This window comes from Streptomyces sp. NPDC015242, assembly GCF_043079125.1.
GTDB lineage: Bacteria > Actinomycetota > Actinomycetes > Streptomycetales > Streptomycetaceae > Streptomyces.
Genome location: NZ_JBIBUF010000002.1, coordinates 1,120,088 through 1,176,103, shown reverse-complemented (window position 1 = coordinate 1,176,103; position 56,016 = coordinate 1,120,088). Strand labels below are relative to the sequence as shown.

Annotated in this window: 50 protein-coding genes, 1 tRNA gene, 1 pseudogene and 1 riboswitch (1 of these 53 running past the window's edge); of the genes and pseudogenes, 31 read left to right on the top strand and 21 right to left on the bottom strand. The window is 73.1% G+C overall.

Annotated features, from left to right (window positions below):
• The 5 genes from ACF07N_RS10855 to ACF07N_RS10835 form a co-directional block, all read left to right on the top strand.
• Positions 1-1,119, top strand: the 3' portion of a protein-coding gene (locus ACF07N_RS10855; protein ID WP_392110749.1) for a DegT/DnrJ/EryC1/StrS family aminotransferase. Its footprint begins 129 nt before the window's first position; the window shows 1,119 of its 1,248 coding nt (coding positions 130-1,248); the start codon falls outside the window, past its left edge; its stop codon occupies positions 1,117-1,119.
• A gap of 4 nt (positions 1,120-1,123) precedes the next feature.
• Positions 1,124-3,628 carry a lipopolysaccharide biosynthesis protein gene (locus tag ACF07N_RS10850; protein ID WP_392110747.1) on the top strand — a complete coding sequence of 835 codons (2,505 nt, stop codon included), beginning with the start codon at positions 1,124-1,126 and terminating at the stop codon, positions 3,626-3,628.
• A gap of 63 nt (positions 3,629-3,691) precedes the next feature.
• Positions 3,692-5,650, top strand: a complete 1,959-nt coding sequence (locus ACF07N_RS10845; RefSeq protein ID WP_392110744.1) for a glycosyltransferase — start codon at positions 3,692-3,694, stop codon at positions 5,648-5,650.
• Positions 5,647-6,096, top strand: a complete 450-nt coding sequence (locus ACF07N_RS10840) for a hypothetical protein (RefSeq protein WP_392110741.1) — start codon at positions 5,647-5,649, stop codon at positions 6,094-6,096. Before ACF07N_RS10845 ends, ACF07N_RS10840 begins: the two co-directional genes overlap by 4 nt.
• A complete protein-coding gene (locus tag ACF07N_RS10835; protein WP_392110738.1) occupies positions 6,093-7,241 on the top strand; it encodes a glycosyl hydrolase in 1,149 nt (382 codons plus the stop codon). The genes ACF07N_RS10840 and ACF07N_RS10835 overlap by 4 nt, the downstream gene beginning before the upstream one ends.
• A gap of 5 nt (positions 7,242-7,246) precedes the next feature.
• Here ACF07N_RS10835 and ACF07N_RS10830 read toward each other — a convergent pair whose 3' ends face one another.
• The 3 genes from ACF07N_RS10830 to ACF07N_RS10820 all read right to left on the bottom strand — a co-directional run bounded on the left by ACF07N_RS10830 (position 7,247) and on the right by ACF07N_RS10820 (position 10,572).
• A complete protein-coding gene (locus tag ACF07N_RS10830; protein WP_383334292.1) occupies positions 7,247-8,002 on the bottom strand; it encodes a polysaccharide deacetylase family protein in 756 nt (251 codons plus the stop codon).
• Between the two features lie 179 nt (positions 8,003-8,181).
• Positions 8,182-9,468 (bottom strand): glycosyltransferase, encoded by a 1,287-nt coding sequence (locus ACF07N_RS10825; protein WP_392110735.1) that lies wholly within the window; start codon positions 9,466-9,468, stop codon positions 8,182-8,184.
• An 18-nt stretch (positions 9,469-9,486) separates the two neighbouring features.
• A complete protein-coding gene (locus ACF07N_RS10820) occupies positions 9,487-10,572 on the bottom strand; it encodes a GNAT family N-acetyltransferase (RefSeq protein ID WP_392110732.1) in 1,086 nt (361 codons plus the stop codon).
• A gap of 170 nt (positions 10,573-10,742) precedes the next feature.
• Between ACF07N_RS10820 and ACF07N_RS10815 the strand changes: the two genes are divergently transcribed.
• The gene (locus ACF07N_RS10815; RefSeq protein WP_383334286.1) at positions 10,743-11,591 is read left to right on the top strand and encodes an HAD family hydrolase; all 849 of its coding nucleotides are present in this window, start codon (positions 10,743-10,745) and stop codon (positions 11,589-11,591) included.
• Here the strand turns inward: ACF07N_RS10815 and ACF07N_RS10810 are convergent.
• Positions 11,555-12,310 carry a transglycosylase SLT domain-containing protein gene (locus ACF07N_RS10810; RefSeq protein ID WP_392110729.1) on the bottom strand — a complete coding sequence of 252 codons (756 nt, stop codon included), beginning with the start codon at positions 12,308-12,310 and terminating at the stop codon, positions 11,555-11,557. The genes ACF07N_RS10815 and ACF07N_RS10810 overlap by 37 nt on opposite strands.
• Positions 12,311-12,313: 3 nt before the next feature.
• Positions 12,314-12,492, bottom strand: a riboswitch (cyclic di-AMP (ydaO/yuaA leader).
• A 504-nt stretch (positions 12,493-12,996) separates the two neighbouring features.
• Between ACF07N_RS10810 and ACF07N_RS10805 the strand changes: the two genes are divergently transcribed.
• The 4 genes from ACF07N_RS10805 (at position 12,997) to ACF07N_RS10790 (ending at position 17,376) form a co-directional block, all read left to right on the top strand.
• Positions 12,997-14,007: a polyprenyl synthetase family protein gene (locus ACF07N_RS10805; protein WP_383334282.1), complete on the top strand. Its 1,011-nt coding sequence runs from the start codon at positions 12,997-12,999 to the stop codon at positions 14,005-14,007.
• Positions 14,008-14,238: 231 nt separating this feature from the next.
• Positions 14,239-15,465: an outer membrane lipoprotein carrier protein LolA gene (locus ACF07N_RS10800; protein WP_392110725.1), complete on the top strand. Its 1,227-nt coding sequence runs from the start codon at positions 14,239-14,241 to the stop codon at positions 15,463-15,465.
• A gap of 68 nt (positions 15,466-15,533) precedes the next feature.
• A complete protein-coding gene (locus ACF07N_RS10795; RefSeq protein ID WP_392110722.1) occupies positions 15,534-16,514 on the top strand; it encodes an ABC transporter ATP-binding protein in 981 nt (326 codons plus the stop codon).
• Positions 16,501-17,376, top strand: coding sequence for an ABC transporter permease (locus ACF07N_RS10790; protein ID WP_392110719.1), 876 nt, complete (start codon positions 16,501-16,503; stop codon positions 17,374-17,376). The genes ACF07N_RS10795 and ACF07N_RS10790 overlap by 14 nt, the downstream gene beginning before the upstream one ends.
• Here ACF07N_RS10790 and ACF07N_RS10785 read toward each other — a convergent pair.
• From ACF07N_RS10785 to ACF07N_RS10775, 3 genes are all read right to left on the bottom strand, one after another.
• Positions 17,373-17,969 (bottom strand): flavodoxin family protein, encoded by a 597-nt coding sequence (locus tag ACF07N_RS10785; RefSeq protein ID WP_383334274.1) that lies wholly within the window; start codon positions 17,967-17,969, stop codon positions 17,373-17,375. The genes ACF07N_RS10790 and ACF07N_RS10785 overlap by 4 nt on opposite strands.
• 119 nt (positions 17,970-18,088) lie before the next feature.
• Positions 18,089-19,378: an amidase family protein gene (locus ACF07N_RS10780; protein ID WP_392110715.1), complete on the bottom strand. Its 1,290-nt coding sequence runs from the start codon at positions 19,376-19,378 to the stop codon at positions 18,089-18,091.
• A gap of 131 nt (positions 19,379-19,509) precedes the next feature.
• Positions 19,510-20,013: a DUF6668 family protein gene (locus tag ACF07N_RS10775; RefSeq protein ID WP_392110712.1), complete on the bottom strand. Its 504-nt coding sequence runs from the start codon at positions 20,011-20,013 to the stop codon at positions 19,510-19,512.
• A 160-nt stretch (positions 20,014-20,173) separates the two neighbouring features.
• Between ACF07N_RS10775 and ACF07N_RS10770 the strand changes: the two genes are divergently transcribed.
• Complete coding sequence (locus tag ACF07N_RS10770) at positions 20,174-21,793, top strand: tetratricopeptide repeat protein (protein ID WP_392110709.1); 1,620 nt, start codon at positions 20,174-20,176, stop codon at positions 21,791-21,793.
• 13 nt (positions 21,794-21,806) lie between these two features.
• Here the strand turns inward: ACF07N_RS10770 and ACF07N_RS10765 are convergent, their stop codons facing one another.
• On the bottom strand, positions 21,807-22,757 hold the full coding sequence (locus ACF07N_RS10765; protein WP_392110707.1) for a M28 family metallopeptidase: 951 nt from the start codon (positions 22,755-22,757) through the stop codon (positions 21,807-21,809).
• Between the two features lie 152 nt (positions 22,758-22,909).
• The gene (locus ACF07N_RS10760; RefSeq protein WP_392110704.1) at positions 22,910-23,383 is read right to left on the bottom strand and encodes a VOC family protein; all 474 of its coding nucleotides are present in this window, start codon (positions 23,381-23,383) and stop codon (positions 22,910-22,912) included.
• Here ACF07N_RS10760 and ACF07N_RS10755 point away from each other — a divergent pair.
• Positions 23,365-24,795, top strand: a pseudogene (locus ACF07N_RS10755) (MFS transporter); the annotation flags it as partial. The gene ACF07N_RS10760 and the pseudogene ACF07N_RS10755 sit on opposite strands and share 19 nt — an antisense overlap.
• 80 nt (positions 24,796-24,875) lie before the next feature.
• Here the strand turns inward: ACF07N_RS10755 and rarD are convergent.
• Together rarD and ACF07N_RS10745 are read right to left on the bottom strand one after the other, a co-directional pair.
• The gene (rarD, locus tag ACF07N_RS10750; protein WP_392111130.1) at positions 24,876-25,826 is read right to left on the bottom strand and encodes an EamA family transporter RarD; all 951 of its coding nucleotides are present in this window, start codon (positions 25,824-25,826) and stop codon (positions 24,876-24,878) included.
• A gap of 188 nt (positions 25,827-26,014) precedes the next feature.
• A complete protein-coding gene (locus tag ACF07N_RS10745) occupies positions 26,015-26,869 on the bottom strand; it encodes an NAD(P)H-binding protein (protein WP_392110701.1) in 855 nt (284 codons plus the stop codon).
• 91 nt (positions 26,870-26,960) lie between these two features.
• Here ACF07N_RS10745 and ACF07N_RS10740 point away from each other — a divergent pair, with 91 nt between their 5' ends.
• Positions 26,961-27,341 (top strand): winged helix-turn-helix transcriptional regulator, encoded by a 381-nt coding sequence (locus ACF07N_RS10740; RefSeq protein WP_392110698.1) that lies wholly within the window; start codon positions 26,961-26,963, stop codon positions 27,339-27,341.
• Positions 27,342-27,372: 31 nt separating this feature from the next.
• On the opposite strand, the gene ACF07N_RS10735 is transcribed toward ACF07N_RS10740, so the two are convergent.
• The 5 genes from ACF07N_RS10735 to ACF07N_RS10715 form a co-directional block, all read right to left on the bottom strand.
• The gene (locus ACF07N_RS10735; protein ID WP_392110696.1) at positions 27,373-28,452 is read right to left on the bottom strand and encodes a 2-oxoacid:ferredoxin oxidoreductase subunit beta; all 1,080 of its coding nucleotides are present in this window, start codon (positions 28,450-28,452) and stop codon (positions 27,373-27,375) included.
• Positions 28,445-30,373 (bottom strand): 2-oxoacid:acceptor oxidoreductase subunit alpha, encoded by a 1,929-nt coding sequence (locus tag ACF07N_RS10730; RefSeq protein ID WP_392110693.1) that lies wholly within the window; start codon positions 30,371-30,373, stop codon positions 28,445-28,447. The genes ACF07N_RS10735 and ACF07N_RS10730 overlap by 8 nt, the downstream gene beginning before the upstream one ends.
• Before the next feature lie 157 nt (positions 30,374-30,530).
• On the bottom strand, positions 30,531-31,190 hold the full coding sequence (locus tag ACF07N_RS10725) for a LuxR C-terminal-related transcriptional regulator (protein ID WP_383337864.1): 660 nt from the start codon (positions 31,188-31,190) through the stop codon (positions 30,531-30,533).
• 537 nt (positions 31,191-31,727) lie between these two features.
• On the bottom strand, positions 31,728-33,089 hold the full coding sequence (locus ACF07N_RS10720) for a sensor histidine kinase (RefSeq protein ID WP_383336868.1): 1,362 nt from the start codon (positions 33,087-33,089) through the stop codon (positions 31,728-31,730).
• A 141-nt stretch (positions 33,090-33,230) separates the two neighbouring features.
• Positions 33,231-34,457: a sensor histidine kinase gene (locus ACF07N_RS10715; protein WP_392110690.1), complete on the bottom strand. Its 1,227-nt coding sequence runs from the start codon at positions 34,455-34,457 to the stop codon at positions 33,231-33,233.
• 259 nt (positions 34,458-34,716) lie between these two features.
• Here ACF07N_RS10715 and ACF07N_RS10710 point away from each other — a divergent pair, with 259 nt between their 5' ends.
• The 12 genes from ACF07N_RS10710 to ACF07N_RS10655 all read left to right on the top strand — a co-directional run bounded on the left by ACF07N_RS10710 (position 34,717) and on the right by ACF07N_RS10655 (position 46,636).
• A complete protein-coding gene (locus tag ACF07N_RS10710; RefSeq protein WP_010041427.1) occupies positions 34,717-35,124 on the top strand; it encodes an NADH-quinone oxidoreductase subunit A in 408 nt (135 codons plus the stop codon).
• Entirely contained in the window at positions 35,115-35,792 is a 678-nt protein-coding gene (locus tag ACF07N_RS10705; RefSeq protein WP_392110688.1) for an NADH-quinone oxidoreductase subunit B, read from the top strand. Before ACF07N_RS10710 ends, ACF07N_RS10705 begins: the two co-directional genes overlap by 10 nt.
• Positions 35,789-37,264: an NADH-quinone oxidoreductase subunit C gene (locus ACF07N_RS10700; RefSeq protein WP_392110686.1), complete on the top strand. Its 1,476-nt coding sequence runs from the start codon at positions 35,789-35,791 to the stop codon at positions 37,262-37,264. The genes ACF07N_RS10705 and ACF07N_RS10700 overlap by 4 nt, the downstream gene beginning before the upstream one ends.
• Positions 37,261-38,229 (top strand): NADH-quinone oxidoreductase subunit H, encoded by a 969-nt coding sequence (locus tag ACF07N_RS10695; RefSeq protein WP_392110684.1) that lies wholly within the window; start codon positions 37,261-37,263, stop codon positions 38,227-38,229. The genes ACF07N_RS10700 and ACF07N_RS10695 overlap by 4 nt, the downstream gene beginning before the upstream one ends.
• 2 nt (positions 38,230-38,231) lie before the next feature.
• Positions 38,232-38,942 carry a NuoI/complex I 23 kDa subunit family protein gene (locus ACF07N_RS10690; RefSeq protein WP_392110682.1) on the top strand — a complete coding sequence of 237 codons (711 nt, stop codon included), beginning with the start codon at positions 38,232-38,234 and terminating at the stop codon, positions 38,940-38,942.
• The gene (locus ACF07N_RS10685) at positions 38,939-39,598 is read left to right on the top strand and encodes an NADH-quinone oxidoreductase subunit J (protein ID WP_392110680.1); all 660 of its coding nucleotides are present in this window, start codon (positions 38,939-38,941) and stop codon (positions 39,596-39,598) included. Before ACF07N_RS10690 ends, ACF07N_RS10685 begins: the two co-directional genes overlap by 4 nt.
• Positions 39,598-40,005, top strand: a complete 408-nt coding sequence (gene nuoK, locus ACF07N_RS10680; protein WP_383336886.1) for an NADH-quinone oxidoreductase subunit NuoK — start codon at positions 39,598-39,600, stop codon at positions 40,003-40,005. The genes ACF07N_RS10685 and nuoK overlap by 1 nt, the downstream gene beginning before the upstream one ends.
• Positions 40,002-41,996, top strand: coding sequence for an NADH-quinone oxidoreductase subunit L (locus tag ACF07N_RS10675; protein ID WP_392110676.1), 1,995 nt, complete (start codon positions 40,002-40,004; stop codon positions 41,994-41,996). The genes nuoK and ACF07N_RS10675 overlap by 4 nt, the downstream gene beginning before the upstream one ends.
• Positions 41,997-42,002: 6 nt before the next feature.
• The gene (locus ACF07N_RS10670; protein WP_383336890.1) at positions 42,003-43,577 is read left to right on the top strand and encodes an NADH-quinone oxidoreductase subunit M; all 1,575 of its coding nucleotides are present in this window, start codon (positions 42,003-42,005) and stop codon (positions 43,575-43,577) included.
• A complete protein-coding gene (locus tag ACF07N_RS10665; protein ID WP_392110673.1) occupies positions 43,574-45,100 on the top strand; it encodes an NADH-quinone oxidoreductase subunit N in 1,527 nt (508 codons plus the stop codon). Before ACF07N_RS10670 ends, ACF07N_RS10665 begins: the two co-directional genes overlap by 4 nt.
• Before the next feature lie 283 nt (positions 45,101-45,383).
• Entirely contained in the window at positions 45,384-46,247 is an 864-nt protein-coding gene (htpX, locus tag ACF07N_RS10660) for a zinc metalloprotease HtpX (protein ID WP_383334232.1), read from the top strand.
• Entirely contained in the window at positions 46,244-46,636 is a 393-nt protein-coding gene (locus ACF07N_RS10655) for a YccF domain-containing protein (protein WP_383334230.1), read from the top strand. The genes htpX and ACF07N_RS10655 overlap by 4 nt, the downstream gene beginning before the upstream one ends.
• A gap of 361 nt (positions 46,637-46,997) precedes the next feature.
• On the opposite strand, the gene ACF07N_RS10650 is transcribed toward ACF07N_RS10655, so the two are convergent.
• The gene (locus ACF07N_RS10650; protein WP_392110669.1) at positions 46,998-48,272 is read right to left on the bottom strand and encodes an APC family permease; all 1,275 of its coding nucleotides are present in this window, start codon (positions 48,270-48,272) and stop codon (positions 46,998-47,000) included.
• Between the two features lie 193 nt (positions 48,273-48,465).
• Between ACF07N_RS10650 and ACF07N_RS10645 the strand changes: the two genes are divergently transcribed.
• Positions 48,466-48,732: a GlsB/YeaQ/YmgE family stress response membrane protein gene (locus ACF07N_RS10645; protein WP_383334226.1), complete on the top strand. Its 267-nt coding sequence runs from the start codon at positions 48,466-48,468 to the stop codon at positions 48,730-48,732.
• A 105-nt stretch (positions 48,733-48,837) separates the two neighbouring features.
• Here the strand turns inward: ACF07N_RS10645 and ACF07N_RS10640 are convergent, their stop codons facing one another.
• Positions 48,838-49,326: a YajQ family cyclic di-GMP-binding protein gene (locus ACF07N_RS10640; protein ID WP_392110666.1), complete on the bottom strand. Its 489-nt coding sequence runs from the start codon at positions 49,324-49,326 to the stop codon at positions 48,838-48,840.
• A 220-nt stretch (positions 49,327-49,546) separates the two neighbouring features.
• On the opposite strand from ACF07N_RS10640, the gene ACF07N_RS10635 reads away from it, so the two are divergent.
• Positions 49,547-49,628, top strand: a tRNA-Tyr gene (locus ACF07N_RS10635).
• A gap of 190 nt (positions 49,629-49,818) precedes the next feature.
• On the opposite strand, the gene ACF07N_RS10630 is transcribed toward ACF07N_RS10635, so the two are convergent.
• Positions 49,819-50,484: an HNH endonuclease family protein gene (locus ACF07N_RS10630; RefSeq protein ID WP_392110663.1), complete on the bottom strand. Its 666-nt coding sequence runs from the start codon at positions 50,482-50,484 to the stop codon at positions 49,819-49,821.
• A 369-nt stretch (positions 50,485-50,853) separates the two neighbouring features.
• Here ACF07N_RS10630 and ACF07N_RS10625 point away from each other — a divergent pair, with 369 nt between their 5' ends.
• The 3 genes from ACF07N_RS10625 to ACF07N_RS10615 all read left to right on the top strand — a co-directional run bounded on the left by ACF07N_RS10625 (position 50,854) and on the right by ACF07N_RS10615 (position 53,753).
• On the top strand, positions 50,854-51,897 hold the full coding sequence (locus tag ACF07N_RS10625; protein ID WP_392110660.1) for a polyprenyl synthetase family protein: 1,044 nt from the start codon (positions 50,854-50,856) through the stop codon (positions 51,895-51,897).
• 213 nt (positions 51,898-52,110) lie between these two features.
• Positions 52,111-52,995: an ABC transporter ATP-binding protein gene (locus ACF07N_RS10620; protein ID WP_392110657.1), complete on the top strand. Its 885-nt coding sequence runs from the start codon at positions 52,111-52,113 to the stop codon at positions 52,993-52,995.
• Entirely contained in the window at positions 52,992-53,753 is a 762-nt protein-coding gene (locus ACF07N_RS10615) for an ABC transporter permease (RefSeq protein WP_392110655.1), read from the top strand. The genes ACF07N_RS10620 and ACF07N_RS10615 overlap by 4 nt, the downstream gene beginning before the upstream one ends.
• A 73-nt stretch (positions 53,754-53,826) precedes the next feature.
• Here the strand turns inward: ACF07N_RS10615 and ACF07N_RS10610 are convergent, their stop codons facing one another.
• Positions 53,827-54,069 (bottom strand): hypothetical protein, encoded by a 243-nt coding sequence (locus ACF07N_RS10610; protein ID WP_392110652.1) that lies wholly within the window; start codon positions 54,067-54,069, stop codon positions 53,827-53,829.
• A gap of 221 nt (positions 54,070-54,290) precedes the next feature.
• Here ACF07N_RS10610 and ACF07N_RS10605 point away from each other — a divergent pair, with 221 nt between their 5' ends.
• On the top strand, positions 54,291-54,851 hold the full coding sequence (locus ACF07N_RS10605) for a CAP domain-containing protein (RefSeq protein WP_392110649.1): 561 nt from the start codon (positions 54,291-54,293) through the stop codon (positions 54,849-54,851).
• Positions 54,852-54,858: 7 nt separating this feature from the next.
• Here the strand turns inward: ACF07N_RS10605 and ACF07N_RS10600 are convergent, their stop codons facing one another.
• The gene (locus tag ACF07N_RS10600; RefSeq protein WP_392110646.1) at positions 54,859-55,812 is read right to left on the bottom strand and encodes a hypothetical protein; all 954 of its coding nucleotides are present in this window, start codon (positions 55,810-55,812) and stop codon (positions 54,859-54,861) included.
• Positions 55,813-56,016: the final 204 nt, after the last annotated feature.

The window sequence follows — 56,016 nt, the reverse complement described above, 5'->3', positions numbered from 1 at the left end:
GTGGCGCTGCGCCACTGGTGCCCGCCCGGCGGACGCGTGCTGATGTCGCCGGTCAACGACGACGTGATCTTCTTCGTGGTGCTCGCCGCCGGACTGCGCCCGGTGCAGGCGCCGTTGCACCCGCTCGACGCGTCCATCGACGTCGACGCCGTGCCGGACGAGACGTGGCGCTCGGTGTCGGCCGTGCTCACCACGAACCTGTACGGGAATCCCGACCCGGCGCCGCGCCTCAGAGCGACGTGCGACGCGCTGGGCATCCCGCTGTTCGAGGACGCGGCCCACGCCATCGGCAGCCGGGTGGGGGACCGGCCGGTCGGGGCCTGGGGCGAGGCCTCCGCGTTCAGCCTGTCCAAGCACGCCGGCGCCCAGGCCGGCGGCATGCTGTCCCTGGCCGACCCGGGGCTGCGCCAGGCCGTGGAGGAGACCCGCGCGAGGCTGCTCGCGCCGGGCCGGATCGGATCCGAACTGGCCTTCGGGGTGCGGCCGTACGCGGAGGCGGCGGTGCGCGGGCTGCGGCTGCGGCGGGCCGCCGGAGCCGCGATCCGGCTGCTCGGGCTGGCCGACCGCGAGGAGATCCGGATGCCGTTGCGCCCAAAGGAACTGGCGCGCGCCGCCCGCGAGGCGCCCGGGCTCGACGCCCACCACCCGTGGCTGCGCGTCGACATGCACGACTACCGCCTGGAGTCCGGGCGGCTGCGGCTCGGCCGCATCGGACGCAGGCTCGACCGGCTGGACGAGGTGCTCGACGCCTGCCGCGCGGGCACGGAGCGGCTGCTGGCCACCCCCTGGGCCAGACCGCGCGAGGCCTGCGGGACGCAGCCGCTGTTCCGGGTCCCGCTGTTCGTCGAGGACCGGGACGCGGCGATCGCGGCCCTCGCGGACCGGGGCGTCGTCGTCGGCTACCTCTACGACCCGCCGCTGGACGACTACGCGGGCGCGGAGTTCACCGATCCCTCGCCGGCCCCCGAGGCGGCCCGCTGGTTCGCGCGGCACGCGCTGCCCGTGGACCCGCTGCGGGCGCGCACGGTGGTGGAGGTGCTGGAGCGGTCCGGGGCCCGGCCGGCCGACGCCCCGGAGCGGTTGTCCCGGAGCGGACCGACACCGGGAGGGCTGGGGTAGTCCCGTGGCCGAGATCCAGGTGCACGAGCCCGCCACCGCGCGTGCCGGCGGCGCACCGCAGCCTCCCGACAGCGAGCACACGCACGACTCGCTGTTCAAGAACGCCTACTTCCTCATGCTCAGCACCGGCGTCTCCGCCGTGCTGGGCCTGGGATTCTGGCTGGTGGCCGCCCGCTACTACACGGAGGAGGCCGTCGGCCAGGGCTCCGCCGCCATCGCCGCGATGCGGCTGCTGGCGAGCATCACGGCGACGACGATGATCGGCGCCGTGGTCCGGTTCGTCCCGCGCGCGGGACGGGAGACCGGGCGCCTGGTGTGGGGCACGTACGCGGCCAGCTCACTGATCGTGGCGCTGGCCGCCGCCGTCTTCCTGCTCACGCTCGACGCCTGGGGCGCCTCCTACGCGCCGCTGGGCACCCCCATGGCGGGCGCGGTGTTCGTCGCCGCGTGCGTGGCCTGGGCGCTGCTCACCCTCCAGGACGGGGTGCTCACCGGACTGCGCAAGGCCGAGTGGGTGCCCGCCGGGAACGCGGTGTTCTCGGTCGGGAAGCTCGTCCTGCTGGCCGTCTTCGCCGGCACGCTGCCCGTCCTCGGCATCTTCGTCTCCTGGGCGGTGGCGATCGCCTTCTCCACCCTGCCGCTGGGCTGGCTGATCTTCCGCAGGCTCATCCCGCGCCAGGCGGAGGCCGACCGCGACAAGGAGCCCCCGAAGGTCCGGGACATGGGGCGCTTCCTGGCCGGTGACTCGCTGGGCGCCCTGTTCAGCCTGGCGATGATCAACCTTCTGCCGGTGATGGTCGCGGTCCGCTTCAGCGCCGCGGAGAACGGCTACTTCTACGTCGCCTACACCGTCGGCGGCACGATGGAGTTCATGGCCATCAACATGGCCTCCTCCCTCACCGCGCACGCCTCGCACGACCCGCGCCAGCTCGCCGACGGCGTCCGGGGCGCCCTGCGCCGCATGACCCTGCTGCTGGTCCCGGTCGTGCTGGTCCTCGTCCTGTTCGCCCCGTACATCCTCACGCCGTTCAGCCCGGACTACGCCGAGCACGGCTCGACCGTGCTGCGGCTGCTCGCCCTCGGCGCGCTGCCCCGGGTCGTGGTGGAGCTGTACATCGGCGTACTGCGCGTGCAGGGGCGCACCGGCGTGCTCGCCGCGCTCCAGGGCGCCATGTGCGCCCTGGTGCTGGGCAGCGCGGCCGTGCTGTTCACACCGGCCGGGATCGCCGGAGCCGGCTGGGCGGTGCTGCTCGGCATGACCCTGATCGCCGTCGTCTCCACGGCCGGGCTGCGCGCGGCCCTGCGCCCCGGCGACGGCACCCCCGCCGTCCGCACCCCGGCCGGCCCCGCCGACCCCTCCTACGGCACCCGCTGGGCGAAACTGAACGCCACGGCCGGGTACGGCACGACCTGGGCCCGCAGGGCCGCCTACCAGCCCAGGGACGGCGACGACGGCGACGACGGCGACCACTACACGGTCACGCTGTTCATCGGACGCCCCGGCTACGAGCGCGAGGCACTCCAGGCGGACACGCTGGCCCTGATCAGGCGGCCGGAGGGGCCCCTCAGGGAACCGCCGCGGGAACCCGCCGAGCACGGCAACCCCGGTAACCCCGGCGAACACGCCGGACCCGCCGGACCCGCCGGACCCCTCGAACCCGCCGAACGGGCCGTGGACGAGGAGCCGTGGGAGCGGCGGCTGCGGGGCGCCCTCTGGAGCCTGCTCGGCGTGGCCGCGGTGTTCTTCCTCGCGCCGCTGCGGGACCTGCCGTGGCTCGACCGGGCGACCGGCGCCGCGCTGACCGGGCGTCAGCTGCTGGAGGGCCTGCCGCTGCCCTCCCTCACCGCGGGTGGTCTGCTGCTCGTGGTCTTCGCCGCCGCCGTCACGCTGTGCGCCCGGCGCGATGTCCGGCTGCCGGGGACGGCGCTGTGCGCCGCCCTGCTCGCCCTGTACACCGCGCCGGTCGCCCTCGGCCGGGAACCGCGGCCGGTGGACGGGGCGTTGTACGAGAGGACGGCCGGCTTCCTCGCGGACGCAGTGGGACTCGACGGGCCCGACCCGCTGCTGCGCTGGGCGCCGCCGGTCTGCCAGTTGCTGTGCCTCGTGCCGCTGTGGTTGTTGCTCGCGCGGGCGGGCGGGCGGTTGCCGTGGCCGGGGCGCTGGGGGGTGCTGTACCTCGTCGGGGTCGGCGGCTGGGCGTGGCGTGAGGCGCTCGCCCCGGCCGCGCCGCTCCTGCTCGCCGTCCTCGCCGTCCTCGTCCTGCTCCTTCCGCTGTGCCGCCGTGCCGTGGCGGCGTGGGGCCCGGCCCGCTTCGCCCGCTCCGCCGCCGCCCGCTCCGCAGCCGCCCGCTCCACCGCCGGCCGCGCCGCCGCGCCGAGACCGCCCGACGACCGGCCCGGCGAGCGGACCGACGCCCGGCCTCACGAGCGGCCGCCCGACGCCCGGCCCGACGACCGGCCGCCCTACGACCGGCCCGACGCCCGCCCGGGCCACCGGCCCAGCGACTGATCAAGCCACGCGCCGAACCGGCCGGACAGGCCGAGGAGAGCCGAACCACCAGGGGGGAACACCGTGCGTCCGCCAGTAACGCCGAAGGAGAGATCCACGCCAGAACCCACACCGGCACGGGACGGCGCGACCACCCCCGGCAGCACCCCGGAGACCGCCAGCCAGTCCTCCAGCCCCACGTCCTCGGAGTCGTCCAGCCCGGCGCCCGAGCCCGTCAGCGACCTGTCGGACCTGAGCCCGGTCCGGCCGGGACGCGGTGCGCTGTCCTGGCCCGGCCTCCCGCTGCTCGCCGCGCTCGCGCTGTGGGCGTACGCGGTACGGCACACGGACGTCTCGCGCCTCGACGACTACGGCCTGGTCACCGCGCTGCACCCGACGTTCTGGGCCGGGCTCGCGGTGCTCACGGCCGGCTTCTGGTGCACGGTCCGCGACCCGCGCCGGCCGGGCGCCTGGGCGGCGGCGTACGTCCTCGGCCTGCTGGTCATGGAGCGGGCCACCCAGGCCGTGCTCTACCCGACCCCGCTCTACGCCTGGGCGTGGAAACACGACGCGGTCATCGACCACCTGCTGACGGCCGGGGGGCTGCAGACGGCCGACCAGGTCGGCGACATGGCGGTGTACGACCAGTGGCCGGGCTTCTTCGCCGCCCAGGCCGCCCTGGTGCGGCTGCTGGGGGTGGAGTCGTCGGCGATGTACATGGCCTGGTGGCCGCTGGTCTCCAGCCTGATGCTGCTGCTCCCGCTGCTGGTGATCTACCGCACCTTCACCGAGGACCGGCGGCTGATCTGGACCGCGGTGTGGTTGTTCTACGTCGCCAACTGGGTCGGCCAGGACTACTTCTCGCCCCAGTCCGTGGCCTACGCCCTGCACGTCGGGGTCCTCGCGGTCGTCCTGCGCCGCTTCGGCCGGTCCACCGGGCGCGGCCGGCCCCGGCAGGCGGTGTGGACGGTGGTCATCACCCTTCTGATCACGGCGATCGTCATCTCCCACCAGCTCACCCCGGGGATGCTGGTCGTCTGCCTGGTCGCCCTGTGCCTCAGCCGCCGCTACCGCGACTGGGTGCCGGTGGTCACCACGGTGGTGATCTTCCTGGCCTGGTGTCTGACGGCCGCGCTGCCGTTCCTGTCCGCGGCGATGCCCGACATGATCCGCTCCGTGGGGGACGTCGGCGCCAACGTCGAGACCGGCTACGGCGCCACCCCGACGGGCACCGGCGCCATCGCGACCTCCTGGGCGGCCCGGCTGCTGTCCGGCTCGGTGCTGCTGCTCGCGGCCGTGGGAGTGCTGCGCCAGCGGGTGCTGCGCCACCGGGCCCGGCCGCTGCTGCTGATCGCGGCGGCCCCGCTGCCGATGTTCGCGGCGAGCAGCTACGGCAGCGAGATGATCTTCCGGGTCCTGCTGTTCATGCTGCCCGGTGCCGCGTTCTTCGCCGCCGCCGCGATCCTGCCCAAGGTCCGCACGCTCGCCGCCGACGCCGCCGCGCAGGAGACGGGTGACCGGCGGAACGCCCCCGTCGCCGTCCGCCGGCGGGCCGGGACCTGGATACCGCTGGCCGCGCTGCTCGGCGGCACGCTGGCGTTCGTCCCGGCCTACTCCGGCAAGGACCGGATCAACTACTTCCCACCGCAGGAGGTCGCCCTCGTACGGCAGCTGTTCGACCAGGCGCCCGAGGGCTCGCTCGTGGTCGCCGCCAACCGCAACTACCCACTGGCGTACGACTCCTACGGGAGCGTCGAGCACTACTGGTTCCTGGACGACGCCCGCAGCCACGTCGACCGGATCGTCCGGGACCCGGCCGCCACCCTCGCCTCCGACATGGCAGGCGTGGAGCGGCCCGCCCGGGCCTACTTCCTCCTCACCCAGGGGCAGTTGGCCAACTCCGAGATGAACGGGCAGCTCACGAGGGAGCAGCTGGAGCGGATCGAGGAGTCGGTCGCCGCCTCGCCGCGGTTCCGGCTCGTCGCCCAGAACGGGGCCGGACGGCTCTACGTACTGGAGCAGGCGGGGGGAGCGGAGCGATGACACCGCAGGAGCTCGTGGTCCGGATGCTGCCGCCGTTCGGCGGCTGGCTGGCGCTCGCCGCGCTCGCCCTGCCCGGCGGATCACCGCTGCGGGGCGCCGCGGTCGTGCTCTTCCTCGCGGCGGGCCCGGGTGCGGCCCTGGTCAGGGTCTGCGCCCCGGCGTTCGCGGCGCGGCCCGCGGAAGGGCCCGTCGAACGCCGGGACCCCGGCTTCGCCCGCCGCACCGACCTGCTGGAACGGCTGATGCTCACGCTGTTCTCGAGCATCGCCGCCGTGATGCTCGTGGCGACCGTGCTGATCGCCACCCACACCTTCAGCGCCCAGCGGGTGCTGCTGACGCTGACTCTGCTGACCACACTCGCCGCGTTCTGCCCGCCGCTGCGCGCCTCCCCGACGACGGGGACGGCGCCCAGGGCACCGAGGACACCGAAGGGTTCCGCTCCGTGAGGTTCAACCGTCCCGACCGTCCCTTTCGCCGCAGGTCCCAGCCGGCCGGACAGCACCGCAGGCCACCGGAAGAGACCCAGCGGGCACCGGGCCCGTTCGCGTCGAGCCGGCGCCGTCTGCTGATCACGTCGGCCACGGTCGTCAGCGCGGTCCTGGTCGCGGTCCTCGCCCTGCGGGACGCCTCCGGACCACAGGACCAGGGAGCAGCCGGTTCCCGGGCGGACTGCCGCCCCACGGCACTGCTGGAACCGCCGTGCGGCGCCTGGTTCGGCGCGTTCGTGCCGCACGAGCGGGACGACCTGCCGGAGAAGGTGCGCGCCTACGAGAAGCGCGTCGGACGCGCACTCGACATCGTGTACACGTACCACGACATGTCCCTGCCCGAAGGCACCCGCCGCGAGGGCCAGTTGCTGACCCCGGAGGAGCAGCGCGTCGGTGAGGACCACCTGCTGCTGCTCTCCTGGGAGAGCAAGTGGTGGGGCGGCAGCAAACGGCAGCAGCCGACCTGGAAGCAGATCGCGGCCGGCGAGCTGGACGAGAAGGTCATCGACGTCCAGGCCCGGCGCATCAAGGACTACGGCAGGAAGGTGTTCCTCTCCTTCGACCTGGAGATGGACACCCGCACGCCGGCCAACGGCACGCCCGCCGAGTTCGTGCGGGCGTACCGGCACATCCACGACCGGTTCCGCGAGCTGGGCGTCGACAACGTGGTGTGGACGTGGATCACCACCGGGTACCTCGACCACGCGGACGTCATCAAGAAGATGTATCCGGGCGACGAGTACGTCGACTGGGTCGGCTACAACCAGTACAACTACTACCGCTGCCACAACACCGGCTGGCTCACCTTCGCGCAGACCCAGGACGCCACGCACGAGTGGATCCGGGAGAACATCTCCGACGACAAGCCGCTGATGCTCTCCGAGTTCGGCACCGCGGCGGACCCGGCCCGCCCGCGGCGGCAGGCCGAGTGGTACGCGCGGGTGCCCGCGGTGCTGAAGGGCCTGGACGGCGTGAAGGCCGCCCTGCAGTGGAACTACCGCGACCCCGGACCGCACTGCAACCTGGCCCTGGCCAACGACGCCGCCTGGGACAGCCTGCGCGAGGCGGTGGCCGACCCGTATCTCAACCAGCCGCTGAGGTAGGCGGGTCAGCCGGCGAACTCGGGCCCGCGCACGGCCGCGCGGGCCCGCCGGTACCACCGCCAGGCGACCGTCCTCGGTCCGTCCCGGTAGGGCGCGACCCGTGCGCCCGTTCCGGCCAGCCAGCCCTCGACGTCGGCGACGGTGTGGCCGCGGCGGACGATGAGCCGGGCGATGCGGTACCGCTCGTCGTGGCCGGAGCTGAGGGCGTGGCGGACGGCGGTCGCCGTCTCGTAGCCGGCCCGGGCCGACATGGCCCGCACGCGCGGGCTGTTGTAGCCGTGCGGATAGGCGAGATGCCGGACCTCGTGCCCGAGGGCGTCCTCCAGTACGGCCTTCGACGTGCGCAGCTCGTACGCCAGGTCCTTCGCGGGCAGCGTGTCGAGCTGCGCGTGCGTGACCGTGTGGCTGCCGATCTCCATGCCGGAACGTTCCAGCTCCGCCACGCCGGCCAGGGTCATCATCGGGGCGGGCGGCAGCAGACTGCGGCCGCCCGGGGCGATGGCGCCGGTGGTGAGATAGGCGGTGGCGGGCAGCGCCCGCTCGGCCAGGGCCTCGGCGGTGGGGCCGGGCAGGTCGGCGAATCCGTCGTCGAAGGTGAGCAGCACGGGCCGGGGCGGCAGCGGTGCCCGGCCGGCCAGGTGGTCGGCGATCGCGCTGATCGTGACGGGGGTGCGCCCGCTGCGCACCACGGCGTCGAGATGCGCGGCGAACTGCCGCGGCGTGACCGTGAACTCGGCGATCCAGGACGGTGGATCGTCCATCACGCAGTGGTAGAGGAAGACGGGGACGACCCGGGCACCGCCCCGACCGCCTGCCTGCGCCGGAACTCGTGAGACGTCCCTGCCCGCCGCGGCTATCGGTCCCTCACCGTCCCGCGTCCCCCGCTCCGGGGTGCCTCTGCCGTTTCCCCGGCTCTCGCCGCGCGTACTCGTCGACGTCCTCATCCCGCCCTCCGCACACTCGCGCGCAGCGCGTGCCGCGCCTTCAGATAGCCGACCGGTCCGTACACCATCCCCCTGCGCTGCAGCCGCGACAGCCGCCGCGGCCAGGGATGGGTCCGAGCGTCGTGGTCCCCCGGCAGGCCACCGCCGCCCGCCCCGTCCGCCGCGCGCACCGCCGTCAGGGCCCGGGCGTGCGCCAGGCCGCGCGGCAGCCGCGCGAGGAACGCCGGCAGCAGCGCGGGACGGTTCACCAGCACGGCGGTCAGATACGCGGTGAGCCCGGCGCCGTAGCCGTAGGCCTGGGTCTCCAGGTCCCGCCAGGTCTCCCGGTGGTGGTGCCAGACCAGGGCGTACGGCGTGTAGCGCAGCCGGTGGCCCCCGGCCAGGACCCGGACGAAGCCGTAGAGGTCGTCACCGCCCCGGGCGGGCGTCCCGGCGCCGGTCGCCGGATCGAAACCGCCGACGGACCGCAGGACGTCCGTGCGGAACGCCATGTTCGCGCCCGAGCCGAACCGCCCCGCGGTGAACGGGAACAGCGGCTCGTCGACCGGCGGGTCCGCCGGGTCGTACGTCCTTGGAGTGAAGCCCTTCGCGAAGCCGCCGTGGCTCTCCAGCAGCACCTGGGCCGGTGTCGTCAGCCGCGCGGGCAGGATCAGCCCGGTGGCGCACCCCAGTGCGGCGTCGGCGGCGAAGGGCGCGGTCAGTTCGGTCAGCCAGCGCGGGTCGGCCACCACGTCGTCGTCCGTGAAGGCGACGACCTCGCCCCGCACGGCCGCCAGCCCCGTGTTGTGCGCGACCGCGAGGCCCGGCACCGGCTCGCACACGTACCGCACGCGCTCGGCGTACTTCCGTTCCACCAGCTCCCGCGTCCCGTTCGTCACGGGCGCGTTGTCGACCACCACGATCTCGAACCGCGGATGGTCCTGGGCCAGCAGTGAGTCCAGCGCCCGGGCCAGCTGCCCGGCCCGCTCCCGCGTGGCCACGACGACACTGGCGTACGGCGGCTCCCCCGGCGCACCGGATTCCGCACCGGCGCACTCCGCCCGCGCCCGCGCTGCCAGCACGACCCGCGGATCCGCCCCCTGCGGTACGTGCGCGAGCAGCGTGCCCACCGGGCGGCCGTGCCGTCTGACCAGGACGAACACCTCACCGTGCGTGATCGGCGGGTTCCCCGGACCGGGTCTGAGCACCGCCTGGTCGCCGTCCAGATCCAGCTCGGCGACCTGCACCGCCCCGATGGCCAGGAACCGCCGGATCTCCTGTCGCGCACGCGCCGATCCGGCCATGCGCCCACCCCCTCGTCGTCAGGTACGGCGCAGCCGGGCCGCGCCCTTCAGGGTCCGCGCGGCCAGCGCGGCGAGCCGCGGCCGGCTGCGGACGAAGCTGTGCGCGCGGCGCGCCGGCTCGCGGCTCAGCCAGTGCAGCGCCGCGCCCGCCCCCGGCCGCGTCACCGCACCCTCGTACACGGGCAGTTCGCCCGTCTTCAGCGCGTCCTTGTACTCGGCCGCGCCCCGCCCCAGGTCGAGCGTGCCGATGCCCGCGGCGGCGGCCGCCTCGGCCATGCGCAGGTGCAGCACCAGACCGGGCGAGAACTTCGCGAACTCCGGGTCGTAGGCCGGGAACCAGCAGGCCAGCACCGACGCCGAGCGCAGTCCGAAGTGCGCGGCGACGGGCCGCTCACCGGCGTACAGCACGGACAGGGTGCCGGTGCACTCCGGTGCCCGGGTGCGGGCCAGGTGCCCCACGAGCCGGGTGATCCACTCCTGCGCGAACCGGTCGCGGCGGCCGGTCCTGCGGTACTGCGCCGACTTCCACTCCATGAGCGTGCGCAGCGCCGCCGGGTTGCGTTCGTCGAACACGAACCGCACCTCGCCGGCCTGCCGTCCCAGCCGGCGCTCCTTGGCCAGGGTGGTCTTCAGGAACTTCGGCGACTGGGCGCGCAGCACCGACTCGTAGGTCTCGTACCCCTTCTCCACGTCCACCACGAAGGTGGTGTGCTCCTCCGCCGCGTACCGGACGAACAGCCGCTGCCCGGACTCCAGGTTGTCGAAGGCGAAGGACGACAGCGCGCAGGCCCGCAGCAGCGCGCCCGTCTCCACGTCCAGGCCGGGGCGCAGGACCGCGCCCTGCGCGTCCGAGACACCGAGCCCGATGGCCCGGCCCTGGCCCAACGGGCCCCGCTCGTAGGGCAGGAAGCCGGCCGGCTCCGGGCCCTCGTAGACCACCGCGACCCGGGCCCGCGGCCTCACCAGACCGACGGCCTCGGTGAACTCCGGTTCCATGAAAGGGTTGCGCGGCGCCTCCGAGGCGGCGCGCAGCGCGCGCCAGCGCTCCCTCTCCTTCTCGCCGAGCTCCCCGGGCCCGGCCACACGTATGCGCCCACTGCTCAACCTGACCCCCCGATCAAGTCCCCCCTGGACACTTGGAAGGTACCGCCCGATGCGGCCCCTCGGGTAGGTAGCGGACCATGTTGTTGCCAACCGGTGCAGAGGCCTTCAACCGGGCAATCGGCGTGTGCGCGCGATGAAACGAACGGTCGCGTTGTCCGTATTCTCTGATCATGGCCGCACCCCTCGCATATTCACTCATCGCCACCGACCTGGACGGGACGCTGCTGCGCGGCGACGACACCCTGTCCGACCGGTCCCTCGCCGCGCTCGCGCGGGTGGCGGACGCCGGTGCCCAGCACCTCGTGGTGACGGGCCGCCCGGCACCGAGAGTGCGGCCGCTCCTGGACGACCTGCGCTGCACGGGGCTCGCGGTGTGCGGGCAGGGCGCGCAGGTGTACGACGCCGGCGCGCACCGGCTGCTGTGGTCCGTCACCCTGGACCGGGAGCTGGCGGAGACCGCCCTCGGCAAGATCGAGGCCGAGGTGGGGGAGGTGTACGCGGCGGTCGACCAGGACGGTGTCGACGGCCTGACGCTCATCGAGCCCGGCTATCTCATGCCGCACCCGACTCTGCCCGCGGTGCGGGTGGAGCGGCGCGAGGAGCTGTGGGGCGAGCCGATCAGCAAGGTGCTGCTGCGCCACCCCTACCTGTCGGACGACGAACTGGCGGCGACCGCGCGGTCCGTGGTCGGTTCGCTGGCGACGGTGACGATGTCGGGCCCCGGCACGGTCGAGCTGCAGCCGTGCGGGGTGACCAAGGCGACGGGGCTGGCGCTGGCCGCCGAGCACCTGGGACTGCGGCCGGCCGACACCATCGCCTTCGGTGACATGCCCAACGACATCCCGATGTTCGACTGGGCGGCGCGCGGCGTCGCGATGGCCAACGCCCATCCCGAACTCAAGGCCGTCGCCGACGAGATCACCCTGTCGAACGAGGACGACGGCATCGCCGTCGTCCTCGAGCGACTGCTGGGCGGGGCCGGTCAGTACGGGCCGTTGACGTTGTCGATCGAGCCGTAGCGGTCGGCCGCGTAGTTGCAGGCCGCCGTGATGTTGGCGACCGGGTCGTACGGGTCGTAGGGGGTGCCGGAGACGTGGTAGGCGGCGAAGGTCGGGTCGATGACCTGGAGCAGACCCTTCGACGGGGTGCCCTTGGCGGCGTTCGAGTCCCAGTTGTTGATCGCCTGCGGGTTGCCGGACGACTCGCGCATGATGTTGCGGTAGATGCCGTCGTACGACCCCGGGATGCCCTTCTGGGCCATGATGTCCAGCGCCTCGCGGATCCATCCGTCGAGGTTGTCCGCGTAGGTCGTGGCGGCGGCCGGGGTGGCCCGGGTGACACCGCCCGCGGGCTTCGCCGCGGACGGCGTCGCCTTCTTCCCGGCGGTGGCCTTGGCCGTGGCGACCTTCAGCTTCAGACCCGGGTGGATCACCTTGGGGTCGTCGCCGACGGCGGAGCGGTTGGCCTTGTAGAGCTGCTTCCAGCCGCCGGAGACGTCGTACTTCTCCGCGATGCCGTAGAGCGTGTCGCCCTTGGCCACGGTGTACGTGAGCGACTTGGCGGGCTGGACGGCCTGCGGAGCGCTCTGCGCGGCGGGCGCGCTCTGGGGGGCGGCGGCGCCGGCCTGCGTGGCGCCGAGGAGCGGCAGGGTCAGTGCCGCCCCACCGGTGCCGGCGGCGACGACACCACGGGTGATCGGGTTCCTTCTGGGGCGACGGTGCTTACCTCGTCCGGGCATGGCGATGTTCCTCTCCGGCGCCTGCGAGGTGAGCTGTCGGGTTCGGGCCGGGAGGTGCCCGGCCGCACACGGCGTGGTGCTGTCGTGCGCGGCTTCACCCCGAGCCGTTCCGCTGTGCGGTCCGGCGACTTACCTGGGTCCCCCGCTCCTGCCCTGCGTGAGTGAGTCGGTGTGTGTGGGGTGTCCGGGCGGCGGCAGGATTCGGCGGTCCGCTCGGACTGGGCCGGAACGTATGCGAGAGCACATGCCGGGAACAAGCACCGGAGTCACACCGGCCGCCGGATGACCTTGTTCCGGGGGTGGGGGACCGCTTGATCCTTTGCATGAGCCAAGGCTCAACTCGCTTACGCCGGACGGCGCTACCGCGCGGTGCCCGGCCGGGGCGGGAGGGAGGGGAAAGTGATTCAATTCACTGATCACGATCCGAGGTGCAATGTCCGCAAGAGGAATTTGCTTCGTCAATGCCGCAAATGCAGCATAGGTCGTGAATTCCTGGAAAGTCGGAACATGTCTGTTCTTATGAGCTGATCGAAAACATGGCGGTCGTGATCGGATACCGCCCGGCCTGTAAGCATGGGCGCTGGCGGTGATCGAAACGTGACCGGATACGCTGATCCGAGTGATGGCAGCGACCTATCGACAATCCGCGTAAGCACCGGCAGACACCAGCAGACAGGAGACCCCTCGTGACCGACGTCGGGCCGTTCGGGCTGAGCGTGCGGGACCAGGCTCTGGAAGCCGATGTCCAGGCCGGGCTGGCGGCAGTCGAGGAAGGCTTGCTCGAGGCCACCAAGAGCGAGGTGCCCTTCATCACGGAGGCCGCCCAGCACCTGGTGCGCGCCGGCGGCAAGCGGTTCAGGCCGCTGCTCGTGATGCTCGCCGCCCAGTTCGGAGACCGGCACGCACCCGGGATCGTGCCGTCGGCGGTCGTCGTGGAGCTGACCCACCTCGCCACGCTGTACCACGACGACGTGATGGACGAGGCCGCCGTACGCCGCGGGGTGGACAGCGCCAACACCCGCTGGGGCAACTCCGTCGCGGTCCTCACCGGCGACTTCCTCTTCGCCCGCGCCTCGCACATCCTGGCCGACCTCGGCCCGGAGGCGGTGCGGGTGCAGGCCGAGGCGTTCGAGCGGCTGGTCACCGGGCAGATCCTGGAGACGGCCGGACCGCAGGACGGCCGCGACCCCGTGGAGCACTACCTCGACGTGCTGGGCGGCAAGACCGGCTCGCTGGTCGCCGTCTCGTGCCGGTTCGGCGCGATGATGTCGGGCGCCGACGAGACGGTCGTGCACGTGCTGACCCAGTACGGCGAGCGGCTCGGCGTCGCCTTCCAGCTCGCCGACGACGTCCTCGACATCGCCTCCGACTCCCACGAGTCCGGCAAGACCCCCGGCACCGACCTGCGCGAGGGCATCCCGACCCTGCCGGTGCTGCGGCTGCGCGAGCGGGCGGCCCGGCTCGGCCTCGCCGAGGACCTCGCCCTGTGCGAGCTGCTGGACTCCGACCTCACCGACGACGGCCGGCACGCCGAGGCCCTGCGCCTGCTGCGTGCCCACCCGGCGCTCGAACAGGCCCGCCGGGACACCGTCCGCTACGCCGAGGACGCCCGCTCGGCGCTGGCGCCGCTGCCGGACTGCGCCGCGAAGACGGCGCTCGTGGAGCTGTGCGACGCCGTGGTGCACCGGGCCGGCTGACCGCCCGCCGTCCCCCGACCCCTACGGGTCGGGGGAGAAGCCGCCCCTCCGTGTCATACCGCAGCAGTACGCGGAGTTGAGTCCGGGGTCTGACGTATCTCCCTGGCCGATTTGGTCAGATGGAAACCACGGAAAACACCACTCCTCACCAGTTCGGGTGAGAATGGCGGCTCAGGGACGAGTGCGTGGACGACACGGACAGCCGCCGCCGACCACGGAGGTAGGGCACACATGGCACCGTACGCATCCGACGAGAGCACGACCGGCGGGGAGGTCGACGAGCAGCACACCCGGCGGCGCAAGGCCGCCCGGTACGTCGTCCCGGTCACGGTGGTGGGGGTGGCGGCCGCGACGATCGGCCTGGTCCCCGCACTCGCCGACTCCGGTGACCCCGACCTTCCGAAGATCACCGCCCAGCAGCTCATCGAGAAGATCGCCGAGTCGGACACCGAACAGCTCTCCGGCACGGTGAAGATCAGCACCGACCTCGGCCTGCCGAACCTCGGCGGCCTGGAGTCCGGCCTGATGTCCGGCGCCGCGGGCCGGGGCGAGGGCGGCTCCTCCGCCGACCCGACGGCCAGGCTCACCGAACTGGCCACCGGCACCCACACCCTGCGCGTCGCCGCCGACGGCCCCGACCGGCAGAAGCTGTCGCTGCTGGAGAACGCCGCCGAGTACAGCATCGTCCACAACGGCAAGGACGTGTGGGCCTACGACAGCAAGTCCAACGAGGTCTACCACGGCACCGCCTCCGAGAGCCCGGAGCACGGCAAGGACCGGCGGCCGCCGGCCACGCCGAAGGGTTTCGCCGAGGAGGCGCTGAAGGCCGTCGACGACACGACCTCCGTGACCGTGGACGGCACCGCCCAGGTCGCCGGCCGGGACGCCTACAAGCTGCTCGTGAAGCCGAAGCAGTCCGGCTCGACGGTCGGCGCGATCACCGTCGCCGTGGACGCGGAGACGGGCACGCCGCTGAAGTTCACGCTGACCCCGGCGAGCGGCGGCGCCGCCGTCGTCGACGTCGGCTTCACCCAGGTCAGCTTCGCCCAGCCGGCCGCCTCGACCTTCGACTTCACGCCGCCCGAGGGCGCGAAGGTCACCGAGGAGAAGGACGCCGGCCAGGACGCGGGCAAGGGCTTCGGCAAGGGCGACGCCCGCGAGCACGCCCCCGGCGGGAAGGACCTCGGCGCCGGGCACGAGGGCATGAGGACCATCGGCGAGGGCTGGAACGCCATAGCCACCTTCGACACCGGCGGCGAGGGCGTGCCCTCGGACGAGGCGGCCGGCCAGTTCGGCGGCTTCCTCGACTCGCTCGGGGACAAGGTCACCGGCGAGTTCGGCTCGGGCACGGTCTTCTCGACCCGCCTCGTCAACGCCCTCGTCACCGACGACGGCACCGTCTACGTGGGCGCCGTCACCAAGGACGCGCTCGTGAAGGCGGCCGACGCCGGGAAGTGAGTCCCGTACCCGCACCGGGCGCCGGCCCGGTGCGGGACCCGCGGGACGTCGGGAGAACGAGGGAACCGATGGGTGAACCGTCCGGCACGGAGCCGGAGCAGCGGGCCGGGCAGGCCGGGGAACCGGTCATCGCCACCCGTGCGCTCACCAAGCGCTACCGCGGCGGACAGCTCGCCGTCGACCGGCTGGACCTGACCGTCCCGGCGGGCAGCGTCTTCGGCTTCCTCGGCCCCAACGGGTCCGGCAAGACCACCACCATCCGCATGCTGATGGGCCTCATCGAGCCCACCTCCGGCACGGCACGGGTCCTCGGGCAGCCCATGCCCAAGGCCACCCGGGCCGTGCTCCCGCACGTCGGAGCCCTCATCGAGGGCCCGGCCCTCTACGGCTTCCTCTGCGGCCGCGACAACCTCCTGCGCTACGACGCGGCCGACCCGGCCGCCGATCCGCGCACCCGGCGGGCCCGGGTCGCCGCCGCCCTGGACCGGGTGGGCCTGACGGCCGCGGCGGGCAAGAAGGCCAAGGCGTACTCGCTCGGCATGAAGCAGCGGCTGGGCCTGGCCGCCGCACTGCTCCGGCCGCGCAGGCTGCTGGTCCTCGACGAGCCGACCAACGGACTGGACCCGCAGGGCATGCGCGAGATCCGCACCCTGATACGCGAACTCGCCTCCGACGGCACGACCGTGTTCCTCTCCTCCCACCTGCTCGACGAGATCGAGCAGGTCTGCACGCACGCGGCCGTGATGGCCCAGGGCCGGCTGCTCACCCAGGGGCCGGTCGCCGAACTGGCGGCAGGGGCGCGCGGCCGGCTGGTGGTGAGCACGCCGGACGCGGCGGAGGCGGCCCGGGTGCTGAAGGAGCAGGGCGTGGGCGATCTCGCCGTCACCGGCGACCGGGTGACCGGCGATCCGCCGGACCGCGACCTGGCCGAGGTGAACGCCGCGCTGGTCGAGGCGGGGGTGCGGGTCCGCGGCTTCACGGTCGAACGGGCCTCGCTGGAGGACGCGTTCGTGGCGCTGACCGGGGAGGGCTTCGATGTCGCGCACTGACGTGGCGCCGGCCGCACGGCCGGTGAGCGCGCTGTGGGCCTTCGGGCTGCTGCGCGACGAGCTGACCACCACCTTCCGCCGCTGGCGCACCCTCGCGCTGCTGGCCGTGCTGGCGGGCGTACCGGTCCTGGTCGGTATCGCCGTGCAGATCGAGACGAGTGACGGCTCCGCACCCGGCGGAGGCGGGGGAGGGCCCGCCTTCATCTCCCAGATCACCAACAACGGCCTGTTCCTGGTCTTCACCGCCCTGGCCGCCACCCTGCCGTTCTTCCTGCCGATGGCGGTGGGTGTCGTCGCGGGCGACGCGATCGCCGGGGAGGCCGGCGCCGGCACGCTGCGCTATCTGCTGGTCGCCCCGGCCGGCCGCACACGCCTGCTGCTCACCAAGTACGCGACGGTCGCCCTGTTCTGCCTGGCGGCCACGCTCGTGGTCGCCGTCTCGGCACTGGCGGCCGGCGCGCTGCTCTTCCCGCTCGGGGAGCTGACGACCATCTCCGGAACGCGGATCAGCTTCGCCGAAGGGCTGGGCAGAGCCCTGCTGATCGCCCTGGCCGTCGCCGCGTCACTGCTCGGCGTGGCGGCGCTCGGCCTGTTCGTGTCGACGCTGACCAACAGCGGCATCGCCGCGATGGCGACGACGGTGGGCCTGCTGATCACGGTCCAGATCCTCGACCAGATCCCGCAACTGCACGCCCTCCAGCCGTACTTCTTCTCGCACTACTGGCTGTCCTTCGCCGACCTGATGCGCGAGCCGGTCTACTGGGACGAGCTGGCGAAGAACCTCGGGCTCCAGGCCCTGTACGCGGCCGTGTTCGGCACGGCGGCCTGGGCACGCTTCACGACCAAGGACATCACGGCCTAGGCGGGTTGGACCTCGGCGTCGTACAGGAAGCGGGCGAGCGGTGCCTCCTGCGCGAAGAACGTCTTGGCCCGGGCCAGCGCCCCGGTGTCGTTCAGCACGTCACCGGGCTTGCTGCCGTTGCCGAGCAGCACCCCGCCGAAGCGCATCCCCATGTAGGCGGCGGAGTTGCTGAGCGTCCCGATCAGCGGGTCGGCGACGACCTCCTCCTCGTGCGCCAGGGCGGTGACGCCCCAAAGGGTGCGTCCGGCCAAGGTCGCCTTGAAGTCGATCCCGGGCGTGCGCAGCCAGCCGGACCAGTGGTCCAGGTAGCGCTTGGTCTGCGCGGAGACCGAGTACCAGTACAGCGGCGAGGCGATCACGATGTCGGTCGCGGCGAGGGTGGCGTCCAGCAGCAGGGCCGCGCTGCCCTCGGTCGGGCGGACGTGGTCGCTGTCGTGCCGCAGGTCCTCGAACTCGGGGAGCGGGTGCTCGGTCAGGTCGATCCACTGCTGTTCGACACCCGGCGGCAACTGCTCGGCGGCCCGGCGGGCCAGCAACTCGGTGTTGCCGTCGGCGCGGGCACTGCCCAGGACGAAAAGGAAGCGGCGGGTCATGGCTGTTCCCCTTGAATAATCGGCGTGCGTCAATTACGCGCGTATGCATCATATGCATGCGCAACTAAATCTGCCAAGGGGTGCGGATCCCGCCCGGGCGGGGGAGCTCCGCGCTCTCCTCAGATGGCCCCGTGCGCCTCCGCCCACCGCGCCACGGCGAGCAGCAGCGCCTCCTGCCCGTGCGGTGCCACGAGCTGGAGCCCGGCCGGGCAGCCGTCGCGCCCGAAACCCGCCGGGATGCTCAGCGCCGGATGCCCGCTGAGGTTGAACGCCCAGGTGAGAGAGGTGGAGTAGCGGTCACCCGGGCCCTCGTGACCGTGCGGTGCGGTGGGAGCCGTCGGCGTCAGCAGCAGCGGGACATCGGCGAACAGGGCGGCCAGCCGCCGGTCGTTGCCGGCCCGCACCCGGCGCGCCGCGTCGAGGCCGGATGCCGACGCGCTGCCGTCCGCACCGGCACCGGGCGCTGTTTTGGCGCCGGGTGCGCGCAGGGCGAGCCACGCGGGCCCGGGATCCGCGAGCCGCACCGGCGTCCGCGGTCGCACGAGCCGTACGGCACCCGCCGCCACGAGCCGCTCCACCGCGGCCCGGGCCAGCGCCACCGGCTCCGGGTCGGGCGCGTCGAAACCCAGGTCGGGCGACCAGACGGCGGGGAGGGGGAGGGGCGGACGGGTGGCAGCCGGTTCACCCGACACCACCCGCCACCACGCCGCCGCGTCCGACGCCGTACGGGCGAGCACGCCCGGCGCGGCCAGACCCGTGCGGTCGGCGCGGGAAAGACGTCCGTTGGTGGTCTTCAGGCCGAGGACCCCGCACCAGGCCGCCGGGATCCGCACCGACCCGGCCCCGTCGCTGCCCGTCGCCAGCGGCACCAGCCCGGCCGCGACCGCGACCGCCGCCCCGGCCGACGAACCGCCCGGCGTCCGGTCCGCCCGCCACGGGTTGACCGTCCGGCCCCGGGCCCCGAGCCCCCAGGTCTGCCACGGGGTCCCCGGCCCCGGCACCGAGGTCGCCCCCACGGCGACGGCACCGGCGGCGAGCAGCGGCCCCGCCGCCCGCAGCCCGGACCGCCCCTTCACCGCGATCGGCACACCGGCCAGCGGCAGGACGCCGCCTCCGCCGAAGCCGCCGGATCCGCTTCCACCGAAGCCGTCGGCCTCGTGCCTGCCGGAGCCGTCGGTCCAGCCCCCGCCCAACCCGGCGCCCCCGCCCGCGCCGAAGTCGGCGGCTACGCCCCTGCCGAAGTCGCCGGCTACGCCCCTGCCGGAGCCGGCGGTCCAGCTCCCGCCGGAGCCGGCGGCCCTGCTCTCGCCGGAGCCGGCGGCCCTGCTCTCGCCGGAGCCGGCGGCCCCGCCCGTTTCCAGCAGCGCGTCCACCTCCGCCGCCCGGCGCAGTGCGTCCTCGTGCCACACCTCGACGAACGCGCACAGGTGCGGATCGGCCCGGTCGATGCGTTCCAGCGCCGCCGTGACGACGTCGACCGCCCGCAGGTCCCGGGCCCGGACGCCCGCCGCGATGTCCCCGGCCGACAGCCGGGCGGCCGTCAGCGCGCCGCTCCCGTCAGGCGGGCCAGCGCCTCCGTCTCGCGCGGCGGACGGCCCAGCTCACCGAGCCGCCACGCCGGCATCCACGGCACGCGGTACACGTCGATGACCGACTCCAGAACCTTCACCCGCTGGGCGAGCGGACGCGGCAGCCGGCCCGGGGCGTCCGCCACCAGGACCACGCCGTCGAGGTCGAGCTGCGGCGGAGCCTGGCCGCGCCGGAAGGCCTCCACCACGCCGGCGACGGTGTCGAGACCGGCCGCGTGCGTGCGGGCGACCAGCAGCACCGACGGCGGGGCACCGGCCCCGGGCCAGGAGCGGCCGCTGTCGTGACCGCCGTAGACCGCGGCGAGTGTGGAGACGCCCGCCCCACCGTGCGTACCCACCCAGGAGAAACGCCGTGCCCCGGCACGGTCGTGCGTGGGCTCCGGACCGCCCGGGCCCGTGCCGGTCACCGGAGGCCGGAGCCAGATCTCCGGTCCCTGTCGCATGCCTGTGTGCATGCCCTTCTCCTCCCTCGCGGAGCAGGTCCCCATGCCCTGCGGAACCCACCGTTCCGGGGGTGCGGGCCCTTGGGACGAGCCTGTGACACCCCGGTGACGTGAGAAACGGGGGCGAGCGGACACACTCGACACTAGGTGTACGACGCCCAGTGAGGGGACGATGTCGCGACTCAGCCGCGAGAAGAAGCGGGAACAGAAGCAGGCCGCGCGCGCGGCCACCCCGGCGGCGCCGATCGACGTCCACGTCCCCGGGGCCGGCACGGAGACGGGAACGGGAGCGAACGGGGCGTCCGAGGGCGCGTCGGTCGGCGGTGTCCCGGTCTTCGCGGCCCCCGGCGAGGAGATCCAGCAGGCCGTCCTCGGCCGCCTCCACCACATCGCCCTGGCCACGGGCCACTCCGTCCTCGCCACGGTCCACGACGAGCGGATCGGCTACGTCGTCCCGCTGCGGGTCGACCCGGACGGCTCCAGCCACTTCACGGCGGAGCCGATGCGCACGCCCCCGGCGGCCCCGGAGAGCCGGACCCCGTCCGGGCCGGCCCCCACGCCTCCGTCCGGGCCGGTGCACTCGCCTCCCGCCGGACCGGTGCGCGCGGCCTCGTCCGAGCCCTCACCCGTGCCGCCGGGGGAGCCGGCACCCATGCCTCCGGCCGGGCCGGTGCACGCGAGCGCTCCGGTGGAGCCGGGGCGTCCCGCTGCTGCCGGGCCGGCGTCCCCGGCTGCGTCCGGGCCTGCGCACGCGAGCACGGCCGAGCCCGTGTCGCCGCCCCCGCACCGGGCCGGGCCGGAGCGGTCCGGCAGCGACCGGGCCACCCATGTCCTGCGCCCCGCGGCGGAGACGGGCCACGGTACGACCCCGACGTTCCCGCTGCGCGCGGTGCCCGAGCCGCAGACCGGGGACGAACCCGTACCGACCTTCGAACTGCGCGCGGTGCAGGAGCCCGCACCGCGGGACACGCCGCCGCCCGCCGCCACGCCGCCCGGCACCGTCGCACCGCCCACCGGCGCGTTCGGCCCGCCGCCGGCCATGGACGCGCGGCCGCTTCCCGGGCCCGGAGCCGACCACCCGTCCGTGGACGTACGGCCGGGGCCCGAGCCCGGGGCCGGTCACCCGCCCATGGACGCGCGGCCGCTGCCCCTGCCCGGGGCCGGTCACCCGCACCCCGCCCGAGGGGCCGGAAGCGGGTCCCGGACCGGGCCGGTTCCGGAAGCCGCTCTGCTCGCCGCCGACCCCGATCCCAAGCCCACCCCCGCCCGCGGCTTCGACGCCGTCGCGGAGGCCGTGCTCGGGGACGAACCTCCCGGCGCCCCGGGCGACCCCGCCACCCCCGCGCTCCTCGCGGAGCCGGTCGCGCGGATCAACGAGGCCGTGAAGGAGGGCCGGATCGAGGCGGCGGCCGAACTGGCGGACCGGACCGTCGAGCAGGCGTCGGGGACGCTCGGGCCGGAGCACCCGGAGGTGCTCCGGCTGCGCGAACTGACCGCGTACATCGCCTACTTGGCCGGCGATCCGCTCCGCGCCTTCCACCTGTCGCTCGACCTGGCCGGTGCCCGGCGCCGCGCCGGTGACGCCGAGGGCGCGTACGGCAACGTGCGGAGCGCGGCCACCGCCTGGCGTGCCGTGCGCGATCCGGCCCTGGGCCTCGAGCTGGGGAGCGGTCTGGTCGGCCTGTGGACCGAGCTCGCGTCCGAGGGCGGCCCGGCCGCCGAGGAGATCGAGGAACTGGAGTCGGCCCGGGCCCGCATGGGCCGCCTCACCGCACGCGCCCGCAAGCAGTAGGCGTGCCCGGAGGCTACTGCGACAGCTCCCACACCGCGTACGCGACGGCGTCGCTGTTGCGGTCGAGGGCGGTGTCGTTGATGTTGGCGGTGGTGTCGCAGGAGGAGTGGTAGCAGCGGTCGAAGGCCTGCCCGGCCGTACCGCCCCACTTGGCCGCCTGCGCCGCCGTCTTCGTCCGGCCGGCCCCGGTGAACAGCCCGCCCACCTTGACCCCCGCGCTCTTGAAGGGCGCGTGGTCGGAGCGGCCGTCGCCCTCGGTCTCGATCTCCGTGGGGACGCCGATGCCGGCGAAGTAGTCCTTGAAGGTCTTCTCGATCGCCGGGTCGTCGTCGTAGACGAAGTAGCCCGGGTTCGGGGAGCCGATCATGTCGAAGTTCAGGTAGGCGCTGATCCGTGAACGGTCGCCCGTGGCCAGCCGGTTGACGTAGTAGCGGGAGCCGACCAGGCCGAGCTCCTCGGCACCCCACCAGGCGAACCGCAGGTGCTTGGTGGGCTTGTACTGCGCCCGGGACACGGCGAGGGCGGTCTCCAGCACGGCGGACGAGCCGGATCCGTTGTCGTTGATCCCGGGTCCGGAGGAGACGCTGTCGAGGTGCGAGCCGGCCATCACGACCTGGTTCGGGTCGCCGCCGGGCCAGTCGGCGATCAGGTTGTAGCCGGTACGCCCGGAGGCGGTGAACTGCTGGACGGTGGTGGTGTACCCGGCGGCGTCCAGCCGGGCCTTGATCCAGTCGAGCGAGGCCTTGTAACCGGCGCGGCCGTGGGCGCGGTTGCCGCCGTTGGCGGTGGCTATGGACTGCAGCTGGGACAGGTGGGCCTTGACGCCCGCCAGGGGTATGTCCGGCGCGGCGGTCGCTCCGGTGGGTGCGGAGGACGCGGCGTCGGCCACGGCACCGCCGGCCAGCAGCATGGCGGTCGCCATGCCGGCCGCCGTGACGGCGCGCGCGGAAACGGAGAGCTTCATGTGGGGGCTCCGGCTTCCCTCGGGGCGGCCCGTGGGGTGGCCACGGGCAGCCCACGGTGAATGGGGTGCCTGGATGGTGAAGCTGTGACTGACTGCCCGTCAAGGCATGGAATCGGCCAGGGCGTTGCCGCACCGGCCGCCCGCCTCCGGCGTCACTGCACGCAGAACTCGTTGCCCTCCGGGTCCGCCATCACGAGCCACTCGCCGCCCTGTTCCTTCACCCGCCGCAGCACGCTCGCCCCGAGCCGCTCCAGCCGGGCGGCCTCCTCCTCGCGGCGGCCCGCGCCCGGGTGCAGGTCGAGATGGAGCCGGTTCTTGCCCGTCTTGGGCTCCGGCACCCGCTGGAACAGCAACCGCCGCCCCAGCCCGGTCCCGCTCTCCTCCTCGAACGGGTCGTCGGGGTGCCGCACGGCGACCAGGTCCCGGAAGGCGCGGCGGCCGTGGAACTCGACCGTGGCCTCCTCGGGCAGGGCGCCGAGACCGAGCAGCCGGTCGATGAGGGCGCTGTTGTCCTCCACCTCGTACCGCAGCGCCGCGGCCCAGAAGTCGGCCTGGGCGTGCGGGTCTGCGGCGTCGACGACGACCTTCCAGTGCACGGGAGCGGGTGATGCCGGAGTCTCGTTCATGTGACCACTTTTACTGGCTGGGTGCCTGCGCGCGCAGGGAAAAACGCCGGGCGCCGGCACACCGGGCCCGACGCCGGCCCCGTCCGCGAGCCCGACGCCGGCCCCGTCCGCGAGCCCGACGCCGGCCGCGTCCGCGAGCGCGGCGCCCGGACCCGCCGTCGGCCCTCGGCCGGCGCCTCCCGTCCGGCCCACCGCAGCCCGGCCGCCTCCTCCGCCCCCGCTTGCGTGACCGGCCCGCCGCGGAGGAGTGTGGCTGCATGGGCACGCGGGCCTGGGCGCTGCTGCTCGTCCTGTGCGGGACGATCTTCCTGGAGGGCGCCGACGTCGCGATGATGGCGGTGGCGATCCCGGCCATCCGCTCCGACCTGGGCCTCGCCACCGGCACGGCGGCCTGGGTGCTGAGCGCCTACGTGCTCGGCTACGCCGGCTTCACCCTCCTCGGCGGACGGGCCGCCGACCTGCTCGGCCGGCGGCGGATGGTCCTGCTCTGGCTGACCGTCTTCCTCGCCTTCTCCGGACTCGGCGGCCTCGCGACGGACGGCTGGATGCTGATCGTCGCCCGGTTCGTCACCGGCGTCGCCGCCGCGTTCATGACCCCGGCCGCGCTCTCCCTGATCACCACCTCCTACGCGGAGGGGCCGGAGCGCGACAAGGCCCTGCTGGTCTTCGCCGGGACCGGCGCGGCCGGATTCTCCCTGGGCCTGGTGATCGGCGGCCTGCTCACCGAGCTGGGCTGGCGCTGGGTGTTCTTCGCGCCCGTGCTGCTGACCGGCGCCCTGCTCGCCGTGGCGGTCCGGCTGGTGCCCCGGCGGGACGGACCGCCCGCGCGGGGGCGCACCTTCGACCTGCCCGGCGCGATCACCGCCGCCGGCGCCATGCTGCTGGCCGCCTGGACCGTCGTACGCCTGGAACACGGCCTGCGCGGCTGGCCGCTCACCCTGGCCTCCGGGATCGCGGCGCTGCTCGTGGGCGGAGCCTTCGTCGCGCTGGAGCGGCGCTGCCCGGACCCGCTGGTCCGCCTCGGTCTCCTGCGCCACGGCCCGGTCATCCGCGCCGACCTGGGGGCGTTGCTCTTCCTCGGCGCCTTCTTCGGTTTCCAGTTCGTCGTCACGCTCTACCTTCAGGAACTGCGCGGCTGGTCGTCCCTCCGGACCGCCGTGGCCCTGATCGTCATGGGCGTCGACGCGGTGCTCGCGCCCACGCTCACCCCGAGACTGGTCGCCCGCTTCGGCAACGCCCGGGTGATCCTCGGCGGATTCCTCCTGGCGGTGGCCGGCTACGCCCTGTTCCTGCCGGTCGGCATGGACTGGTCCTACGCGATGATGTTCCCGACGCTGCTGCTGTCCGGTCTCGCGTTCGCCCTGGCCTACGGGCCGCTGACGATCGCCGCGACGGACGGGGTCGACGCGTCGGAGCAGGGCCTGGCCGGCGGGCTGCTGACCACGGCGACGCAGTTCGGCTCCGCGATCGGCGTCTCGGCGGTCACCGCGGTCTACGGCCTCGCGTCCACCGGGTCCGGCCCCGGGGCCACGCTGTCGGCCTTCCGCGCCGCGCTGACCGTGCCGGTCGTCCTGGTGGTGCTCGGCGCGCTGATCTCGGTGGTCAGCGCCCGGGAGGCCCGGCGGGCGGTGCGCAACGCGTCCCCGGTGAGCAGTGCCAGCGCCAGCCACACCAGCGCGAAGCCGGCCCAGCGCTCCGGCGGCATCTCCTCGTGGAAGTAGAAGACGCCGAGCAGGAACTGGAAGACGGGCGTCATGTACTGCAGCAGCCCGATGGTGGACAGGGGCACGCGGATGGCGGCCGCGCCGAAGCAGACCAGGGGGAGCGCGGTGACGATCCCGGCGGAGGCGAGCAGGAGCGCGTGTCCCGTGCCCTCGGCCGTGAAGGTGGCGTCGCCCCGGGCGCTCAGCCACACCAGGAAGCCGAGCGCGGGCAGGAACTGGACCGCGGTCTCGGCGGCCAGCGACTCCACACCGCCGAGGTTCACCTTCTTCTTCACCAGCCCGTACGTGGCGAAGGAGAAGGCGAGGCAGAGGGAGATCCACGGCAGCCGGCCGTAACCGATGGTCAGCACGACGACCGCCGCGCAGCCGGTGCCGACCGCCGCCCACTGCACCGGCCGCAGCCGCTCCTTCAGCAGCAGCACGCCCATCGCGATGGTGACCAGCGGGTTGATGAAGTACCCGAGCGAGGCCTCGACGACGTGCCCGGAGTTCACGGCCCAGATGTACAGGCCCCAGTTGACGGTGATGACCGTCGCGGCGACCGTGATCAGGCCCAGCTTCCGCGGCCGGCGCAGCAGCTCGCCCGCCCAGGCCCAGCGGCGCAGCACGAGCAGGGCGGCTCCGACGAAGACGAGCGACCAGACCATCCGGTGGGCGAGGATCTCCGTCGCCCCGGCCGGCTTCAGCAGGGGCCAGTAGAGGGGGACCAGGCCCCACATGCCGTAGGCCGCGAAGCCGTTCAGCAGTCCTATGTGCCGCTCACCCCTCGGCTTGCGCCTCACGGGCCCCTCCTTCGCACGTCCTGTCCGCGTGCTCGACGGTAACGCCGGGCGCCCCCGGCTGTCATGTCCGTATCGGCATACGGTCATGACAGTCCGGGGGCGGAGGGCCCGGGGTTCCGCGCGGCTCAGCCCTTGAGCGCGGCGGCGACGGCCTCGGAGAGCGGGGTGGTCGGGCGGCCGATCAGCCGGGACAGGTCGCCGGTGGAGACGACCAGCTCGCCCTTCTCGATGGAGGCGTCGACGCCCGCGAGCATCTGCGCGACCGGCTCCGGCAGGCCCGCGCCCGTCAGGATCGAGGTGAGGGCCTCGACGGAGACGGCCTGGTAGGCGATCTCCCTGCCGGTCTGCCGGCTCAGCTCGGCCGCGTACTCGGCGAAGCTCCATGGGGTGTCGCCGCCCAGTTCGTACGTCTTGTTCTCGTGACCCTCACCGGTCAGCACGGCGACGGCGGCGGCTGCGTAGTCGGCGCGGGAGGCGGAGGAGATCCTGCCCTCGCCGGCCGCGGCGACGACCGCGTCGTGCTCCAGCACCGGGGCGAGGTTCTCGGTGTAGTTCTCGTGGTACCAGCCGTTGCGCAGCAGCGCGTAGGGCACGCCGGAGTCCAGCAGGAGCTGCTCCGTGCCGCGGTGGTCGTCGGCGAGCGCGGCGGTCAGGGTGCCCGGGGCGCTGGTGTAGGCGAGCAGGGCGACACCGGCGGCCCCGGCGGCGTCGATGACGCCCTTGTGCTGCTGCACGCGGCCCTTGTCGAACTCGTTGCCGGAGATCAGCAGGACCTTGTCACCGGCGGAGAACAGGCCGTCGAAGGAGGCAGGGGAGTTGTAGTCCGCGCGGGCGATCCGCACGCCGCGCGCGGCGAGGTCGGCGGCCTTGGCGGTGTCCCGCACGACGGCGGTGATCTGCTCGGCCGGGACCTTTTCCAGCAACTGCTCCACGACGTGGCGGCCGAGGTGTCCGGTGGCTCCGGTGACGACGATGCTCATGGTGACAACTCTCCTTGTGGGGTGCGATGTCACTAACCATAGGAGGAGCGCTAACTGCTGGAAAGTACCCACTTTGAAGTAAGGTACTGGCATGGCAGTAAGTGACTTCGAGGCGCTGTGCCCCTACCGGCTCGTCCTGGAGCACGTCACCAGCCGCTGGGGCGTGCTCGTCCTGATCGAGCTCCTGGACCGTCCGCGCCGCTTCAGCGAACTGCGCCGGGCGATCGGCGCGTACGGGGGCCGCGGAGTGAGCGAGAAGATGCTCACCCAGACCCTCCAGACCCTGGAGCGCGACGGACTGGTCCACCGCGACGCCAAGCCGGTCATTCCGCCCCGTGTCGACTACTCCCTCACCGGCCTGGGCCGCGAGGCCGCCGAGCAGGTCCGGACCCTCGCGCAGTGGACACAGCGGCGCATGGACGACGTGGAGCGGGCGCGCCGCACCTACGACGAGGCCCGGGCCGCCTCGTAGCGGTCCCGGGCCTCTCGTGTCCCTGGGGCGGTCAGCCGACGACGGTCCAGGTGTCGCCGCCGGCGAGGAGCGCGGCGAGGTCGCCCTTGCCGTGCTGCTCGATCGCCCGGTCCAGCTGGTCGGCCATCTGCGTGTCGTAGACGGGCCGGTCGACCGAGCGGAAGACGCCGATCGGGGTGTGGTGCAGGGTGTCCGGGTCGGCGAGGCGGGACAGCGCGAACGCCGTGGTCGGCGAAGGGGAGTGCGCGTCGTGGACCAGGATCCGCCCCTCGTTCTCCGGCGTCACGGCGACCACCTTCAGGTCCCCGGTCAGCTCGTCCCGCACGACACCCTTGGCCTGGTCGGCGCCGAAGCGGATCGGCTTGCCGTGCTCCAGGCGGATCACGGCCTCCTCGGCCTGCTGCTTGTCCTTCAGGGCGTCGAAGGCGCCGTCGTTGAAGATGTTGCAGTTCTGGTAGATCTCGATCAGCGCCGTGCCCTGGTGGGCGGAGGCCTGGCGCAGCACCTCCGTCAGGTGCTTGCGGTCGGAGTCCACCGTCCGCGCCACGAACGACGCCTCCGCGCCGATCGCCAGCGACACCGGGTTGAACGGCGCGTCCAGCGAGCCCATCGGCGTCGACTTGGTGATCTTCCCGACCTCGGAGGTGGGCGAGTACTGGCCCTTGGTCAGACCGTAGATCCGGTTGTTGAACAGCAGGATCTTGAGGTTGACGTTGCGGCGCAGCGCGTGGATCAGATGGTTGCCACCGATGGACAGCGCGTCGCCGTCCCCGGTGACGACCCACACCGACAGGTCCCGGCGGGAACTCGCCAGGCCGGTGGCGATGGCCGGGGCGCGGCCGTGGATGGAGTGCATCCCGTAGGTGTTCATGTAGTACGGGAAGCGCGACGAGCAGCCGATGCCCGAGACGAAGACGATGTTCTCCTTCGCCAGCCCCAGCTCGGGCATGAAGCCCTGCACCGCGGCGAGGATGGCGTAGTCGCCGCAACCCGGGCACCAGCGCACTTCCTGATCGGACTTGAAGTCCTTCATCGACTGCCGGCCCTCGGCCTTGGGGACCAGGGACAGCGCTTCGACGGTGCCGGTGCCTTGCGTGGACGTCTCAGCCATCGATGGCCTCCTTCAGAGCCGCGGCGAGCTGCTCCGCCTTGAACGGCATGCCGTTGACCTGGTTGTACGAGTGCGCGTCGACCAGGTACTTCGCCCGGATGAGCGTGGCGAGCTGCCCGAGGTTCATCTCGGGGATCACCACCTTGTCGTAACGCTCCAGCACGGAGCCCAGATTCCGCGGGAAGGGGTTGAGGTGGCGCAGGTGCGCCTGCGCGATCGACTCCCCGGCCCTGCGCAGCCGCCGCACCGCCGCCGTGATCGGCCCGTAGGTCGAACCCCAGCCGAGCACCAGGGTCCGGGCGCCGTCCGGGTCGTCCACCGCCAGGTCCGGGACGTCGATGCCGTCGACCTTCGCCTGCCGGGTGCGCACCATGAAGTCGTGGTTGGCCGGGGCGTAGGAGATGTTGCCCGAGCCGTCCTCCTTCTCGATGCCGCCGATCCGGTGCTCCAGACCCGGCGTGCCCGGGATCGCCCAGGGGCGGGCCAGCGTCTGCGGGTCCCGCTTGTACGGCCAGAACACCTCGGTGCCGTCGTCCAGCGTGTGGTTCGGGCCCTGTGCGAACTGCACCCTGAGGTCCGGCAGCTCCTCCAGGTCCGGGATCCGCCACGGCTCGGAGCCGTTGGCCAGATAGCCGTCCGACAGCAGGAACACCGGCGTCCGGTACGTCAGCGCGATCCGGGCCGCCTCCAGCGCGGCGTCGAAGCAGTCCGCCGGCGTCCGCGGCGCCACCACCGGCACCGGGGCCTCGCCGTTGCGCCCGAACATCGCCTGCAGCAGGTCCGCCTGCTCGGTCTTGGTGGGCAGTCCCGTCGACGGGCCACCGCGCTGGATGTCCACGATCAGCAGCGGCAGCTCCAGCGACACCGCCAGGCCGATCGTCTCCGACTTCAGCGCCACACCCGGGCCGCTCGTCGTCGTCACGGCCAGCGAACCGCCGAAGGCCGCGCCCAGCGCCGCCCCGATCCCGGCGATCTCGTCCTCGGCCTGGAAGGTCCGCACGCCGAAGTTCTTGTGCTTGCTCAGCTCGTGCAGGATGTCCGACGCCGGGGTGATCGGGTACGACCCCAGGTACAGCGGCAGATCCGCCTGCCGGGAGGCGGCGATCAGACCGTAGGACAGGGCGAGGTTGCCGGAGATGTTGCGGTAGACACCCGGCGGGAACGCCGTGGCCGCGGGGGCGACCTCGTAGGAGACCGCGAAGTCCTCCGTCGTCTCGCCGAAGTTCCACCCCGCCCGGAACGCGGCGATGTTGGCCGCCGCGATGTCGGGCTTCTTGGCGAACTTCGACCGCAGGAACTTCTCCGTGCCCTCCGTGGGCCGGTGGTACATCCAGCTCAGCAGGCCCAGGGCGAACATGTTCTTGCTGCGCTCGGCCTCCTTGCGGGTGAGGTCGAACTCCTTCAGCGCCTCCACGGTCAGCGTGGTCAGCGGCACCGGGTGCACGTGGTAGCCGTCCAGCGACCCGTCCTCCAGCGGGGACGCCTCGTAGCCGACCTTCTGCATCGCCCGCCTGGTGAACTCGTCCGTGTTGACGATCACCTCCGCGCCGCGCGGCAGGTCCCCGATGTTCGCCTTCAGCGCCGCCGGGTTCATCGCCACCAGCACGTTGGGAGCGTCCCCGGGCGTCAGGATGTCGTGGTCGGCGAAGTGCAGCTGGAAGGACGACACACCCGGCAGCGTTCCGGCGGGCGCCCTGATCTCGGCCGGGAAGTTCGGCAGGGTCGACAGGTCGTTGCCGAACGACGCGGTCTCCGAGGTGAAACGGTCCCCGGTGAGCTGCATACCGTCGCCCGAGTCCCCCGCGAACCTGATGATCACCCGGTCCAGGCGCCGGACGTCCTTCGCGCCCGCCGCTTTGCGCTGCTCTCCTACGACTGCTCCGTCGGCCTGCTCCGCTGGGCTACTGACCTGGCTGGTCACTGAACTGGACCTCCCTAGAGGCGGCTGTCCGGGACAGACCTTCCCGCAGGCCCTCCCAGATCAACCCTACGACCGCAAGGATCGCCTTCCCTGGGTCATTCGCATGTTGGACACGACTTTGCGACCTTCGAGACGCCTGACCCGCATGTCGCGAGTTTCACGAATTGAGGTAAGTCAAAACGGCCAGCACCCGGCGGTGGTCGCCCTCGCTCGGGGACAGCCCCAGCTTGAGGAAGATGTTGCTCACGTGCTTCTCGACCGCCCCGTCGCTGACCACCAGCTGCCGGGCGATCGCCGAGTTGGTCCGCCCCTCGGCCATCAGGCCCAGCACCTCCCGCTCGCGCGGGGTGAGCCCCGCCAGCACGTCCTGCTTGCGGCTGCGGCCGAGCAGCTGGGCGACCACCTCGGGGTCCAGGGCCGTCCCGCCCTCGGCCACCCGGACCACCGCGTCCACGAACTCGCGGACCTCCGCCACCCTGTCCTTCAGCAGATAGCCCACGCCCCGGCTGGACCCGGCCAGCAGTTCCGTCGCGTAGCGCTCCTCCACGTACTGCGACAGCACCAGCACGCCCAGCCCCGGGTGCGCCTTGCGCAGCTGCACCGCCGCCCGGACCCCTTCGTCGGTGTGCGTCGGCGGCATCCGCACGTCGGCCACGACGACGTCCGGGAGCTCGCTCTGCGCGTCCAGCTCCGTGATGGTCTTGATCAGCGCCTCGCCGTCGCCGACCCCGGCGACGACGTCGTGTCCCCGGTCGGTCAGCAGCCGGGTCAGGCCCTCCCTGAGCAGCACGGAATCCTCGGCGATGACCACCCGCACCCTGTCCTCCACGATTGTTCGGCCCCCCACAGCCCGGTGCCGCCCGTCCGCGGCCCACAACGGCCCCGCGCCCACCCGTGCGACGGGTCCAGCATTTCAGCATCGGCGGACCCGTGGGGCCCGGACCGGCTTCTCGGCTCACCGACCGGGCCGGCGGACGGCTCACGGGCCGGGCGAAGGCGGGTTCGGGGGGGGGGGGGGGGGGGGGGTGTGTTTTTTTGGTGGGTGGGGGGGCCCCCCCCCCCCCGGGGCCCCCCCCCCCCCGGGCGGCGCCCCCCGGGGGGGGGGGGGGGGGGGGGGGGGGGGGCGTCCGGCAGGTCGGCCGGGCGTGACGGCTCCCGGGAGTCCGGCAGGTCGGCCGAGCGGGACGGCTTCGACGGGTCCGCAGGTCGGCCGAGCGGGACGGCTTCGACGGGTCCGGCGGTCGGCCGGGTGTGACGGTTCCGTCGCCGGGTGGGCAGAGGGACGTGACCGGCCGGAGGGCGAGCGCCTCCCCGGCCGGTCACGGCGTGCCCGGGGGCCGGGCCCCCGGGCGGGTCACCTCACGTGCTCCCCGCGCCACGGCAGCTCGGCCGTCACCCGGGTCGGCCCGCCCGCCGGCGAGTCGATCACCAGGATCCCGTCCACCGCGTCCAGCCGCTCCGCGAGACCGGCCAGCCCGGACCCCTGGGAGATCTCGGCTCCGCCCTCGCCGTTGTCCACGACCTGCAGCATCAGCCGGTTCTCCGTCCGCCAGACCTCGACGCCCGCCCAGGTCGCCCGGGAGTGCTTGCTGATGTTCTGCAGCAGCTCCGACACCGTGAAGTACGCGATGCCCTCGATCGCCGGCGCCGGCCGCTCCGCCAGGTCGACCTCCACCTGCACCGGCACCGTGCACCGCGAGGCCACCGAGGACAAGGCCGCGTCCAGGCCGCGGTCGGTCAGCACCGCCGGGTGGATGCCCCGGGCGAGGTCGCGCAGCTCCTGCAGCGCCGTCTTCACCTCGCCGTGCGCCTCGTCCACCATCCGCCGGGCCGCCTCCGGGTCCTCCTGCAGCTTCTCCTTCGCCAGCCCCAGGTCCATGGCCAGCGCCACCAGCCGGGCCTGCGCCCCGTCGTGCAGGTCCCGCTCGATGCGCCGCAGGTCCGCCGCGGCCGTGTCGACCACGACCCCCCGGTCCGACTCCAGCTCCACCACCCGCGAGGCCAGCCGCGAGGGCCCGAGCAGCCCGTGCACCAGCAGCCGGTCCACCATCGTCAGCGCCCGCACGATCCACGGCGTGGCGATCGTGAAGAGCAGCCCCACCAGCGCCGTGACCGTGATCTCGAAGGGGTTGTCCAGGTAGACCCGGTGCGTCTCGTCCCCGTACAGCTGCATCCCGTCCTGCCCGGCGTACACCGGCAGCACCCAGAACCACAGCGGGTACGTCAGCAGCCCCCAGCCCAGCGCCCAGACGTTCACCGAGACGACGAACGAGACCATCGCCCAGGGCAGGTGCAGCACCGAGTACAGCAGCGCCCGCCACGAGGAGCCGCTCTTCAGGACGGCGCCCGTCCACGCCAGGACGCCGCGGCCCTTGGTCCGAAGCGGCTCCGGCTCGGCCACGTCCAGGTCCAGCAACGCCCTGGCCCGCGCCCGCTCCAGCGCCCCGATGCCGCGGCACCCGGCCAGCGCCGCCGCCAGGACGGGGACGCCGAGGAACGTCACCAGCAGGCCCACGCCCAGCGACACCATCGTCACGGCGTACGTGAACACCAGGATGCCGACCGGCAGGCTCAGCAGCACGTAGCCGAGCTCGCGCCAGGTGCGGCCCTCGACGGGCGCGCGCAGCGCGGCGGGCAGCCGGTGCCGCCGTTCGATGCTCCCGGTGAACCCGGACCCGCTGTCGAGCCCGTACCCCTGTCCGTACTCCGTGGCCATCGGCGTCGTCCTTCTCCTCGTCCTGCTGCTGTGCTCCCGTACCTCCACCCTGCTCCGTCGCAGGTCGGCGGACCATGGAGTCCGTCGGCGTCTTGGGCGGGGGGTTTTCCCCACCTCCGCCGCCCGGGCGCGGGCCCGGTTCTAGCGCCGGGAGTCCGGGGCGGGGGAGGCGTCCGTGCGGTCGCGCCACGGGAGTTCCGCCGTGACCGTCGTCGGGCCGCCCTCGGGCGACTCCACGACGAACAGGCCGTCCACGGCGTCCAGCCGGTCGGCCAGGCCCTTCATCCCCGTGCCGCCGTCGAGGCGCGCGCCCCCGTGGCCGTCGTCCCCCACCTGGATCAGCAGCCGGTCGTCCGCGCGCCACACCTCCACCGACGCCGACCTGGCCCCGCTGTGCTTGCTCACGTTCTGCAGCAGCTCCGAGACGGTGAAGTAGGCGATGCCCTCGATCGCCGCGGCCGGGCGGGCGGGCAGGTCGACCGTCACCTTGACCGGGACCGTGCACCGCGAGGCCACCGACGACAGGGCCGCGTCAAGGCCGCGGTCGGTCAGCACCGCCGGGTGAATCCCCCGGGCCAGGTCCCGCAGCTCCTGCAGGGCCAGCTTCACCTCGCCGTGCGCCTCCTCGACCATCGCCGCCGCCGCGTCCGGGTCCTCCAGCACCTTCTCCTTCGCCAGGCCGAGACCCATCGCCAGATGGACCAGCCGGGCCTGCGCCCCGTCGTGCAGGTCCCGCTCGATGCGCCGCAGGTCCGCCGCGGCCGTGTCCACCACCACGCCCCGGTCCGACTCCAGTTCGGCGATGCGCCGCTCCAGCTCGTCCGAGGGCGACAGCAGCCCCCGCACCATCGCCCGGTCGACGTTGGTCAGGCCCCGCGCGACGAACGGCAGCACCGGCCACAGCACGAACAGGGAGGTCAACGTGAACGCGAAGGTGAAGACCCCCCACGGCAGCCGCACGAACTCGTACAGCACCGTGCGCCAGCCCACCGGGTCCTTCAGCTGCATCCACAGCCGCTGGAAGAAGCCGCCCTCACCGCGCAGCCGCAGCCGGCTCGGCTCGTCGATCCGCACCCCGAGCAGCGCCCGGGCCCGCGCCCGCTCCAGCCTGCCCAGCTGCCGCGCCCCCATGAGCCCGGCCGCCAGCAGCGGGAACCCGATCACCGTGACGGTCAGCCCGAGGCCGGTGAACAGCACCGTCACCACATAGGTGAAGCCGACCAGCGCGACCGGGAGGTTCGCCAGGAGGTGCGCGATCTCCTTCCAGGTGTGCCGGTCGTAGGCGAGGCGGGGCGGCGGCGGATGGTCGTCCGGCCGGGCCGCGGTGGTGGTCCCGGCCGCGCCGGGGGACGGGAAGCGTTCGGTCATACGGGTAAGCGTGCCCGGCGGTGGACACCCGCGCCATGAGGTGGACCGCCAGGAACGACTGAGGAAAACCCCACCCCTGCACACCGGGGCGTGACGGGCTGCTTACCCTGCCTTTATCAGGGCCTAGACTCCCGTGCGTACAGATCGTCGAACAGCGGCGTCCGTCTCCCGGCAGGGCCGGGACGCCTTCCCGGCCGACCGGGACGCCGCGGTCTCGGCGCAGGATTCCAGTCCGAGTTTCAGGGAGCGAGGGACGGACGTGCCGGAACCGACCGTCGTCACCACGACCGTCGTCGCGGCGGACTACTTCCAGTCCTACTCGGTCGTCGGACTGCTCGCCGTCGTCGGCGTGCTGTTCGTCGCCGTCGCCTTCGGGGCCGGCCGCCTGCTGCGGCCCGTGGTGCCCACACCGGAGAAACTGCTGACGTACGAGTGCGGCGTCGACCCGGTCGGCGAGGGCTGGGCCCACACCCAGGTCCGCTACTACGTCTACGCGTTCCTCTACGTGATCTTCGCCGTCGACTCGATCTTCCTGTTCCCCTGGGCCACCGTCTTCGCCGCCCCCGGTTACGGCGCGACGACCCTGGTGGAGATGTTCATCTTCCTCGGCTTCCTCGCCGTGGGCCTGCTCTACGCCTACAAGAAGGGCGTCCTGGCATGGACGTGACCCCCGAGCCCGTGTCGCTGCCCGAGCCGAAGCGGCTCGGCACCCTCGCGCGCCTCGCGCCCGAGCCCATGAAGGTGATCCTCAACTGGGGCCGCCGCTACTCGCTCTGGGTCTTCAACTTCGGACTCGCCTGCTGCGCGATCGAGTTCATCGCCGCGTCGATGGCCCGGCACGACTTCATCCGCCTCGGCGTCATCCCCTTCGCGCCGGGCCCCCGCCAGGCCGATTTGATGGTCGTCTCCGGCACGGTCACCGACAAGATGGCCCCGGCCGTCAAGCGCCTCTACGAGCAGATGCCCGAGCCGAAGTACGTCATCTCCTTCGGCGCGTGCAGCAACTGCGGCGGCCCCTACTGGGACTCCTACTCCGTCACCAAGGGCGTCGACCAGATCATCCCCGTCGACGTCTACGTCCCCGGCTGCCCGCCCCGGCCCGAGGCGCTGCTCCAGGGCATTCTCAAGCTCCAGGAGAAGATCGCCCGCGAGTCGCTGGGGGAGCGGTACGGAACCGGTGGGGACCGTCCCTCGGCGCGTCCCTCGACGGCGGCGCTGCAGAGCGGCCTGGTACGCCCGCCTGCGCCTGCGCCTGCGCCTGCTCCGGAGGCCGGTTCGGGGTCCGGGTCCGGTTCGACGTCCGGGTCCGGTTCGACGCCCGGGGAGGGTCGATGACCACGGTCGGCTGGCTCCCCGCCGACGCGGAGGAACTCTTCGGCCCGGACGCCACCGCCGAGGAGTCCTACGAGGTCCTGACGGTGGACGTACCGCCGGCTGCCTGGATCGCCGCCCTGGAGACCGCCCGCGACCGCCTCGGCTGCACCTACTTCGACTGGCTGAGCGCCGTCGACGAACCGGGCACGGGCTTCCGCGTCGCGGCCCACGTCGCCGCGTTGTCCCCCGTCCGCCGTCTCCTGCTGCGTACGACGGTCCCGCACGAGGCCGCCGTCCTGCCGTCCGCGGTCGGCGTCTACGCGGGGGCCGCCTGGCACGAACGCGAGACGCACGAGATGTTCGGCGTCACCTTCGAGGGCCACCCGGCGCTGGACCACCTGCTGCTGCCCGACACCTTCGAGGGCCACCCCCTGCGCAAGGACTTCGTCCTGGCCGCCCGCGTCGCCAAGGCCTGGCCCGGCGCGAAGGAACCCGGCGAGTCGGAACACGGCGGCCCCAAGCGCCGCCAGATGCTCCCGCCCGGCGTCCCCGACCCGAACGAATGGGGCCCCCTGAAGGGCCAGCTCCCCCCGGCCCCCGCCCGCCCGGCCCGCGGCACGGCCCGCACGGCAGGCGAACGCCCGTCCCGCGGCACAGCGCCCCGCGCGGCGGGCGAACGCCCGGTGCGGCGCACGCGCTCGGCATCGGAGGGCTCGGCGAGCCAGGCGGCGGGCCACGCGGCGGGCCAGGCGGCGGGTACGGCCGCGGGAGAGACGGACGCGCCGACTCCGGCCGGTCCGCGCCGTACGCGCTCGGCGGCGCAGGGCTCGGCGAGCCAGACCGCGGCTTCTGACACGGCGGCTGTTCCGGGTTCTGAGGCTGTTCAGGGCCCTGAGGCTGTTCCGGGTGCTGGGGCTGTTCCAGGTACTGGGGCGGCTTCGGGTTCTGGGGCGGCCTCGAGTTCCAGCGCCGCTGCGGGCTCCGGGGCGGCTGTGGATTCCGGGGCGGCTGCGGGTTCCAGTGCCGCTTCGGGTTCCGAGGGGGCTTCCGGTTCCCGGGCCGCTTCGGGTTCCGATGCTGCCGCGAGTGCTCGGGCCGGAGGCGCTGAGCCGCAGCGCAGGCAGCCGGGCGGCACGCCCTCCGGGCCTCGCCGGTCGCGCAGCGCGTCGGAGGGCAGCGCCAGCCAGCGGGCCGCCTCCGACCGCGGCGGCACCGAGCCGGGCCGGCCCTCACGTACGCCGCGCAGCACGGACGCCCCGTGGCACCACGCCCGCCCCGCCTACGACGAACCGGCGCCGCAGCCGTCCCCGGAGGCCGCGCCCCTGCCGGACCCGGACCCCGAGCCCCCGCGCCCCGAACACCCGCACCCCGAACACCCCACGGAACCCGACGCCCCCGCGCACCCACCCGCGGAACCCGACGCCCCCGCGCACCCCGCGGAGCAACCGGCTGACCCCGACGACCCGACAGATCCCACAGGAGGCCCGCGGTGAACGACGTGCTCGACGTCCTCCTGCGACTCCTCGTCGTCTTCGTCGTCTTCCTCACCTTCCCCCTGATCATCGGCCAGACCGAGCACAAGGTCATGGCCCACATGCAGGGCCGCCTGGGCCCCATGTACGCCGGTGGCTTCCACGGCTGGGCGCAGCTGATCGCCGACGGCGTGAAGTTCGCGCAGAAGGAGGACGTCGTTCCCGCGGGCGCCGACCGCCGGATCTTCCAACTGGCCCCCGCCGTCGCCCTCCTGCCCTACCTCCTCGTCCTGCTCGCCATCCCGGTCGGCCCCGACGAGGGAGCCGTCGGGCAGGTCGTCGACGCCGGCGTCTTCTTCGTCCTGGCCGTCATGGGCGTCGGCGTCCTCGGCTCGCTGATGGCCGGCTGGGCGTCCGCGAACAAGTTCTCCCTCCTCGGCGGCCTGCGCACCGCCGCCCAGCTCCTCGCCTACGAACTCCCGATGCTGCTGACGGCCGCCTCGGTGGCCATGGCGGCCGGCACGGTCTCGCTCCCCGGCATCCTCGACGCCTTCGAGTGGTGGTGGCTGCCCTGGCAGATCGTCGGCGCGATCGTCTTCTTCGTCGCCGGGCTCGCCGAACTCCAGCGCCCGCCCTTCGACATGCCCGTCGCCGACTCGGAGATCATCTTCGGCGCTTACACCGAGTACACCGGCCTGCGCTTCGCGCTGTTCCTGCTCGCCGAGTACGCCGGGATCGTCGTCCTGTGCGGCCTGACCACCGTCCTCTTCCTGGGCGGCTGGCACGGCCCCTGGGGCGCCGACGGCCTCGGCTGGGTCTGGACCCTGCTGAAGACGGCCGTCCTCGCCTTCCTCGTGATCTGGCTGCGCGTCACCTACCCGCGCCTGCGCGAGGACCAGCTCCAGAAGCTGTCCTGGACGCTCCTCGTCCCCCTCTCCCTCGCCCAGATCGCCCTCACCGGCATCGTCAAGGTGGTGATCCAGTAACCATGGCCCCGATCCCAGGAAGTGGCCTGGCCAAGGGCCTGGCCGTCACCCTCCGCACGATGACGAAGAAGTCCGTCACCGCGCAGTACCCGGACGTCCAGCCCGAGCTCTCGCCCCGCAGCCGCGGTGTCATCGGCCTGTTCGAGGAGAACTGCACGGTCTGTATGCTGTGCGCCCGCGAGTGCCCGGACTGGTGCATCTACATCGACTCCCACAAGGAGACGGTCCCGCCTGCGACCCCCGGTGGCCGTGAACGCAGCCGCAACGTCCTCGACCGCTTCGCCATCGACTTCTCCCTGTGCATGTACTGCGGTATCTGCATCGAGGTCTGCCCCTTCGACGCCCTGTTCTGGTCCCCGGAGTTCGAGTACGCCGAGACCGACATCCGCGACCTCACCCACGAGCGCGACAAGCTCCGGGAGTGGATGTGGACCGTCCCGGCCCCGCCGGCCCTCGACCCCGGCGCGGAGGAGCCGAAGGAACTCGCCGCCGCCCGCAAGGCCGCCGAGAAGCTGGCCGCCCAGCAGCCCCCGCCGGCCACCGAACCCCACGCCGACGAGCAGGCCCGCGCCGCCGAGCAGCCCACCCGCGCCCAGGGCGACTCCAAGCAGCAGATCGACCAGCCGCAGCCGGACCAGCCGCAGCCGGACGGGCCGCAGCCGGACGGGCCGCAGCCGGGCGGGCCTAAGCCGGGGCAGGAGGGCCAGGAATGAGCCTCGCCTCGACCGCCGGCCTTCTCGCGACGGGCCAGGCGACCGGAACCGTCGCGCAGACCCACGGCTTCCTCTCCCCGACCGGCGTCGAGATCGCCTTCCTCCTCGTCGCCCTGGTCACCTTCGGCGCCGCGATCATCACCGTCACCACCCGGCAACTGGTGCACGCCGCCCTCTGGCTCGTCGTCGCCCTGGGCGGCCTGGCCGTCGAATACCTTCTGCTCACCGCCGAGTTCATCGCCTGGGTGCAGGTCCTCATCTACGTCGGTTCCGTCGTCGTCCTCCTCCTGTTCGGCCTGATGCTCACCAGGGCCCCCATCGGCCGCTCCCCGGACGCCGACTCCGGCAACCGCTGGGCCGCCCTCACGGTGGCCGTCGCCGCGGCCGCCGCCCTGGTGTGGGTCGTCGTCGACGCCTTCCGCACCACCTGGATCGACCTCGACGGCCCCGCCGCCGGCTCCACCGAGGCCACCGGCGCGAGTCTCTTCCAGCACTGGGTCCTCCCCTTCGAGGCCCTCTCCGTCCTCCTGCTCGCCGCCCTGGTCGGCGCGATCGTCCTCTCCCGCAAGGCGAAGGCCGGCACCGCCACTGCCACCGAGGGCACCCCGGCCGCCCGCAGCGACAAGGCCCGGGACGAGAAGGAAGGGACCCGCTGATGCACCTCGCCTATCCCGCCGTGCTCTCCGCGCTCCTCTTCTGCACGGGCCTGTACGGCGTCCTCGCCCGCCGCAACGCGATCCTGGTCCTGATGTCGGTCGAGCTGATGCTCAACGCCGTCAACCTCAACCTGGTCGCCTTCGACGTCTGGCTCAGCCGGACCGCCGAGGAGACGCTGCACTCCGGCCAGGCCCTGACCCTGTTCACCATCGCCATCGCCGCCGCCGAGATCGGCATCGGCCTCGCGATCGTCCTCGCCGTGTACCGCAACCGCGGCACCTCGGACATCGACAAGCTCCGCGACACCGCCGAACGGCACGACCCCGACGGCCCCGACGACCCCGACGGCGACGCCCGCCCGGCCGGGCGGTCCGGCGAGGCCCAGAAGGCTGAGGCCACCGCGTGACCACGACCACCCTCGCCGTCCTCGTCCCCCTCCTTCCGTTCCTCGGCGCCGTCGCCGGTCTCCTCCTGGGCCGCACGGCCCCCGGCTTCGTCCGCCCGCTCGCCGTCCTGCCGACACTCGCCGCCCTGGTGCTCGCTGCGCTGGTCGCCGTGCGCCAGGGCGGTGACGCGGCCGTCGACGCCGCCACGGAGCTCACCCCGACCGGCTCGGTCCCGATCGAACTCGCCCTGCACATCGACGGCTTCGCCGCCCTCGTCGCCGTCCTGGTCGGCCTGGTCGCCTCCTGCGTGCAGATCTACTCGACGGGCTACCTGCGCGACGACCCGCGCTACCCCTCCTACGCCGCGCTCGTCTCCCTGTTCACCTCCGCGATGCTCCTGGTCGTCTACTCCGGCGACCTGATGGTGCTGCTGGTCGGCTGGGAAGTCATGGGCATCTGCTCCTACTTCCTGGTCGGCCACTACTGGGAGACCCCCGAGGCCCGCGCCGCCTCCCTCAAGGCCTTCCTGGTCACCAAGCTCGGCGACGTCCCCTTCCTGATCGGCCTGTTCGCCCTGGCCACCGACGCCGGCTCGTTCCGCGTCACCCGGATCCTCGCCACCGTCGCGAGCGGCGGGCTCGACCACCCGACCCCCATCGCCCTGCTGCTCCTCGCCGGCGTGGCGGGCAAGTCGGCGCAGTTCCCGCTGCACACCTGGCTCCCCGACGCGATGGCGGGCCCCACCCCCGTCTCCGCGCTGATCCACGCCGCGACGATGGTCGCCGCCGGTGTCTACTTCGTCGCCCGTCTCCTCCCGGTCTTCGAGGCCTCACAGGCCGCGATGGTCGTCCTCGCCGTCATGGCCGCCGTCACCATGGCGGGCTCGGCCCTCGCCGCGCTCGCCCAGGACGACATCAAGCGTGTCCTCGCCTACTCGACGATCGGCCAGCTCGGCTACATGTCCGGCGCCCTCGCCGTCGGCGACCGCGGGGCCGCCGTCTTCCACCTCCTGTCCCACGGCGCCTTCAAGGCCCTGCTGTTCCTCGCGGCCGGCGTGATCATCCACGCCGCCGGCACCAACTCCCTCGCCGCGATGTCCCGCATGCGGAACCTGCGCGACCGGATCCCCGACGCCTACTGGACGATGACCGTGGCGCTCCTCGCGCTCGCCGCGATCCCGCCGTTCAGCGGCTTCTTCTCCAAGGAGGCCGTCCTCGGCGTCGCCGAGCACGTCGTCACCGGGCACACCGAGCACGCCCCCGCCGCCGCGGGCTGGATCGTCCTCGTCGCCGGACTGCTGACGGCCGTCCTCACCGCCGCCTACGCGACGCGCCTGTGGCTGCTGGCCTTCCGTGGCCGCGGCGCCGAGGCCTCGGACCACGGCAGGCAGCCGCTGACGATGACCGTGGTGCTGTGGGTACTGGCGATTCCCTCCCTGGCCCTCGGCGGATTCGCGTTCCGCGTGCTGCCCGACTGGTTCGACGGCCGTGACCTCGCCCCGACCCTGACCACCTCCGTGCTCGGCACGGGCCTGGCCCTGGCCGGCGGCATCGTCACCTACGCCGCCTGGCGCCACACCACCGCCCTCGCGGCCCGCGTCCCGCTCGGTGCCGTCGCGGCCCACCCCGAGGGCGACGCCGCCAAGGTCGAGGCGGAGGCCATCGCCACGCACGAGTCGGCCTACGGCGACATCGCCCACGCGCCCGACCCCGCCGACCCCGGACGGCTCCTGCTGGGCCCCCTGCACCGGCCCGCGGCCGCGGGCTTCCACCTGGACGCCGTGTACACGGCCCTCTTCGTCCGCCCGGTCCAGGCCGGGGCGAGCCTCGTACGGTTCCTCGACCGCGAGGTCGTCGAGACCTACGTACGCGGTGCGGGTGCGCTGCCCCGCTGGCTCGGCACCGCCGTACGGCGGTCCCAGACCGGCAACGTCCAGACCTACGTGAGCGCGCTGCTCGCCGGCACCGTCGTCCTCGCGGTCGCCGTCGTCCTCGTCGCCACGGGAGCGTGAGCAGGCGTGATCGATATCAACGAGTCCGTGATGCAGTTCCTTCTGGCGTTCGTCGTCGTCGGCCCGCTCCTCGGCGCCGCCGCGGCTCTCCTGCCGGCCCCGCCCGGGCTGAAGGGAAAATCGCCCGAGCAGGCCGTGCTGCGGCACGGGGTCACCGTCACCGGCGCCGTCCTCATCGCGGCGATCGTCCTCGCGCTCGGCTTCGACCACGACCAGCCGTCGAAGATGCAGGCCAGCACCGACATCAGCTGGATCCCCGCACTCGACGTGCGCATCCACCTCGGCATCGACGGCATCTCCCTCCCCCTTCTGGTCCTGACCGCGCTGCTGACCTTCCTCTGCGCGCTCTACTCGTACTTCAAGATGCCCGCGGGTCCGACCCCGAAGGCCTTCGTCGCCCTGCTGCTCGTCCTCGAGTCCGGCACCCTGGCGACCTTCGCCGTCCTCGACCTGCTGCTGTTCTTCCTCGCCTTCGAGATGGTCCTCATCCCGATGTACTTCCTCATCGCCCGCTGGGGCGGCGAGGGCCGGAGCCGGGCCGCGTGGCGGTTCATCCTCTACACGCTGCTCGGATCCGTGGTCATGCTGCTCGGCCTGCTCCTGATCGGGATCAAGGCGGGCACGTTCGACATGATGGCACTGGCCACTGACAACGGCCGGTCGCTGACCACATCGGTGCAGGTCATCGCCGTACTGGCGATCGGCCTCGGGCTGGCGGTCAAGACGCCGATGTGGCCGCTGCACAGCTGGCTGCCGGACGCCCACACCGCCGCCCCGACCGTCGGCTCCGTCCTGCTGGCCGGCGTCCTGCTGAAGATGGGTACGTACGGATTCGTCCGGATCCTGCTCCCCGTCGCACCGGACGGCTTCCGCACCTTCGCCCCCTGCCTCGCCGCCCTGGCCGTCGTCGGCATCATCTACGGATCCCTCGCCTGCCTGGCCCTCGCCAGACAGGGCGCGAAGGGCGATCTGAAGCGCCTCATCGCCTACTCCTCCGTCGGTCACATGGGCTTCGTCCTGCTCGGCATCGCCACGATGACCCCGACCGGCGTGAACGGCGCCCTGTTCGCCAACATCGCCCACGGCCTGATCACCGGCCTGCTCTTCTTCCTGGTCGGCGCCCTGAAGGACCGCACCGGCACCACCGACCTCGACACCCTCGCCCAGGAGACCGGCGCCGCCCTGTACGGCAAGGCCCCGCGCCTCGGCGGCCTGCTCGCCTTCGCGGCGGTCGCCTCGCTCGGCCTGCCGGGCCTGGCCGGCTTCTGGGGCGAGATGCTGGCCTTGTTCGGCGCGTTCCAGCCGGCCGAGGGCCTCAGCCGCCCGGCCTTCCTCACCTTCATGGCGATCGGCGCGTTCGGGACGCTGCTCACGGCCGCGTACCTGCTGATCGTGGTCCGCCGCGTCTGCATGGGCGCCCTGCCCCAGGACGCCCCGAGCCTCACCGACGTCCGCGGTTACGAGTTCGCGGCCTGGACCCCGCTCGTCGTCCTCACCGTCGTCGCGGGCCTGTGGCCCAAGGCCCTCCTCGGCCTGAGCGACCCGGCCGTCCAGCAGCTCCTCGCAGGAGGCACCCGATGAGCTCCCCGGCCCAGCCCCTGGCCGCCTCGCTCGTCCAGTCCGTCGACTGGCTCGCCGTCGCGCCGCCCACCATCGCCGCGGTCGTCGCACTCGTCGTCCTGGTGGCCGACCTGTTCGTCGCCGAGCACCGCAAGGAGATCCTCGGCTGGACGTCGGTGGCCGGACTGGCCGCGGCCACGCTGATGCTGCTGCCCCTCCTGGACGGCGACCGCAGCACCTTCTGCCTGACCGGTGACGCCGCCGTGTGCAGCTACACCGCCGACCGCTTCACCCTGGTCATCCAGTTCCTGGTGCTGGCCGGCGCCCTCCTGACGGCGCTGCTGTCCGTCACCGCGCTGAAGGACGCCCGCAAGGCGCTGCCCGAGGGGGAGTACTGGTTCCTGCTGCTGTCCTCCGCGGCCGGCGCCGCCCTCCTGCCCGCCTCCCGCGACCTCGCCACGCTGATCGTGGCCCTGGAGGTCGCGTCCCTGCCCGCCTTCGCGCTGGTCGGCCTGAGGTTCGGCGACCGCAGATCCTCGGAAGCGGCCCTGAAGTTCTTCCTGTCCTCGGTCACCGCTACCGCGGTCAGCCTGATGGGCATCAGCTTCCTGTACGCCTCCACCGGCACCCTCCACCTGGCCCGGATCGCCGACCGCGTGCAGGACGTCGACGGGCAGCTCCAGACGCTCACGCACACCGGCGTGGTCCTCACCCTCGTCGGCTTCGCCTTCAAGACCGCCGCCGTGCCCTTCCACTTCTGGGTGCCGGACACCTACGTGGGCGCGCCCCTGCCGATCGCCGCCTACCTGTCGGTCATCGGCAAGGCGGTCGGCTTCAGCGGCCTGATCCTCGTCACGGTCGTGGCCCTGCCCTCCTACGCCGACGTCTGGGGCCCGGCCCTGGCCGTCCTGGCCGCGCTCACCATGACCGTCGGCAACGTCGGGGCCCTGCGCCAGCAGACCACGCGCGCGTACAGCGCGGTACGCCTGCTCGCCTGGTCCTCCGTCGGCCAGGCCGGCTACCTGCTGGTGCCGATCGCGGCCGCCGCGTACTCCGGGGACGCCGAGAAGTCGATCGGCTCCACCGTCGCCTACGCGCTGATGTACGGCGCCGTGAACCTCGGCGCCTTCGCCGTGGCCGCGCTCGTCGGCCGCGCGAAGTCCCTCAACCGCCTCGCCGACTACCGCGGCCTGTACGCGTCGAGCCCGCTGTCCGCGCTGCTCCTGGCGTTCTTCCTGCTCTGCCTCGCCGGACTGCCGCCGGGCGTCATCGGCCTCTTCGCCAAGGTCACCGTCTTCTCGGCGGCCGTAGACGCCGGTCTCGGCTGGCTGGCCGTGATCATGGCGGTGAACGTCGTGATCGCGCTGTTCTACTACCTCCAGTGGACGGCCCTGCTCTTCCGTGCCGCCCCCGAGGGAGAGGCCGCCGAGCACCGGGTTCCCGCCCCCCTCACCGCCGCCATCGCCCTGACCGGTGTCCTCGGCATCGCCCTGTCCGGAGCGCCCCAGCTGGTCCTGCGCTTCACCGACACCGGCCTGTTCTGAGCCCGGGCCGGGCGCCGTCGCCCGCCCGGTGCCGGGCCCTCGGGGCACACCGGAACGCTTTCGCCACGCGCGCGTGGGGCACTCGGCCCTCCACGCGTGCGTGGCGCGTCCCGCGGCCGTCACCCGTACGGTCCACGGCGGGCCCCGCGCGCACAAGGGAACTAGTGCCTCCCGCCTGGCGTTGACCAGTACGGGAGGGTCCACTGGACGTGACACCACGGCACCGGTGGCACCGCAGAAAGCAAGCAAGGGTTCCCCTGCCGCACCACTTGGAGGGCGTACCGTGCACCGCCGGCACAACGGGCTCAGGACAGCAGTCCTCCTCGGAGGACTGTCCGCACTCATCATCGTCATCGGCAGCTTCTTCGGCCGCATGGGGCTCGTGATCGCCGTCCTGGTAGCGCTGGGCACCAACGCGTACGCGTACTGGAACAGCGACAAGCTGGCCCTCCGCGCCATGCGGGCCCGCCCGGTGAGCGAGTTCGAGGCGCCGGCGCTCTACCGCATGGTCCGTGAGCTCTCCACCCAGGCCCGCCAGCCCATGCCGCGCCTGTACATCTCCCCGACGGAGGCGCCCAACGCCTTCGCCACCGGCCGCAACCCGCGCAACGCCGCGGTGTGCTGCACCGAAGGCATCCTGCGCCTGCTGGACGAGCGCGAGCTGCGCGGCGTCATCGGCCACGAGCTGAGCCATGTCTACAACCGCGACATCCTCATCTCGTCGGTCGCCGGCGCCCTCGCCTCGGTGATCATGTTCCTGGTCAACTTCGCCTGGCTGATCCCGATCGGCCGCTCCGACGACGATGACGGCCCCGGCCTGCTCGGCATGCTGCTGATCATGATCCTGGGCCCGCTCGCCGCCTCCCTCATCCAACTGGCCATCAGCCGCTCCCGGGAGTACGAGGCGGACGCCTCCGGCTCCCAGCTCACCGGCGATCCGCTCGCCCTGGCCAGTGCGCTGCGCAAGCTCGAACACGGCACGAAGCAGCTCCCGCTGCCGCCCGAGCCGCGCATCGAGACCGCCAGCCACATGATGATCGCGAACCCGTTCCGCCCCGGCCAGGGCCTGTCGAAGATGTTCTCCACACACCCGCCGATGGCGGAACGCATCGCCCGGCTCGAGAAGATGGCAGGTGGTAATCAGTGAAGACCATCCTGAACGTCATATGGCTCGTCTTCAGCGGCTTCTGGCTGTTCCTCGCCTACATGCTGGCGGGCCTGCTCCTGTGCGTCACCATCATCGGCATCCCGTTCGGTGTCGCGGCCTTCCGCATCGGCGTCTACGCGCTGTGGCCCTTCGGGTACACGACGGTCGAACGCCGTGACGCGGGCGCGCCGTCCTGCGTCGGCAACGTGCTGTGGCTGATCCTCGCGGGCTGGTGGCTCGCCCTCGGCCACATCGCCACCGGCATCGCCCTGTGCGTCACGATCATCGGCATCCCGCTGGGCATCGCCAACTTCAAGCTCATCCCGGTCTCGCTGCTCCCGCTGGGCCGCGACATCGTGCGGACGGACGAGCCGTTCGCGGTGCGCTGACTACTCCGGTCGCCAACCCCGGTTCGGGGCAGGCCGGTACGGGCCTCCGACCGGTCCGTTCTCCACAGGCCCCGGGTTATCCACAGGCCCGCTCGCTCGCCGTCGGCGACCTGCATCATGAATCCATGAACGCGACCGAGCAGTGCCCGCCCCGAGTCACCACCGGCACCCACCACAACCGCCGCAGGCCCTTCGCCCTCGCCTCCCCAGACGAGCCCGCGGCCCCGGTACGCGCCCCCTGACGGGCAGGCGCCCCTGACGGGCACGCGCCTCCTGACGGGCACAGGCGGAAAGCCATGAAGGGAGGCCGCCGGGGGCCGACGGCGAAGAAGCACCCCCACCCCCCCACCTGGACGGTCCCCTACGCCCGGCCGGCCCCTGCCCGCATCCACCGCCGAACCCCGTAGGCCGCCACTCCCACGAGCAGCACGCCCGCGCCCACCACCACGGACACCCCCGGCAGCGAGAACGCCAGCACCACACACCCGGCCAGCCCCACCACCGGCACGACCCGCGCCGCCGGCGCCGGATCCAGCGTCCAGGCCGACGCGTTGGCCACCGCGTAGTACGCCAGCACACCGAAGGAGGAGAACCCGATCGCGCCCCGGACGTCCACCGTGGCGGCCAGGACGGCGACCACCGCGCCCACGGCCAGTTCCGCCCGGTGCGGCACCTGGAAGCGGGGATGCACCGCCGACAGCACCCCGGGCAGATGCCGGTCCCGGGCCATCGCCAGCGTCGTGCGCGAGACCCCGAGGATCAACGCGAGCAGCGAACCCAGCGCGGCCACGGCCGCACCCACCCGCACCACGGGCACGAGCCAGGGCATCCCGGCCGCCCGCGCCGCGTCGGCCAGCGGCGCCGCCGCGTCCCCCAGAGCACCCGGACCGAGGACCGAAAGGACAGCCACCGCCACACAGACGTACACCACCAACGTGATGCCCAGCGCCAGCGGGACCGCCCGCGGAATGGTGCGCGCCGGATCGCGGACCTCCTCACCGAGCGTCGCGATCCGGGCGTAGCCGGCGAACGCGAAGAACAGCAGCCCCGCCGCCTGCAGCACGCCGCCCGCACCACCCGACGTCCCGACGGCCAGCCGCCCGGCGTCGGCCTCGTCGGACACCAGACACCCGGCCACCACGAAAGCGAGGACCGCCAGGACCACCGCCACGATCACCCGCGTCAGCCAGGCCGACTTCTGGATGCCGCCGTAGTTCACCGCGGTCAGGGCCACCACGGCCGCCACCGCCACCGCGTGCGCCTGCCCCGGCCAGACGTAGATGCCCACGGTGAGCGCCATCGCCGCACAGGAGGCCGTCTTCCCGACCACAAACGACCAGCCGGCCAGATAGCCCCAGAAGTCCCCGAGCCGCTCACGCCCGTACACGTACGTGCCGCCGGAGGCGGGATAACGGGCGGCGAGGCGGGCCGAGGACATGGCGTTGCAGTACGCGACCACCGCGGCGACGGCGAGCCCGATCAGCAGGCCGGAGCCCGCCGCGTGCGCCGCGGGCGCGAGGGCGGCGAAGATGCCGGCTCCCACCATGGAGCCGAGCCCGATGACGACGGCGTCCCCCACACCGAGCGTGCGGCGCAGCTCGGCACCCGGGGGACCGGAGGAACCGGAGGCAGTCATGCGTCGCACCCTACTGATCAGCGCAACCGCCGGGTGCAGCCGGGACGTCCTCCCCACCAAGAGGGCGTGAACGGGCGCGGCGAGGACGACGCCCCGGGAACGCCCGGCGTACGACGCACGGGAACGGCCTGCCGGGAGCGGGATCACAGGCCCGGGACGGTGCGGGCACAGCCTGGAAGGGCAGGTTCACGGCATGACCGTCATCAGCTGGATCATCCTGGGACTGCTGGCCGGGGCGATCGCGAAGCTCCTGCTTCCGGGACGCGACCCGGGCGGCCTGATCGGCACGACCCTCATCGGCATCGCGGGCGCCTTCACCGGCGGCTGGATATCGGCCCGCTGGATGGACCACCCGATCACCAAGGACTTCTACGACGGCGCCACCTGGGCGGCGGCGATCGGCGGATCGCTCGTCCTGCTGATCGCCTACCGCCTCCTGTTCGGCAACTCGCGCGACTGACCGCGCCCGGCGCCCGCGGCGGGCAGCGAGAAGGGCGGGCACCACACGGGCGCCCACCCTTCCTCGTGATCCGCGCGGGCCCCGGAGCCCAGGGACCGGCCGGTCCTACCGGTAGTTCACGAACTGCATCGCGAAGTCGAAGTCCTTGCCCTTGAGCAGGCTGATGACGGCCTGCAGGTCGTCACGGCTCTTGGAGCTCACCCGCAGCTCCTCGCCCTGCACCTGCGCCTTCACGCCCTTGGGGCCCTCGTCGCGGATCGTCTTGGCCACCTTCTTCGCGTTCTCCTGGGAGATGCCCTCCTTGATCGACGCGAAGATCTTGTACTCCTTGCCGGAGAGCTGGGGCTCGCCCGCGTCCAGCGCCTTCAGCGAGATGCCGCGCTTGATCAGCTTGGACTGGAAGACGTCGAGGACGGCCTTCACCCGGTCCTCGGAGTTCGCCTCCATGAGGATCTTCTCGCCGGACCACGCGATCGAGGCGCCCACGCCCTTGAAGTCGTAGCGCTGCGAGATCTCCTTGGCGGCCTGGTTCAGTGCGTTGTCGACCTCCTGCCGCTCGACCTTCGAGACGATGTCGAAACTGGAGTCGGCCATGTCCTGTGGCTCCTTGTATCGGGGTGCGTATCTGCGTACCGGCGTACGGGGGCGGCCGCCGGGGCCGTTCAGGTCCCTGGCCGCATCCGGACAAGCCTAGCCACCCCCCGCCCTCCGGGCGCCGATCAATCGGGTGGCGAAGCACCCCTCCACATCGGGTATCGTTTACGTCGTTGCCACGGAGCACCGCCGGAAAGGCGGTTCGACGGGCAGCTACCCCGGCGGTGTGCCCGAGCGGCCAAAGGGAGCAGACTGTAAATCTGCCGGCTCAGCCTTCCCAGGTTCGAATCCTGGCGCCGCCACACTGGGGAAAACCCCCTCTCATCTGCGGAGACGCAGACGAGAGGGGGTTTTTCGTCATGCCCTCAAGGAGACGGAGGCCGTGGTCTGCGGTCCGGGGTCCGAGGGCCAGTGATGTCTCTCACCCGCCCCGCTCGCAGACCTGGCCGCCGACCTCGCCGCGGACTCCGCCGCCGGCATCGGCACGGCCTCCTACGGCGCCGGCGTGTACGTCACCGTCGTGTCCGGGCACGCCTCCGCGAGGCGGGTGAGCGACGCGCGTTCCTCGGCGTCCGCGGTCAGGCTCCAGCGCAGCTTCACAGCCGTCCACTCGACCAGATAGCGGCACGTGGCCTTGGTGTTGGGCGGCAGCCACTGCGCCGGGTCCTGGTCCGCCTTGCTGCGGTGCGCGGCGGCGGACACGGCCACCAGGCTGCGCGGGTCGCCCAGGTCGTTGGCGAAGGCCTCGCGGCGGGCGGCCGTCCACTGGGACGCGCCCGAGTCCCATGCCTCGGGCAGCGGCACCATGTGGTCGACGTCCATGGCCGCGGCGGAGGTCACCTGGCGGGCGTCGTAGTAGGACGACCAGGTGCCGCCCCTGAGCTTGCAGTCGGGGCCGGTGGCCGGGGGTTCGATCGCCTCGGCGATCAGCACCTCGGCACGGGTGTCGCAGCCGTCGTCGGGGTTCGTGCCGGCGTTCCAGTGCGGGAACTCGGTGCGCTCGTAGCCGTCGCGGGACTCGGCGGCCTGGGGCAGGGCGGCGACCGCTTGGTCCAGCGGCAGGGATCTCGCGGCGGCGTGGGCGGGGCAGGACAGGGCGAGGGTGCAGGCGGCGCCCGTCAGGGCGGCAGCACAGGCGCGTGCCAGGGAAGCGATCACGCCCAGCAGGATGGGTGACCGCTCGCCCGCCGGAGCGGTGGGACGCGCGCGCAGATCACTCGGCGGCCGTATGCAGAAACGATGCCGCGCCGCACCGGCGTCAGCCTGGGGTTGACGACAGGCGTGGCGCGGCCCGCGGGCCGGCGCGCCCTGACCACGGCTTCTCCGGCTTGTCGGGCAACTCGCCGAAGGCATGGGCCGATTGTCGGCTTGATGCACGGTAGTAGGGCTGGTCCGGCCAAGTGATCTTTCGCCGGGCGGTGCGGTGCGGCTTCCCGGGGCGAGCGGCCACCGATTGACTGAGGCGGGTCACCTGACGCGGCAGCCCTTGCCTGCGCGGTCCCCGTTCGCAGTTCTGAGGAGCAGTACATGGCGCAGATCACCGGCCCGGCGCCGGTCGGCACGTTCCCTCGTCTGGGCTGGGTCGACGACCTGCTGAACCCCGCCCTCCGGTCGGCCGTGGCCGCGCTGCCGGCCGCCGAGAGCCGGGTGGCGCGATACCACCGCGGCTGGTGCGAGGCCGACGGCACACCGGTGGAGGCCGCCACCCGCACCGGCAAGACGGTCCGCCCGGCGCTGTCCCTGCTGTCCGCGGCGGCGGTCGGCGCCAGCCCGGACCTCGCCGTACCGGGCGCGGTGGCCGTGGAGTTGGTGCACGACTTCACGCTGCTGCACGACGACGTCATCGACGGGGACGCGCTGCGCCGCCACCGGCCGGCCGCCTGGTCGGTGTTCGGCACGCCGGCGGCCGTCCTGACCGGCGACGCCCTGCTCGTGTCGGCGCTGCGGGCACTCGCCGACGTCCCCGCGCGGCCGGCCGCCGAGGCGGTGCGGGAACTGGTCACGACCCTGCTGGAACTGGTCGAGGGGCAGAGCCGTGACGTGGCGTTCGAGCAGGCCACCGAGGTGTCGGTGGCCCAGTACCTCGCCATGGCGGAGGGCAAGACCGGTTCGCTGATCGGTTGTTCGTGCGCCCTGGGCGGCATCCTGGCCGGGGCGGACGCAGAACGGGTGCGCGGCCTGCGGGAGTTCGGACGCCGCCTGGGTGTGGCCTTCCAGTGCGCCGACGACGTCCTGGGCATCTGGGGCCGTACGTCGCGCAGCGGCAAGCCCGTCGGCTCGGACCTCGCGGCACGCAAGAAGTCGCTGCCCGTCGTCGCGGCTCTGAACGGCCAGGGCGCGGCGGCCGAGCGGCTGCGCGCGCTCTACGCCGCGACGCACCCCCTCGACGAGCGGGACGTCGCCCTGGCGCGTGACCTCGTGGAGGAGGCAGGCGGCCGTGACGCCGCCGAGCAGGAGGCCCGCCGCCAGGTGTCGGCCGCGCTGCGGGCGCTGTCCTGGGCCCGGCCGACCCCCGACGTCTACCGGCAACTGCAGGACATCGCCTGGGCGATGACCCATCGCGAGGCCTGACCGTCGGGTCACGCGGTACGGCCGTCCGGAACGGAAGGGGCAAAAGCCGTGACTTCGGTCCAAGTGGGCCGTTGTCTGTGCGGCGGCCCAGGGACGCCGCGCTCCGCCTCCCGGCCGACCGCCCCGACCCACCGCAGCAGCCCGGCCGGGCCGCGCCGTCCGGCGCCCCGGCCGCTCCGAGCGGAACCGAACGTGACGAAACACAGTGGAGTCGTGCAGCAGACCGAGACCAGCCCAGCGCTGCCGGGGGATCTCCCCGCCGTGGCCGCCTACGGACTTCGGGTGGTCCGCGGCCGCCACACGGTCCTGCAGGACGTCAGCTTCACCGTTCCCCGCGGCTGCATCGTCGGCCTGCTCGGGCCGAGCGGCTGCGGCAAGACGACGCTGCTGCGGTCCGTGGTCGGCGTCCAGCAGAGCACGGCGGGCCACGTCCAGGTCCTCGGATACGCGGCCGGCGCCCCCCAGTTGCGCACCCGCGTCGGCTACGTCACCCAGGCCCCCTCGGTCTACGCGGACCTGACCGTGCTGGAGAACCTGCGCTACTTCGCCGCCGCCCTCGGCATGCGCGGCTGGCGGCGGGAGGACGCCGTGGTCCGGGTGGTGAAGGAGGTCGACCTGGCCTCGTACGCGGACAAGCTGGTCGCCCGGCTGTCGGGCGGCCAGTACTCGCGGGTCTCCCTGGCCGTGGCGCTGCTGAACAAGCCGGACCTGCTCGTGATGGACGAACCGACCGTCGGCCTCGACCCCATGGTGCGCCGGGAGTTGTGGCTGGTGTTCCAGCGGCTGGCCGAGGAGGGCACCACCCTGCTGATCTCCAGCCACGTCATGGACGAGGCCGACCGCTGCGACCGGCTGCTGCTGATGCGGGCCGGGCGGCTGCTGGCCGGGGCCGACCGGGAGACGCTCCTGGAGCACACCGGCTGCGACGACGTGGAAGAGGCGTTCATGCACCTCGTGCAGGCCGCGACGGAGGCCGAGGAGCAGGCCCGGCGGCGGGCGGCGGCGCAGAGCCTGCTGCCCACGCTGCCCGGCCTGCTCGGCCAGGGCGGTGCCCCCGAGGCGGAACGGGCCTACTTCGCCACGGACACGGCGCGGTGAGCGGCCCGGGGCTTGCTGAGCGGCTGCCGTTCTCGCCCACCATCACCGGCGCGACCGCGGTCCGGGTGCTCCAGCAGATCTCCCGCGACAAGGGCAGCACCGCGCTGCTGCTGGGCATCCCGTGCATGCTCATGGTGCTGCTGAAGCTGATGTTCCACGACTCGGAAGCCACCTTCGAACGGGTCGGGCCGCAGGTCTTCGGCATCTTCCCGGTCATCGTGATGTACCTGGTGGCGTCCGTGTCGACGCTGCGGGAGCGCACCACGGGCACCGCCGAGAGGCTGCTGACGATGCCCGTGCGACGGCTGGACATCGTGCTCGGCTACAGCCTCGCCTTCGCCTTCCTGGCCCTGCTCCAGGCGGTCCTGTCCACCCTGCTGTCCATCGGCCCGCTCGGCCTGGACATCAAGGGCCCCGCGTACCTGCTGATGGTCATTGCCATGCTCGGCGCGCTGCTCGGGCTGGCCCTGGGGCTGCTGGTCAGCGCCTTCGCGCGCAACGAGTTCCAGGCGGTGCAGTTCCTGCCCGCCGGGGTACTGCCGCAGTTCCTGGTGTGCGGCCTGTTCGTGCCGCGCGAGGAGATGCACGGCGCCCTGTCGGCCGTGGCCAAGGCCATGCCCATGACGTACGCCGTCCAGGCCGCGGGTGAGGCCGCCACGCACACCGGAGTCACCGGGCTGTTCGTCCGCGACGCGCTGCTCATCCTGGGGTGCGTGGTCCTGGTCCTGGTGGCCAGCGCGACCACGCTGAAGCGCTGACCGGGCGGTTCGCGCCGGGAACGGCCGAGGGCCGCCCCGCAGGGGGCGGCCCTCGGCGCGCGGTCGGCGCCCGCTAGTCGCGCACGCCCCAGGAGAAGCCGCCCGAGACGGAGCCGTAGCGGGGGAACTCGAAGGGGCCGAAGTGCAGCGGCCTGTCGTGGCCGTGGCCGCCGCCCCCGAAACCGTCCGGGCCGGGGTTGCCGATGGCGGCGGCCGCCGGCTGCGCCGAAGCGGCGGCGGCCGTCACCGTCCCGCCCGCGGTGAGAGCCAGTGCGGCGAGCGACACGACAGCCATGCGGCGAACCCGCAGCGACATGAGAAACCTCCACGAGGAAAAGAAGGGAAAGAGGGGGAGAGGGGAAGAGCGTGAAAGGGAAGAGTGAGAGAGCGCGTACCAGCCTAGTCACGGAAGTCACCCGTACCGGCACGGGAAATGCCGTATTCCCCCGAACGAACGGCTGGGCACAACAGCGGAATTGAATATCGGTACGGTGTGCACCGCACTCCGCAGGACGCAGAGAAAAGAAGAGAGAAAAGATGACCGGGATGCGCTGGGCCGCCCTCGCCCTGGGGGCCGCTTGCCTCGCCTGGACCGGACCGCCCGTGCCGCCACCGCCGCCGCACTACGAGGCACCCCGGTGGCCCCTGCCCGCGCCCGGACCCGACGGGCCGCCACGGGAGGGCACGGCGTACGCCTTCCCGGAGCGGTCCCGTGACGGCGCGGCGGCCGAGACCGTCGCCGCGGTCAACCGGCACCGCGTCCGGGCGGGCTGCCGTGCGGTGCGCCTGCGGGCCTCCCTCAGCCGGGCCGCCCAGGGGCACAGCGCCGACATGGCCCGCCGTCAGCGGCTCACACACACCGGGAGCGACGGCAGCGGCCCGGCCGACCGGATGCGGGCCGCCGGCTACGACCCCGGTCACACCGCCGAGAACATCGCAGCGGGTCCCCGTACACCCGAGGCGGCGGTCCGCACCTGGATCGACAGCCCCGAGCACCGGGCCATCATCCTGACCTGCCGGTACACCCACGCGGGGGTCGGTGTGGCCTCCGGTGCCGGTGGACCGTGGTGGACGCTGGACCTGGCCACCGGCCACTGAGCCGGTTTCAGCCGAGGTCCTCGTCCCACCACCAGGCGACGTCGGGGGCGCCCTCCAGCGGGCCCGGGCGGGTGTCGGACGGCTCCTCCGCCCAGGTGAGGGCGGTGTCCTCCATGGCGTCGGGCCAGTGGCCGAGGCTGACATAGCGGGGCACGCGCAGACCCCACTCGTTGTTGCCGCGGATGCCGTGGCACAGCCCCTGCAGGTAGGCGGCGAGTTCCGGGCCGGCCGTCGGGCGGACCCGGTCGTGCAGCCGCATGAACCGCAGCAGGACGCGGTCCCGCAGCCCGTTCGCCGCGTCCACCGCCTCCTGCAGCGTCAGGTCCCGTTCGTGCGCCAGGACGGTGTAGATGTTCTGATCGGCCTGGTCGCGGACCTGCTCCTTGGGCAGCGAGTGCCGGTCGTTGTCGAGCGCGGCCACCAGGATCGCCATCTCCTTCAGCGCCAGCACCGCGGGCCGGTACAGGTCGCGGTCGGGCACCTCGGCGCCGTTCGCGATCTCCAGCATGGCGAAGGTCGGCTCCCCGCCCGACGACAGCAACCGCATCGTCAGGAAGTCGTTCAGGCCGGGCATCCGGCCCAGCGCCTGGTTGCCGACCTGCCAGGCCACGCCCGACAGCCAGGCGCGGTGCGCGTGCGCGAACCTGCCGACCTGCGCGGGCGTCCCGAGCGAGCGCAAGAGCCGCACGATGTCCCGCAGGGCGCCGATGTACCGGTCCGCGCCGGCCGCCGTGTCGTTCTCGCACGCCCGCTGCACCTGGCAGGCCAGCGCGTTGAACTGCGCCGGGCGGGTGCTCAGCGGCCCTCGGTCGCAGCGCGCGTCGTCGAAGCCGAAGCCCCAGTAGACCCACAGGGCCGTCGCGAGCAGCCGGTCGTCGTCGGCGCCCGGGGCGAAACGGGCGTAGAAGTCGGTGCTGTGTGTCGCGAGGACCCAGGCCAGTTCCTTTTCGGAGGCACACATGCCGCTGTCGGCGATCCATGCCTCGGCACGTTTCTCGATCTGCCGGGAACGGGGGTGAACGGCGGATTCCAGCGGGCAGAAAAGAGGCGGCAACTCCACCTCGGAAACACGAGATCCCATGGCGAGGATCATCTGGGACCGTGCGCTCTCCGGGCGTCGGAACACCCGGTCACCGGAAAAGACACACAGGCGGCCCAGATGACA

Coding starts and splice junctions, on each gene's coding strand:
- ACF07N_RS10720 (WP_383336868.1), bottom strand. CDS start 33,089: ATGGCCACGGAGTACGGACAGGGGTACGGGCTCGACAGCGGGTCCGGG.
- ACF07N_RS10605 (WP_392110649.1), top strand. CDS start 54,291: ATGACCGGGATGCGCTGGGCCGCCCTCGCCCTGGGGGCCGCTTGCCTC.
- ACF07N_RS10840 (WP_392110741.1), top strand. CDS start 5,647: ATGACACCGCAGGAGCTCGTGGTCCGGATGCTGCCGCCGTTCGGCGGC.
- ACF07N_RS10650 (WP_392110669.1), bottom strand. CDS start 48,272: ATGACTGCCTCCGGTTCCTCCGGTCCCCCGGGTGCCGAGCTGCGCCGC.
- ACF07N_RS10800 (WP_392110725.1), top strand. CDS start 14,239: ATGGCACCGTACGCATCCGACGAGAGCACGACCGGCGGGGAGGTCGAC.
- ACF07N_RS10610 (WP_392110652.1), bottom strand. CDS start 54,069: ATGTCGCTGCGGGTTCGCCGCATGGCTGTCGTGTCGCTCGCCGCACTG.
- ACF07N_RS10715 (WP_392110690.1), bottom strand. CDS start 34,457: ATGACCGAACGCTTCCCGTCCCCCGGCGCGGCCGGGACCACCACCGCG.
- ACF07N_RS10765 (WP_392110707.1), bottom strand. CDS start 22,757: ATGAAGCTCTCCGTTTCCGCGCGCGCCGTCACGGCGGCCGGCATGGCG.
- ACF07N_RS10735 (WP_392110696.1), bottom strand. CDS start 28,452: ATGGCTGAGACGTCCACGCAAGGCACCGGCACCGTCGAAGCGCTGTCC.
- ACF07N_RS10825 (WP_392110735.1), bottom strand. CDS start 9,468: ATGGCCGGATCGGCGCGTGCGCGACAGGAGATCCGGCGGTTCCTGGCC.
- ACF07N_RS10815 (WP_383334286.1), top strand. CDS start 10,743: ATGGCCGCACCCCTCGCATATTCACTCATCGCCACCGACCTGGACGGG.
- ACF07N_RS10785 (WP_383334274.1), bottom strand. CDS start 17,969: ATGACCCGCCGCTTCCTTTTCGTCCTGGGCAGTGCCCGCGCCGACGGC.
- ACF07N_RS10770 (WP_392110709.1), top strand. CDS start 20,174: ATGTCGCGACTCAGCCGCGAGAAGAAGCGGGAACAGAAGCAGGCCGCG.
- ACF07N_RS10830 (WP_383334292.1), bottom strand. CDS start 8,002: ATGGACGATCCACCGTCCTGGATCGCCGAGTTCACGGTCACGCCGCGG.
- ACF07N_RS10690 (WP_392110682.1), top strand. CDS start 38,232: ATGGCCCCGATCCCAGGAAGTGGCCTGGCCAAGGGCCTGGCCGTCACC.
- ACF07N_RS10760 (WP_392110704.1), bottom strand. CDS start 23,383: ATGAACGAGACTCCGGCATCACCCGCTCCCGTGCACTGGAAGGTCGTC.
- ACF07N_RS10700 (WP_392110686.1), top strand. CDS start 35,789: ATGACCACGGTCGGCTGGCTCCCCGCCGACGCGGAGGAACTCTTCGGC.
- ACF07N_RS10645 (WP_383334226.1), top strand. CDS start 48,466: ATGACCGTCATCAGCTGGATCATCCTGGGACTGCTGGCCGGGGCGATC.
- ACF07N_RS10640 (WP_392110666.1), bottom strand. CDS start 49,326: ATGGCCGACTCCAGTTTCGACATCGTCTCGAAGGTCGAGCGGCAGGAG.
- ACF07N_RS10685 (WP_392110680.1), top strand. CDS start 38,939: ATGAGCCTCGCCTCGACCGCCGGCCTTCTCGCGACGGGCCAGGCGACC.
- ACF07N_RS10810 (WP_392110729.1), bottom strand. CDS start 12,310: ATGCCCGGACGAGGTAAGCACCGTCGCCCCAGAAGGAACCCGATCACC.
- nuoK (WP_383336886.1), top strand. CDS start 39,598: ATGCACCTCGCCTATCCCGCCGTGCTCTCCGCGCTCCTCTTCTGCACG.
- ACF07N_RS10625 (WP_392110660.1), top strand. CDS start 50,854: ATGGCGCAGATCACCGGCCCGGCGCCGGTCGGCACGTTCCCTCGTCTG.
- ACF07N_RS10665 (WP_392110673.1), top strand. CDS start 43,574: ATGAGCTCCCCGGCCCAGCCCCTGGCCGCCTCGCTCGTCCAGTCCGTC.
- ACF07N_RS10795 (WP_392110722.1), top strand. CDS start 15,534: ATGGGTGAACCGTCCGGCACGGAGCCGGAGCAGCGGGCCGGGCAGGCC.
- ACF07N_RS10740 (WP_392110698.1), top strand. CDS start 26,961: ATGGCAGTAAGTGACTTCGAGGCGCTGTGCCCCTACCGGCTCGTCCTG.
- ACF07N_RS10745 (WP_392110701.1), bottom strand. CDS start 26,869: ATGAGCATCGTCGTCACCGGAGCCACCGGACACCTCGGCCGCCACGTC.
- rarD (WP_392111130.1), bottom strand. CDS start 25,826: ATGTGGGGCCTGGTCCCCCTCTACTGGCCCCTGCTGAAGCCGGCCGGG.
- ACF07N_RS10775 (WP_392110712.1), bottom strand. CDS start 20,013: ATGCACACAGGCATGCGACAGGGACCGGAGATCTGGCTCCGGCCTCCG.
- ACF07N_RS10600 (WP_392110646.1), bottom strand. CDS start 55,812: ATGTGTGCCTCCGAAAAGGAACTGGCCTGGGTCCTCGCGACACACAGC.
- ACF07N_RS10790 (WP_392110719.1), top strand. CDS start 16,501: ATGTCGCGCACTGACGTGGCGCCGGCCGCACGGCCGGTGAGCGCGCTG.
- ACF07N_RS10705 (WP_392110688.1), top strand. CDS start 35,115: ATGGACGTGACCCCCGAGCCCGTGTCGCTGCCCGAGCCGAAGCGGCTC.